Genomic DNA, 55,109 nt, shown 5'->3' with positions numbered 1-55,109 from the left:
TCGCAGGCAAGCCAGCTCCCACACAAGCCCGCTCCCACATTTGGATCTGCGCAAGGCTGGGTTATTTCTTGGCTTTAGCCTTCACGCCACGCTGGCGCTGTGCCTCGAACAAGCAAACGCCCGTGGCAACCGACACGTTCAGGCTGCTGACGCTACCGGCCATCGGCAGTTTTACCAGGTAATCGCAATGCTCACGGGTCAGGCGACGCATGCCTTTGCCTTCGGCGCCCATGATCAGAATGGTCGGGCCGGTGAGGTCCTGGTCATAAATGCTGACCTCAGCCTCGCCTGCCGTGCCCACGACCCACAGGCCACGCTGCTGGAGTTTCTCCAGGGTGCGCGCCAGGTTGGTCACGGCGACCAATGGAATCACCTCCGCCGCGCCGCACGCCACTTTACGCACGACTGGCGTCAGGGTGGCTGACTTGTCTTTGGGCACGATCACGGCCAGCGCGCCAGCAGCATCTGCCGAACGCAGGCAGGCGCCGAGGTTGTGCGGGTCGGTCACGCCGTCGAGCACCAGCAACAGCGGCGCGCCTTCGGTACGGTCGAGCAGTTCGTCGAGCATCGCTTCGCCCCAGACCTGGCTCGGGCTGACGTCCGCGACCACGCCTTGGTGAACGCCTTCTACCCAGACGTCCATTTCACGACGCTCGGCCTGGCCGATAGCCACCTTGTTTTGGGTGGCCAGCTCAACCAGCGCTTGTACGCGCGGCTCGCTGCGGCCCTCCGCCAGCCACACTTGCTTGACGCGCTTAGGGTGGTGACGCAGCAGTGCTTCCACGGCGTGAACGCCGTAGATTTTTTCCAGACTCATGGCTTGGCCTTAGGTTTGCGCGACCCGCCGCTTTTCGCGGGAGCCGAGCCCGCTTTTGGCGGGCCTTTACGGTGTTTACTCGGCTTGCTCGACGGTTTTTCCGCCTCGCGGGACTTTCCCCCAGACGCCGCTTTACCACCGCTTTTGGCTTCGCTGAGCAACTGCTGCTTCAATTCGCGGCTCTTGCGCAGCTCAGCGTTTTTCGCCGCTGCGTCGCTTGGGCGGTAGGCTTCAGGCGCCTTGTCCTTGACCGACGAGCGGCGACCGGCTTTGGCTGGCGCAGGCTCGGCGGCCGCTGCTTTCGCAGGTGCGCCCTTGCCTTTGGCTGCCGGCGCTGCGGTTTCGCCGCCACGCTTTTTACGGCCAACGGGTTCAGCGGGCTTGTCCGGCATGCCGAAGTCGATCTTGCGTTCGTCGAGGTCGACGCGCATGACCTGCACTTCCACGGTGTCGCCCAAACGGAAGCTGCGACCGGTGCGCTCGCCCGCCAGGCGGTGATGCACAGGGTCGAAGTGGTAGTAGTCACCCGGCAAGGCGGTGACGTGCACCAAGCCCTCGACGTAGATGTCCGTCAGCTCAACAAACAGACCAAAACCGGTCACGGCGGTGATCACACCCGGGAACGACTCGCCTACGCGGTCTTTCATGAACTCGCACTTGAGCCAGTTCACTACGTCGCGTGTGGCTTCGTCAGCACGGCGCTCGCTCATGGAGCACTGCTCGCCCAGCTGTTCCAGGGCCGCTTCGTCGTACGGATAAATCCGTGCTTTCGGAATGGTCATGGCACCGGCGCGCTTGACGTGCGGGGTGTTCTGCTTGGAATGGATCACGCTGCGGATCGCCCGGTGCGTGAGCAAATCCGGGTAACGACGAATTGGCGAGGTGAAGTGCGTGTACGCCTCGTAATTCAGGCCGAAGTGGCCCTGGTTGTCGGCGCTGTACACCGCCTGGCTCAGGGAGCGCAGCATGACGGTCTGGATCACGTGGTAATCCGGACGGTCCTTGATGCTCGCGAGCAAGGCCTGATAGTCCTTCGGCGTCGGGCCGTCCTTGCCTTTGTGCAGGGACAGGCCGAGTTCACCCAGGAACGCACGCAGTTTTTCCAGACGCTCCGGCGGCGGGCCGTCGTGCACCCGGTACAACGCAGGAATCTCGTGCTTCTTGAGGAATTCGGCGGTGGCCACGTTGGCCGCCAGCATGCATTCCTCGATCAGCTTGTGCGCATCGTTACGCGTGGTCGGGGTAATCGCGGCGATCTTGCGCTCGGAACCGAAGACAATTCGGGTTTCCTGGGTTTCAAAATCGATCGCGCCACGTACGTGACGAGCACCCAGCAACACCTTGTACAGCGAGTACAGCTGCTTGAGGTGCGGTACGACATGGCCGTACTCACCGCGCAGGGCTTTGGCTTCGCTGGTTTTCGGCTGTTCCAGGATGGTGCTGACCTTGTTATAGGTCAGGCGGGCCTGGGAGTGGATCACCGCTTCGTAGAACTGGTAATCGGTCATTTCGCCGGTTTTCGAGATAGTCATCTCGCACACCATGGCCAAACGGTCGACTTTCGGGTTCAGGGAGCACAGGCCGTTGGACAGCTGCTCAGGCAGCATCGGGATCACGCGCTCGGGGAAGTACACGGAGTTGCCGCGCACTTGAGCCTCGTTATCCAGGGCCGAACCGATCTTCACGTAGCTGGACACGTCGGCAATCGCGACGAACAACTTCCAGCCGCCGGAGAACAGGCGCAGCTTGCCCGGCTTGGCTTCGCAATAGACCGCATCGTCGAAGTCGCGGGCATCTTCGCCGTCAATGGTGACGAACGGCAGATGGCGCAGGTCGATGCGTTTTTCTTTGTCTTTCTCTTCGACTTCCGGCTTGAGCTTGCTGGCTTCTTTGAGCACAGCCTCAGGCCAGACGTGAGGGATATCGTAGGTGCGCAGCGCAACGTCGATTTCCATGCCCGGCGCCATGTAGTTGCCGACCACTTCAACGATATCGCCTTGCGGCTGGAAGCGCGCCGTTGGCCAGTGGGTGATTTTCACCTCGACGAACTGACCGACCTTGGCGGCGCCATTTCGGCCCGGGGTGATCAGCACTTCCTGCTGCACCTTCGGGTTATCCGGCACAACAAAGCCGATACCGCCTTCTTCGAAGTAACGGCCGACGATGGACTCGTGGGCACGCGATACCACTTCGACGATCACACCTTCACGGCGACCGCGACGGTCCAGACCGGAAACACGTGCCAGCGCACGGTCACCGTCGAACACCAGGCGCATTTGCGCCGGGCTCATGAACAGGTCATCGCTGCCGTCGTCCGGGATCAGGAAGCCGAAACCGTCACGATGGCCAGCAATGCGGCCCAGGATCAGGTCGAGCTTATCCACAGGCGCGTAAGTGCCACGGCGGGTGTAGATCAGTTGAGCGTCGCGCTCCATGGCACGCAAACGGCGGCGCAGGGCTTCGAGCTGGTCTTCGGTGGTCAGACCGAACTCTTCAACCAGCTGCTCGCGGCTAGCAGGCGAACCCCGATCGGCGAGATGCGCCAGGATCAGTTCGCGGCTAGGAATAGGGTTTTCATATTTTTCCGCTTCACGAGCGGCCTCGGGATCGAGGGACTGCCAATCGGCCATTAGAGAGTTTTCACCTTGTCTATATGCGGGTTAGTTTGGCATACGCGTATTGAAACGGGAAATTTCAGGCATCAACAAGCATTTAAAAGCCCTTTGCAGCCCCTGGCGACCACCTTGCACGACCACTGGCGAAATTTTCCAGGCTTTTTTCATGGCAGGGCTTTACAGCTAAAAATTCGCTCCGTATAGTGCGCGCCATCGACGACGGCAACGTTGTTGATGCTGCCCAGGTGGTGAAATTGGTAGACACGCCAGCTTCAGGTGCTGGTGATCGCAAGGTCGTGGAAGTTCGAGTCTTCTCCTGGGCACCAATTTCAAACTCAAGGTTCTGCCTTGAGTCTCCCAAAAACCCGCGAAAGCGGGTTTTTGCGTTTCAGGCCTTTGATTTTTAACGTGATTCTTGATTTATATTTTTGATATCAGGGGTTTACAGATCAAAAAGCCCGCCGTATAGTTCGCCCCATCAACAGCGGCAACGTTGTTGAGCTGCCCAGGTGGTGAAATTGGTAGACACGCCAGCTTCAGGTGCTGGTGATCGCAAGGTCGTGGAAGTTCGAGTCTTCTCCTGGGCACCAAATTCAGATCAAACCCGCGAAAGCGGGTTTTTTCGTTTCCGGGGTTTGAAAACTTCGGCTCGAAAACTTCATCTCGATTCCTCCCGCATTCGCACCTGAGAAACTTTATCGTTTATCCTTGCAAAGATTTGTTGCACACAAGCGAGGAAAACCCCGGATGATCATCCGCGATACCCGTCTCAAGACATCCCTTCTGCGTGGCCTGACCCTCACCCTGCTCGGCCTGACCCTGCTCTCGCCCGCCGCCTATTCCGCCGACAAGGTTTCCCTGACCCTGTACAACGGCCAACACAAAGAAGTCGGCGATGAACTCGCCAAGGCCTTCGAAGCCAAGACCGGCATTCACGTCAACGTGCGCAAAGGCAGCAGCAACCAGCTGGCCAGCCAGGTCGTGGAAGAAGGCGAGCGCTCCCCCGCCGACGTGATCTACACCGAAGAATCGCCGCCGCTGAACAAGCTCGGCGAGCAAGGCTTGCTGGCCAAGATCGATGCCAGCACCTTGGATGTATTGCCCAAGGACTATGTCGGCAGCAACGGTGACTGGATGGGCGTGACCGCGCGCACCCGCGTCGTGGCCTTCAACCCGAAACTGATCGCCGAAAAGGACCTGCCCAAGTCAGTGCTCGATTTCGCCGGCCCCGAGTGGCAAGGCAAAGTCGGTTTCGTGCCCACCAGCGGCGCGTTCCAGGAACAAGCGGTGGCGATCATCAAGCTGCACGGGCGCGAAGCCGCTGAAGAATGGCTGACCGGCCTGCGCGCGTTCGGCAAGGTGTACAGCAACAACATGGTCGCCCTCAAGGCGGTGGAAAACGGCGAAGTGGCCACCGTGCTGGTGAACAACTATTACTGGTTTGCCTTGAAGAAAGAAAAAACCAATCTGGACTCCAAGCTGCATTACTTCACCGACGGCGATGCTGGCGGCCTGATTACCGTGTCTTCCGCGGCAGCGCTGAAATCCAGCAAACACCCCAAGGAAGCCCAGCAACTGCTGGCATTCATGGCCAGCGAAGAAGGCCAGCGCGTGATCACCAACACCTCGGCCGAATATCCGTTGCGCAAAGGCATGGAATCCAGCCGTGGCCTCAAGCCTTTCAGCGAGCTGCAACCGCCGAAAGTCACCCCTGCGGACCTTGGCAACGCCGAAGAAGCCCTGGACCTGGAACGTGACGTTGGCTTGAACTGATGAACCCATCGCTCTCCGCCCCCGCCTTGCGCGGAGGGTTCAGCCCGCGCCGCAAGCGCCCTTCGATCTGGCTGTTGCTGCCCGTGCTGTTCCTGGTGGGCTTGAGCCTGCTGCCGCTGGTGTACGTCGGGACTAAAGCCTGGCAAGCGGGCTGGGCGGAGGCGGTGCATCTGTTGTGGCGGCCTTATGTGTTTGGGCTGCTGCGCAATACGCTGGCGCTGATGGTCGGCGTGACGCTGGCCTGCGGCGTGATCGGCCTGTCCCTGGCATGGCTGCTGGAGCGCAGCAACCTGCCGGGGCGGCGCGTCTGGGGCGTGATTTTGTGCCTGCCGTTTGCGGTGCCGGCGTTTGTCAGCAGCTTCACCTGGGTGTCGCTGAGCGCCAACTTCGAAGGGCTGGGCGGCGCAATCCTGGTGATGACCCTGTCCAAATACCCACTGGTGTTTCTGCCGGTGGCGGCGACCTTACGCAACCTTGACCCATCCCTGGAAGAATCTGCCCGCACACTGGGACAGAATCGCTGGGGCGTATTTTTTCGCGTCACGCTGCCGTTGCTGTGGCCTTCGCTGCTGGCCGGGGCGCTGCTGATCGCCCTGCACATGCTGGTGGAATTCGGCGCGCTGTCGATCATTGGCCTGCAAACCTTCACCACCGCGATCTACCAACAGTTCGAACTGGAGTTCAGCAACGCCAACGCTGCGATGCTCTCGGCGGTGTTGCTGGTGATGTGCCTCACATTGCTGTGGCTGGAATTGCGTGTACGCGGCAAGGGCCGACATGTGCGCATCGGCCAAGGCGCGGCGCGGCATGCCGAGCAGGTCAAGCTGGGTAAATGGGCGCCTCTGGGGCAAATCTATTGCCTGGTGCTGGCGATCATCGGCAGTGGCATTCCGTTGGGAATGCTCGGTTATTGGCTGGCGGTGGGTTCGTCGGCGGCGTTTCCGGTGGCCGAGATTGGCGAGGCGCTGCTGTCCTCCCTCGCACTGTCACTTGGCGGCGCGGCGCTTTGCCTGGTGCTGGCCGTGCCGGTGGGGCTGTTGGTGGTGCGCTACAAAGGCCAACTGGCGCTCTGGGCCGAACGCCTGCCGTACCTGCTGCATGCCCTGCCCGGCCTGGTGATTGCGCTGACGCTGGTGTATTTCGCACTGCACTACGTGCCGGCGCTCTATCAGACGTCTGCGCTGCTGCTGATCGCTTATGCGTTGTTGTTCCTGCCGCTGGCTCAGGCACCGATTCGCACCGCGCTGAACAAGGCTGCGCCGCAACTGGAAGAAGCCGCGCGCACGCTGGGTGCGTCATCGTTCAGCGCGTTTTGCCGAGTGACCCTGCCGATTATCTTCCCGGCGCTGGGTGCGGCATTTGCGCTGGTGTTTCTGGATGCTATGAAGGAATTGACGGCGACGTTGCTGCTCAGCCCGACCGGGCTGAATACCCTGGCGACGGCCGTGTGGGCGCACACCTCGAATGTGGAGTTCGCGGCGGCGGCGCCTTATGCAGCGCTGTTGATTCTGGTGTCGGGGTTGCCGGTGTATTTGCTCACGACTCGAATGTATCTGAGCCGCTGAGACCGCCATCGCAGGCAAGCCAGCGCCCACATTTTGAATGTATTCACACATCAAAATGTGGGAGCTGGCTTGCCTGCGATGAGTCCGGAACAGCCAACACTAAGCCCGGAACTGCCCCAGGCTCGCCTTCAACTGGGCCGCCAACCCATCCAGCACTTTGCCACTGGCGGTGGTCTCGACCACGGCCTGCGCTGCCCGTTCAGCCTGGGCATGAATCACCTCGACGCGCCCCCGCACCGCATGCGCGCCTTGAGCTTGATGCTCAGCCGCGCGCGTTGCCAGGCCGATGGCCGCATGCACCTGCTCGACCGACGCCTGCACCGTCTGCTGTAAGCGCACACTGTCACGCAACACCAACAACCCTTCATTCGCCTGGCGTCCCGCCTTGCTGATGGTCTCAACAGCTTCACGCGCACCCTGCTGCAGCGCCACGATATGCGCCTGGATATCACCGGTGGAGCTCTGGGTTTTACTCGCCAATGCCCGCACTTCATCCGCCACCACTGCGAAACCACGCCCGGTCTCACCCGCACGCGCCGCTTCAATGGCCGCGTTGAGCGCCAACAGGTTGGTCTGCTCGGCAATCCCGTGAATCACCGTCAACACCACTTCAATTTGCTGGCTTTGCTGCGCCAGCCGCTCAATCACCTGAGAGCCCGCCTGCACCTGCCCCGCCAGCGCTTCAATCAAGCCGCCCACTTCTGCTGACGTACGAGCGTTCTCGTCCGTGGCCTGGCGAATATCCACCACCTGTTGCAACGCCGCCTGCATCGCATGGCTTTCAGACTGGGCTTCATCGGCCATCTGCGAGAGCGCGCGCAGGCTCTCGGCGACTTCATCACGCTGCAAACCGGCGGCCTTGTCGGCGCCGGCATTGCGCAACGTCATCGCGCCGATTTCCACGCCGGTACGCTGGGCCACATCGCCCGCTTCGCGCACGATCGGCTGCAACTTATCCACAAAGCGATTGACCGCCGAGGCCATGTCGCCGATTTCGTCCTTGCTGCTGATCTGCACACGCTTGGTGAGGTCGCCCTCGCCTGCCGCCAGGTCATCCATGGCCGCAATCAGCAGCTTCAGGCGACTGACCACGCGGCGGCCGAGCACAATGGCGATCAGCAGCAGCACGCCGAACCCGACAATCGCGAGCCCCATGCCGATGCGCCAGCGCAAGGTGCCGGCGGCATCCTGTACGGCGCTGGTGGTGTTGGCGGTCATCTGGGTGGCGGTGGCCTGCGCAGACTGCAGGCGCGCGCCCATGGCCGCTGCGCTGTCGGCAGCGGCGCCTGTGAGGCTGTCGCCCACCAACTGATCACTGCTGGCGATCAGAGCGGCAAAACGCTTGTCCAGTGCGGCCAGGTCCGTCTCTACGGACGCTGTCGAGACGCCCATGCGGACTTTGCCGATCTCCACACCGTTAGGGCTGATGGAGGCCTCAACGTAGTACACGGAAGGATCCGCCTTGGCAGCGTCCAGCACTTTGTCCAGGGCGCGATCGCCCTGACCTTTTGCCAGCAATGCCTGGTTGATCGGGTTGTCGCGGTTCAGATAACGGGTCAGATGCTCCCCGGCCGCGTCGTCGTAGACCACGAACAACACGTTGGGATTGCGCTGGGCGCGCCGGGCAAACTCCGACAACGTCGGCACATCACTGTCCCACATGGCGCGTGGCGCCACCGAGGCCAGCAACTGCGCCATGTCGTTGGCAGAGTCTTGCAGGTCTTTCTCCAGGGTCGCACGCAGTTGCTTTTGCTCGTCCTGCAAGCGCGAAGACAAACCACTGGTGAGACGCTGGCGGGTACTGGACGACAGGCTGTCCAGGCTGGATGTGACTTCCTTGCCGGCTTGCGCCAGCTCGCCAGACAGCTTCTGGCTGTCGATACCCAGGCGATTGCCCAAATCAGCTTCCAATGCCGTGACGGTGCTCCGCGTCAGAGCGACGGCCACCAGCACTTGCACCAAAAGAGCGATACCGAGGGTAACGAACACCGGCCGCAACAGACGGCTTTGTAACAATGAGAGAACGGCAGACACTGGGAATCCCTCCACCACGGGTGCCATTAATTTGATAGCACCGCGAAAGAAAGAACCATAGCAAAGGTCGTGCCGTCTGCCAGGCAGCAACGACAAAGGGCTCCCGAAGGAGCCCTTTGCTTTCTACATCAACAGCTTATTAAGCGAACGGGTGACGCAGAACGATAGTCTCGTTGCGGTCCGGGCCCGTCGAAATAATGTCGATCGGTGCGCCGATCAGCTCTTCAACACGTTTGATGTAAGCACGAGCGTTGGCTGGCAGTTCTTCCAGGGTTTTGGCACCCACGGTCGATTCGGTCCAGCCCGGCACTTCTTCGTACACAGGCTGCAGGCCTACGTAGCTGTCAGCGTCCGTCGGGGCAACGTCCTTGCCTTCCGCATCTTTGTAACCGATGCAGATGTTGATGGTTTCCAGGCCGTCGAGTACGTCCAGCTTGGTCAGGCAGATGCCCGAGATGCTGTTCACGTCGATAGCGCGACGCAGGATAACCGCGTCGAACCAGCCGCAACGACGGGCGCGGCCGGTCGTTGCACCGAACTCGTGACCTTGCTTGGCCAAGTGCGCGCCGACGTCGTCAAACAGCTCAGTCGGGAACGGGCCCGAACCTACGCGAGTGGTGTAAGCCTTGGTGATGCCCAGGATGTAATCCAGGAACATAGGGCCCACGCCCGAACCGGTCGCAACGCCACCCGCGGTGGTGTTGGAGCTGGTCACGTACGGGTAGGTGCCGTGGTCGATGTCGAGCAACGAACCTTGGGCGCCTTCGAACATGATGTCTTTGCCGGCGCGACGCAGGTCGTGCAGCTCGGCAGTCACGTCCAGCATCAGCGGCTTGAGCAGCTCAGCGTACTCCTTGCACTCGGCCAGGGTCTTTTCAAACTCGATGGCCGGCTCTTTGTAGTAACCGACCAGCATGAAGTTGTGGTAATCCACCAATTCACGCAGCTTGTCTTCAAAGCGCGGCATGTTGAGCAGGTCGCCCACACGCAGGCCACGACGCGCAACCTTGTCTTCGTAAGCCGGGCCGATGCCGCGACCGGTCGTACCGATCTTCAGCTCGCCACGGGCCTTTTCACGGGCCTGGTCCAGCGCGACGTGGAAGGACAGGATCAGCGGGCAGGACGGGCTGATACGCAGGCGCTCGCGCACCGGTACGCCTTTCTCTTCCAGCTTGATGATCTCGCGCAGCAGGGCGTCAGGTGCAACCACCACGCCGTTGCCGATCAGGCACTGCACGCCTTCGCGCAGGACACCCGACGGAATCAGGTGCAAGACGGTTTTTTCGCCATCGATGACCAGGGTGTGACCAGCGTTGTGGCCACCTTGGTAGCGCACTACGGCGGCAGCATGTTCGGTCAGCAGATCAACGATCTTGCCTTTGCCCTCATCACCCCATTGGGTGCCCAGGACTACGACATTCTTACCCATAACACTTGTCCTCATTCGCGCAAACTTGGTGCCGGCGATGGCCGGCAGGAAAACTCAAGAAGCCAGTGGCGATACTTGCCAAAGCCCGTTCTGCTGAATCAATTGCCGGTCGCAGTCCGCTTCACGGGCGGCGGCCAATGGCTGCCCAGGCAAAGCCTGGACGACACGCTGACCCTCACTGCGCAACTGGCAAACCTGCTGCCAGAGTGCTGCGTCCGTACTGTCGGGCATCCAGATACCGCCAGACGGCAGCTCGACCTCAGCACGCCCCAGGGTCACCAGGGTTTTCAAATCGGTGGAAAAGCCAGTCGCCGGACGCGCGCGACCGAAGTCAGCGCCGATATCGTCATAACGACCGCCTTGGGCGATGGCTTGGCCAACACCCGGTACAAATACGGCGAACACCACACCGGTGTGGTAGTGGTAGCCGCGCAACTCACCCAAATCAAAGTACAGCGGCAGATCCGGGAACCGCGCCGACAAACGCTCGGCAATCGCCAGCACGTCATCGAGGGCCGCCAATACCGGTGCCGGCGCATGGGCCAGGCGCTCGCGCGCAGCCATCAGCACTTCACGGCCGCCGCACAGGTTGACCAACGCACGCAGCATGTCGGCCAAGTCAGCAGGCACGCCTTCGGTCAAGGCGATCACTTCGTCGATAGCCTTGCGTTGCAGGGCATCGAACAACTGCTGCTCGACTTCTCCGGACAAACCGGCGGCACGCGCCAGGCCACGGTAGATACCGACGTGGCCCAGGTCCATGTGGACATCCGGCACGTCAGCCAGTTGCAGCATGGCCAGCATCAAGCTGATCACTTCAACGTCACTGCTCGGGCTGGCGTCGCCGTACAATTCGGCGCCCAACTGGATCGGGCTACGCGACGACGACAAGGCACGCGGCTGTGCATGCAGCACGCTGCCGGCGTAGCACAAGCGGCTCGGGCCTTCACGGCGCAGGGTGTGCGCATCAATGCGCGCCACTTGCGGCGTGATGTCGGCACGAAAGCCCATTTGCCGGCCCGATTGCGGGTCGATGACCTTGAAGGTGCGCAGATCCAGGTCCTGGCCCGCGCCCGTCAGCAGGGATTCCAGGTACTCGATATGGGGGGTCACGACAAACTCGTAACCCCAGCTCTGGAACAGATCCAACACCTGGCGGCGCGCTACTTCTATGCGCGCAGCTTCTGGTGGCAGTACTTCTTCGATGCCATCTGGCAGCAGCCAGCGGTCTACCGTTGCCATTACGCCATTCCCCTATGATCCGGGCGGCCAGCCCTCGGCCGAGCCTTGAGTGAAGCAGAAAATACCCGGCCCCTGCCTAAACAACGCGCAAGAACGACGTGACGAAATAGCCTGCTAGCGGCCTCGTCGGGCACTTTCCTCGAAAAACCTGTGGCGCCTGCGCGGCCAAACAACAATCAAACATGCAGACGCAAAAAAGCCGGGAATTTCCCGGCTGCCGCATCATACACCCGTTTTCTGAAAGGATCACCCCGCCAGGCGTTTTAGCCGCCCGACGGAGTGCGCCTTGAAGTCACAGGCTGTTACTTGGATTTTTCCAGGTAGCGAAAGAAGTCGCTGCTTGGGTCCAGCACCATGACGTCGGTTTTGTTTGCGAAGCTTTCACGGTAGGCGCGCAGGCTACGGTAGAACGCATAGAACTCCTGGTCCTGGCTGTAGGCCTTGGCGTAGATCGCCGAGGCTTGAGCATCACCATCACCACGCGCTTCTTCAGACTCGCGATAGGCTTCGGCCAGCAGTACACGGCGCTGACGGTCGGCATCCGCACGGATACCTTCAGCCAACTCGTTACCCTTGGCACGGTGCTCACGGGCTTCACGCTCACGCTCGGTGCTCATGCGCTCGAACACGCTGCGGTTCACTTCCTTCGGCAGGTCGATGGCCTTGACCCGAACATCGATTACTTCGATGCCCAGCTCTTTTTCCGCCATCGCGTTCAACGAACGCGTGATGTCAGCCATCAGCGCGTCACGTTCACCCGACACCACCTCGTGCAGGGTGCGCTTACCAAACTGGTCACGCAGGCCCGACTCCAGACGGCGCGACAAACGCTCGTCGGCAATCTGCTTGAGGCCGGAGGTCGCGGTGTAGAAACGCTCGGCATCCTTGACGCGCCACTTGGCGTAGGCGTCAACCATCACGGCTTTCTTTTCCAGGGTCAGGAAGCGCTGTGTCGGTGCATCCAGGGTCATCAGGCGGCCGTCAAACTTGCGCACCTGGTTCACGTAGGGGACTTTCACATGCAGGCCCGGCTGGACATCCGCCTGGACCACACGGCCGAATTGCAGCAACACCGCGCGCTCGGTCTGAGACACGATGTAGAAGCAGTTCCAGGCAGCGATGACCACGACGACGCCCACAATCAGGGCGGTCAGCGATTTATTGCTCATCAACGACTCTCCCTGGTACGTGTTTGCTGTTGCAGCAAGTCAGCGGCCGCACGGGCGCTCGCTTCGTTGGCAGCAGCGTTCGAACCGCTGGACGGCGCGCTGGTGCTGCTACGACCACCTTCGATCATCTTGTCAAGCGGCAGGTAGAGCAGGTTGTTCTGCCCACTTTTGCCACCGGTCACGAGTACCTTGCTGGTGTTGGTGAAGACTTCCTGCATGGTGTCCAGGTACAGACGCTCACGGGTAACTTCCGGAGCCTTGCGGTACTCGGCGACCAATTTGGTGAAGCGGTCCGCCTCACCCTTGGCGCGCGAAACCACTTCGTCGCGGTAACCGTTGGCATCCTCAAGGATGCGCTGGGCCTGGCCACGGGCTTCCGGCACGACGCCGTTGGCGTAGGTTTCAGCCTGGTTGCGCGAACGCTGCTCGTCTTCACGGGCACGGATCACGTCGTCAAAGGCTTCCTGCACTTCACGCGGTGCCGCTGCGCTCTGTACGTTCACCTGGGTGACGGTGATACCGGTGCGATAGGTGTCGAGGAACCGTTGCAGGCGCTCCTTGATCTCGCTGGCCATTAATTCACGACCTTCGGTCAGTACCTGGTCCATGGCGGTAGAACCGACCACATGGCGCAGGGCACTTTCGGTGGCGTGTTGCAGGCTGATTTCCGGCTGATCAACGTTCAGCACGAAGTCCTGCAGGTTGCTGATCTTGTACTGCACGGTCAGCGGCACTTCGACGATGTTCTCGTCTTCAGTCAGCATCTGGCCTTGCTTGGTGTAGGCACGCTCACGCGTGACGTTCTCCATGTACTTCTTGTCGATCGGCGGGAAGTAGATGTTCAGGCCTGGCCCGACTGTCTCGTAGTACTTGCCGAAGCGCAGCACCACGGCTTGCTCCTGCTCGTCTACGACATAGACAGCGCTGTACAGCCAGACGGCCGCCAGCACGACAAGGCCGATGCCGAGCAAGCCGTAACCACCGCCCTTGCTCGTACGACCGCCGTCGTCACCACCACGTTTTTTTCCACCACCGAACAACCCATTCAGGCTTTCCTGCAGCTTTCGGAAGGCCTCGTCGAGATCTGGTGGCCCCTTGCGGTCGCCATTATTGCGGCGTTTACCACCCCAAGGATCCTGATTATTCGAGTTGCCACCCGGCTCATTCCAAGCCATAGCGCTCTCCATCTGATAAAGCAAAGACGCACCCACGGCGCGCCGACCAATGCTACAGAATGCCTGCTACTGCGGCACAACCGCTTTCGGAGGCTTTTATTGCAAAGTGTGTTGTTCGATGAACTCTTCCGGCACCACGCCTTCACGGCTGACCAGCCGATTCAGCTCCGTGCGCGGCAATCGAACGTCCAGCAAGCTGACACCTTCTTCGTCATATTCTTCTTTCTGTACCGCGCCCAACTCGAAAAACTGTGCACGCAGTCGAGCAAAACGCTGGGGCAAGCGCAAGGTGCCAACGAACAAATCGCTGCCCAACAGCTCGGCAATGGCTTGTTCAAGCAATTCCAGGCCGCTGCCATCACGCGCCGACAGCCAGACCCGCTGGGGCTTGCCGTCTTCATCGCGCTGGATTTGTGGCTCAACGCCTTCAAGCAAATCGAGTTTGTTATAGACCTCAAGGATCGGCAAGTCCTGGGCGCCAATCTCGCCCAGCACCACCATCACCTGCTCAATCTGCAACATGCGATCCGGTTCAGCCGCATCGATCACGTGCAACAGCAGGTCGGAATTACTCGACTCTTCGAGCGTAGACCGAAACGCCTCGACCAGCTTGTGAGGCAAGTGCCGAATGAAACCCACGGTGTCAGCCAGGACAATCGGCCCCAGGTCGTCCAGTTCCAGACGGCGCAAGGTCGGGTCGAGGGTGGCGAACAGTTGGTCGGCCGCGTACACGTCGGATTTGGTCACGTTGTTGAACAGCGTGGATTTACCGGCGTTGGTATAGCCCACCAGGGAAACGGTAGGGATATCCGCACGCATGCGGCCACGGCGCGACTGCTCACGCTGGCTGCGCACCTTCTCCAGCCGGCCCTTGATCTGGCGCAGGCGAACGCGCAGCAGACGACGGTCGGTTTCGAGCTGGGTTTCACCCGGGCCACGCATGCCGATGCCACCACCCTGGCGCTCAAGGTGAGTCCAGCCGCGCACGAGCCGGGTGCTCATGTGGTCAAGCTGGGCCAGTTCAACCTGGAGCTTGCCTTCATGAGTGCGGGCGCGTTGGGCGAAAATATCGAGAATCAGGCCAGTACGGTCGATCACGCGACACTCGAAAACACGTTCGAGGTTACGTTCCTGACTGGGCGTGAGAACGTGATTGAAGATCACCAGATCGGCTTCTTCGGCGTGGACCAGGTCGCGTAGTTCCTCGACCTTGCCGCTGCCAATCAGGAATTTGGCGGTTGGCCGATGACGCGGCACGTTAAAAAACGCAACGGTCTCGGCGCCGGCCGAATTTGCCAACTCCTGAAACTCCTGCGGATCTTCGCGCGCCTCAGGGTCCTGTCCATCCAAGTGAACGAGGATTACCCGCTCACCACCACCGTGGCGCTCAAAGAACAAAGGAGACTCCTATCAGGCGTTACCTGGCTCAGCGTCACCCACTTCATCACCGGCTGCGCTAGGCAGACGAATAGGACGAACTGGAACGACTGTCGAGATAGCGTGCTTGTAAACCATCTGGCTGACGGTGTTTTTCAGCAGGATCACGAACTGGTCGAACGACTCGATCGTGCCTTGCAGCTTGATCCCGTTGACCAGGTAGATGGAAACCCCCACTTTCTCTTTACGTAAAGTATTCAAGTAAGGGTCTTGTAGCGAATGCCCTTTTGACATGTGCCGCACTCCTTTAAGGATCAATAATAAAATTCGGAAAATAGATAGCTCATGGCCGTCACACCCCCAAGGATAGACGGCAATTGCAAGGACTCAGCTCAATATGGAGACCGTTCCCAAGTATTTCAAGGCGCGTGACAGATTGTCGCTGTCCAGGCTGTCCAGCCAGTGCAAATCGCTCCAACTGCGCAACCAGGTGAACTGGCGCTTCGCCAATTGGCGCGTGGCGATGATGCCGCGCTCCTGCATTTCGGCTGACGTCAGCTTGCCATCCAGATGATCCCAGACTTGGCGGTAGCCTACAGCACGTATCGAAGGCAACCCGGGATGCAGATCACCTCTTGAACGCAGTGCTACGACCTCGTCCACAAACCCCTGTTCCAACATAATTGTGAATCTTTGTGCAATTCGTTCATGCAGCACCTGGCGATTCGCCGGAGCAATGGCCAGATTCGCCACAGTATAGGGCAATACTGACTGTCCAGATGCGCCTGCGTCAGCACTTTGCGCAGTTTGTTTCAGCCTATGTTCAGTCATGGTCTGGCCGCTGACCCGCCAGACTTCCAGGGCGCGAGTGAGGCGCTGGGGGTCATTGGGGTGAATGCGAGCGGCAGACACCGGGTCTACAGCCGCCAACTGATCATGCAGGGCCTGCCAGCCAAGGCGCTCAGCCTCTTCTTCAAGCTCGGCACGCACCTGGGCATCGGCGGGCGGCATATCCGCCAAGCCTTCCTGCAAAGCCTTGTAATAGAGCATCGTACCGCCCACCAGCAGCGGAATCTTGCCGCGCGCCGTGATATCGGCCATCGCGGCGAGGGCGTCGGTGCGAAAATCCGCCGCCGAATAGCTCTCGGACGGGTCGATGATGTCGATCAATTGATGCGGGTACTGGGCCAGCAACTCTTTCGCCGGCTTGGCGGTGCCGATGTCCATGTCCCGGTAAACCAGGGCAGAGTCGACGCTGATCAGCTCGCACGGCAGCACCTTGGTCAGCTCGATGGCCAGGTCGGTCTTGCCGGCGGCCGTGGGGCCCATCAGGAAGATTGCGGGGGGCAAGGCACTCATCAACGGCCGCGCAAGAACAGTTTGTCCAGATCGTCCAGGCCCATCTGGGTCCAGGTCGGTCGGCCATGGTTGCATTGACCGCTGCGTTCGGTGTTTTCCATGTCGCGCAGTAAGCCGTTCATTTCCGGCAACGCCAGGCGGCGGTTGGCGCGGATGGCGCCGTGGCAGGCCATGGTGCCGAGCAACTCGTTGATATGCGCCTGGATGCGGTCACTGGTGCCATATTCCATCAGGTCGGCGAGCACGTCCGCCACCAGCCGGTTGGCCTCAGCCTGCTTGAGCAGCGCCGGAATCTGGCGGATAGCCAGGGTTTCCGGGCCCAGCCGTTGCAGTTCAAAACCGAGCTTCTGGAACACGCCGTGGTGCTCTTCGGCGCAATCGGCCTCGCGCTGGCTGACGGCCAGGGATTCCGGCACCAACAGCGGCTGGCCGCTGAGGCCTTCGCTGGCCATGGCAATCTTCAAGCGTTCGTACATGATCCGCTCGTGAGCCGCGTGCATGTCCACCAGCACCAGGCCATGGGCGTTTTCCGCCAGGATGTAGATGCCCTTCAACTGGGCCAGCGCATACCCCAGCGGCGGAATATCTCCTCCGCCTTCCGGCAGGGAGACCGCGCCCGGCTCGGCACCCGGCAGCGGCGCAAAAAATTCGCGATAGGCTGCCTGGGCCTCGGCCACCGGCACGCCGGACTGCGGCCGCGGGGTGTATTGGTATTGATAACCCGCACCCGAACCAGAGCCCGGCGCGGTGTACGCGGGCTGCGGCTGCGGCGATTGCAGCAGGTTGGCGGCCAGGCTCATTTCGCCCTGAGGGCCGAACTCACCCGCCTCCGGCCCGCTCGGCCGCACGATGGCGGTCACGATCGGCGCAGACAGTTGATCGTCCGGGCGCACATCGCCCAGTGCCCGGTGCAAGGTGCCATAAAGGAAGTCATGCACCATGCGTCCATCACGGAAGCGCACTTCGTGTTTGGTCGGGTGCACGTTGACGTCCACCACCGACGGGTCGACCTCAAAAAACAGTACAAATGTCGGGTGCCGGCCATTGAACAGCACGTCGCGGTAGGCTTGGCGCACCGCGTGGGCGACCAGTTTGTCGCGCACCGCGCGGCCATTCACAAAGAAATACTGCAAGTCCGCCTGGCTACGGGAAAAGGTCGGCAAACCCACCCAGCCCCACAGCCGCAGGCCGTTACGCTCGATTTCAATCGGCAGCGCCTGCTCCAGGAACCCCGCACCGCAAATCGCCGACACTCGGCGCGCGCGCGCGGCATCGTCATGGGCTTCGTGCAGGCTGAGGATGGTCTTGCCGTTGTGGCGCAGGTGAAAAGCCACATCAAAGCGTGCCAGGGCCAGGCGCTTGATGACTTCCTGCAGGTGATCGAATTCGGTTTTTTCGGCCTTGAGGAATTTACGTCGCGCCGGGGTGTTGAAGAACAGGTCACGCACTTCAACAGAGGTACCCACCGGGTGCGCCGCTGGCTGGACCCGAGGCGCCATGTCGCGGCCTTCGGTTTCCACCTGCCACGCCTGCTCGGCGTCGCGGGTTCGCGAGGTCAGGGTCAGGCGGGCCACCGAGCTGATAGAGGCCAGGGCCTCACCGCGAAAGCCCAGGCTCATCACCCGCTCAAGGTCTTCCAGGTCGCGAATCTTGCTGGTGGCGTGACGCGCGAGCGCCAGCGGCAGGTCATCGGAAGAGATGCCACTGCCGTCGTCGCGTACCCGCAGCAGCTTGACGCCGCCCAGCTCCACGTCGACATCAATACGCTTGGCGCCGGAGTCGATGCTGTTTTCCAGCAACTCCTTGATCACCGACGCCGGGCGCTCAACCACCTCACCCGCGGCAATCTGGTTGGCAAGGCGCGGGCTGAGCAGCTCGATGCGCGAACCGCTGTTCAAGACTGATTCGCTCATTACTGCGCCGCCAATTCAGTGCCGGGGATGGTCAACACCTGGCCGACTTTCAACTCGTCGGTTTTCAGGTTATTCGCGCTGCGCAAGGTCGCGGCCGAGACTTGGAAACGCACGGCCAGCATGGCCAGGGTGTCGCCGGGCTGCACGCGATGGTCACGCGGGCCCTGGGCGATTTTCCCGGAGTCACGCAGCCAGGCAATATAGGTGCCCGGCGGCGGGTTCTGCTGGAAGAACTGGCGAATACCGGCGCTGATCGAACGCGCCAGCGCCTGCTGATGACCGGCACTGGCCAGCTTCGAGGCTTCATTGGAGTTGGAGATAAACCCGGTTTCCACCAGGATCGACGGGATATCCGGCGACTTCAACACCATGAACCCGGCCTGTTCCACGCGTTGTTTGTGCAAGGACGTGACGCGGCCGATGTTGCTCAATACTTTCTGCCCGACGTTCAAGCTGGACGTCAGCGAGGCGGTCATCGAGAGGTCGAGCAGCACACCGGCGAGCATCTTGTCCTTGTCATCAAGGGACACGTTGCCGGCGCCGCCGATCAAGTCGGAACGGTTTTCGCTGTCGGCCAGCCAACGCGCAGTCTCGGACGTAGCGCCGCGATCCGACAGGGCAAACACCGAGGCGCCGAAGGCAGCGGCCGACGGTGCGGCGTCGGCGTGGATCGACACGAACAGGTCGGCGCCTTTCTTACGCGCGATTTCAGTACGGCCACGCAACGGGATGAAGTAGTCGCCGGTGCGGGTCAGTTCGGCGCGGTAGCCTTTCATGCCACTGACCTGACGCTGCAATTCACGCGCGATGGCGAGTACCACGTCCTTTTCATGCTGGCCGCGCGAGCCGGATGCACCCGGGTCTTCACCGCCGTGGCCGGCGTCGATCACGACGATAATGTCACGCTTGCCCGCAGGGGCCGGCGGTGGCGGTGGCAACTTGACCTGAGGCTGCGACGGGTTGACCGGCACAGCTGGCACGGTCGCCACGCTCGGCGTCGGGGCAGGCGGCGGCGCGGCATCGGCGGCGTTGTCGAACAGGTCGACCACCAGCCGGTTGCCGTATTGGGCGTTCGGCGCCAGGACAAAACTTTTCGGCGTCACGGCCTTTTTCAGGTCGATGACCACGCGCAGGTCAGTCGGCGTACGTTGGGCCGAGCGCATGGCGGTAATCGGGGTGTTGGCGGTGGATACCTTCAACGGCGCGGCCAGGGTCGCCCCGTTGATATCGATCACCAGCCGATCAGGCGACGACAAGGTAAAGACGCTGTGCTGGACCGGGCCAGACAGGTCGAACACCAGTCGCGTGTTATCCGGCGCTCGCCACAGGCGAACACTTTTCACCTGTGAAGCAGCCAGTGCATTGAAAGTCATTGCCGCAAGCAACACCCCTACGACAGCAACCAACGCGCGAAAGCGCATACCTAACCCCACCAATTATTTGAATTCCAATGCCAAAGCGGCGCACCAAGACTGGCCTCGCGCGCTCTGGGGCAACAACTTCAGCTGACGTCCGTGATCATGGGGCGTAATGGTAATGGTCAGGTCCGGCTTTGGCAAAAAGCCTGTGCCTTTATCTGGCCACTCGATCAGGCACAGCGCGTCTTCGTCGAAATAATCGCGGATGCCCATGTACTCCAGCTCTTCGGGATCGACCAGGCGATACAGGTCAAAGTGGAAAGCGCGCAGTTTACCGATCTCGTAGGGTTCGACCAGCGTGAACGTCGGGCTTTTGACCGCCCCCGCATGGCCCAACCCTCGAATGATCCCGCGTGACAGCGTGGTCTTGCCTGCCCCCAAGTCGCCTTCGAGAAAGATCAGCCCGGCGCCGGCCGTGACCTGGGCGATGCGCTGACCGAACGCGACCATCGCGTCTTCATCCGCCAGGAAAAGGGTTACTTCAGACACGGCGACTGCTCCTCCAGCAATTGACGAATGGCAGGTATCAAGTCGCTGGCAGCCAAACCGCGACCAAAAGTGCCTTGGCGATCACCCGCCGTGGCGTGCAACCACACGGCCAGGCAGCCGGCCTCGAACGCCGGCATACCTTGGGCGAGCAACGCGCCCACCAAACCGGCCAAGACATCACCCAGGCCTGCGGTGGCCATCGCCGGATGGCCTTGGTCACATCGCGAAACACGGCCGTCCGGGCTGGCAATCAAACTGCCAGCACCCTTGAGGATAGCCACTGCGTTGAATTTCTGACTTAAAGCGCGCGCCACCTTAAGGCGATCGGCCTGAACCTCGGCTGTCGTGATCCCCATCAAGCGTGCGGCCTCACCCGGATGCGGCGTGATCACCGAATGGGCCGGCAAACTGACGCTGCCGGTGGCCAGTTGATTCAAGGCGTCGGCGTCCCAGACTTGCGGCTGCCGGGCGTTGGCGGCGACGGACAACAGGCTTTTGCCCCAGGCCGCCTCACCCAGCCCCGGACCGATAACGATCACCGAGATCTTTTCCAGCAGCCCCATCAATTGGTTGGCTGAACTGACGCCGACGGTCATGACTTCCGGCAAGCGTGCCAGCGCGGCGGACACATGCTCGGGCCGGGTCGCCAGCGACACCATGCCCGCGCCACTGCGCAACGCGCTTTCAGTGCTCAGCAGCGCGGCGCCGCCGAAACCGCGGTCGCCGCCGATGACCAGCAAGTGACCGAACTGGCCTTTATGGGCGTCCGGGGAACGCGCAGCCAGTTGCGGCAAATGGCCGTGCAACAGGGGCTGAACGTCGGTTATTTCGTGTTTTGTCTGCGGCATGCGTCTTCGAGCTCCGATGTCTGGCAGAATTATACCCATCTAACCTGCGGTTTCCTGTGTCTCATGCCTGCCATCACCACCGATCTGCCCGCCCTCGCCCAATCGATCAAAGACTGGGGCCGTGAGCTGGGCTTTCAACAAGTCGGCATCAGCGGCCTGGACCTGGCCGAGCATGAACAGCACCTGCAACGCTGGCTCGACGCGGGCTACCACGGCGAAATGGAATACATGGGCGCCCACGGCAGCAAACGCTCGCACCCCGATGAGCTGGTGCCGGGCACTCTGCGCGTGGTCTCGCTGCGCATGGATTATCTGCCAGGCGACACTCAGATGGCGCAGTTGCTGGCCAAGCCAGAAAAAGCCTACATCTCCCGTTACGCTCTGGGCCGCGATTACCACAAGCTGATCCGCAAGCGCGTGCAGCAATTGGCTGACCGCATTCAGGCGCAGATCGGCCCGTTTGGTTTTCGCGCCTTCGTCGACAGCGCGCCAGTGCTGGAAAAAGCCATCGCCGAACAGGCCGGCCTCGGCTGGATCGGCAAAAACACCCTGGTGCTGAATCGCAAGGCTGGCAGCTATTTCTTCCTGAGCGAACTGTTTGTCGATTTGCCCTTGCCCGTTGACCCGCCGCACAGCACTGAACATTGTGGCCGCTGCACGGCGTGCCTGGACATCTGCCCCACCAATGCCTTCGTCGGCCCTTACGTGCTTGACGCCCGGCGTTGCATTTCCTACCTCACCATCGAACTCAAGAGCGCAATCCCCGAAGACTTGCGCCCCCTGATCGGTAACCGCGTGTTCGGTTGCGATGACTGTCAGATCGTTTGCCCATGGAATCGTTTCGCCCGCGCCACCACCGAAAGCGATTTCAAGCCACGGCATAACCTGGATAACGCAGAGCTGGCGGAACTGTTTATGTGGGACGAGGATAAATTCCTCAGCAGCACCGAAGGTTCGCCGCTGCGCCGCGCCGGTTATGAACGCTGGCTGCGCAACCTGGCGGTAGGCTTGGGCAATGCGCCGTCGAGCATTCCGGTGCTGGAAGCCTTGAAGGCACGCCGGGATTACCCCTCAGACCTGGTGCGTGAACACGTGGAATGGGCGCTGAAGCAGCACGCCAACCGCTAGTGCACGTCGTCGTTGTAGACGAACTTGGGCATTTCCCAGTGAAAACGGATCGCCAGCAAGCGCAATAGAAAGCCGCTGAACAAGGTGAGCAGAATCGCTTGCTCGCTGGGCAGTTCCAGATACAGGCAGAGCATGTAGAACCAGGCGGCAAGGAACGACACGCTGGCGTACAGCTCGCGGCGGAAGATCAGCGGAATGTCATTGCAGAAAATGTCGCGCAGGATGCCGCCGAACACCCCGGTGATCACGCCGCTGACCGAGGCCACCAGCATGCCGTGACCCATTTCCAGCGCGGTCATGCAGCCAATCAGCGTAAAGGCGACCAAACCCAAGGCATCCAGTGCCAGGAACAACGAACGCAGGCGCCGCATCAACGGCGCGATAAAAATCGTCACCAATGCCGCGACAGAGGTCAGCACCAGGTATTCCGGGTGCTTGACCCACGTCAGCGGGTAATGCCCCAACAGCACATCGCGCACTGAACCGCCGCCCAATGCGGTGACGCAGGCGATCAGTACCACGCCAAACCAGTCCATACCGCGCCGACCGGCGGACAAGGCGCCGGTCATGGCCTCGGCGGTGATGGCGATGAGGTAGAGCATCAGCAGCATGAGGGCGATCCTTGCAGAGAAGCCGGCAGTCTAATCATTTGCTGATGGCACCAAAAGGGGGCGCCAGGCGAAAGACCGCGTCGACTGCATCGCAGGCAAGCCAGCTCCCACATTTTGATTTGTGAATACATTCAAATGTGGGAGCTGGCTTGCCTGCGATGGCGCCTGTTCAGGCGCCACAGATTCAAGCCTTGATGAAATGCTTGCGGTAATGCTGCAACTCGGCAATCGACTCGCGAATGTCATCCAGCGCCAAGTGCGTGCTGCCTTTATGGAAGCTGTCTTTGACTTCCGGCGCCCAGCGCGCGGCCAGCTCTTTCAAGGTGGACACATCCAGGTTGCGGTAGTGGAAGTAGCTTTCCAGCCCCTTCATGTGCGTATAAAGGAAGCGGCGGTCCTGGCAGATGCTGTTGCCGCAGATCGGCGACTTGCCCTTGGGCACCCACTTTTCAAGGAAAGCGATGGTTTCGGCTTCGGCTTCGGCCATGCTGATGCGGCTGTCGCGCACGCGCTGGGTCAGGCCGGAGTTGCCGTGAGTGCGGGTGTTCCACTCGTCCATGGTGGCGAGTACCGCATCGCTGTGGTGAATCGCGATCACCGGACCTTCGGCCAAGGTGTTGAGGTTGCTGTCGGTGACAATGGTCGCCATCTCGATGATGACGTCGGTGTCGGGGTTCAGACCGGTCATTTCCAGATCGATCCAAATCAGGTTCTGTGGGTTTTGCATGGCTTGATTCTCTTGGCACCTTGGCTTAGCTGCGCAGTTTAGCAGGCAGGGGCGTGCTAGACTCGCGACCGTTTTACCTAACCTTTGCATTATCGACACGGAACACCAATGGCCAAACGCCAGCTCAATCGTCGCCAAAACTGGCGCATCGAAAAGATTCAAGGTGAACGCGCCGCACGCGCCGCCAAACGTGAATCCTCCGCCGTGGAAGCGCTCGAGGGCGGCGACCTGGGCCCCGAACAAACGGGCCTGGTGATCGCGCACTTTGGTGTGCAGGTCGAAGTCGAGGCGCTGGAAGGCGAACTCGCGGGCCAGGTGTTCCGTTGCCACTTGCGTGCCAACCTGCCCGCGCTGGTGACCGGCGACCAGGTGGTGTGGCGTGCCGGCAACCAGGGCATCGGCGTGATCGTCGCCCAGTTGCCACGCACCACCGAACTGCGCCGCCCTGACAGCCGCGGCCAGCTCAAGCCGGTAGCGGCCAACGTCGACATGATCGTGATCGTGTTCGCGCCGCTGCCCGAGCCGCATGCCAACCTGATCGACCGCTACCTGGTCGCGGCCGAGCATGCCGGCATCCGCCCGCTGTTGCTGCTGAACAAATATGACCTGATCGACGAACAGAACGCCCCGGCGCTCAATGCGTTGCTGGCGGTCTACCGCACGCTGGGTTACCCGGTGCTGGAAGTCTCGGCGCATCACGGGAATGGCATGGAACAGCTGCAACAGCAGTTGGACGGGCGCATCAGCGTGTTTGTCGGCCAGTCCGGCGTGGGCAAATCGTCGCTGGTCAACAGCTTGCTGCCGGAAGTCGAAACCCGCGTCGGCCCGCTGTCAGAATTGTCCGGCCAGGGCACCCACACCACCACCACCGCGCGGTTGTTCCACTTCCCCGGCGGCGGTGAGCTGATCGACTCCCCAGGCATCCGTGAATTTGGCCTCGGCCACGTCAGCCGCAGCGATGTGGAAGCGGGCTTTATCGAGTTCAACGACCTGATCGGCACCTGCCGCTTTCGCGACTGCAAACACGACCGCGAGCCGGGTTGTGCACTGCTCAAGGCCCTGGAAGATGGCCGTGTGCAGCAGCAGCGGATGAACAGCTATCGCTCGATTATTGCGAGCTTGCCTGAGAGCAGTTACTAAACCGCATCCACACTGCGTGTGAGCGGGAAGGTCTCTGTGGTGAGCGGGCTTTTTGTGATGAGCCCGCTTCTATTATCAGCAGGCTTTTTGTGATGAGTCGGCTTCTGTGGTGAGCGGGCTTGCCCCGCGCTGGGCTGCGTAGCAGCCCCAGAACCTGGTGATGCGACTCGCCTGAAAGACTGCAGTGATCGCATTAGGGCTGCTGCGCAGCCCGGCGCGGGGCAAGCCCGCTCACCACAAAAGAGCCCGCTCACCACAAAAAAGCATGCTCGCCGCAAACATCCCGCAAGGATTAGGAGCCGGGTGCAGGCGCCGTAGGATCTTTCACACCGCCATCATCAAACAGGTTCAGCTTCTGCCGCAGCTCATGCGCCGGCAGTGGCTCCTGCCCCGGTGGCAGCGCGTTCGGGTCAGCCGGCACTTCACCTGGAGCGCCTGCTCCCGGGTTCGGCACCGGTGGCGTTGCACCTTGATCGCCTTCAATCGCACGCTGGGCCTTTTTGGTCAGCACGACGATATCGATACGTCGGTTAATCGGGTTGAACGGATCCTTTGGATCAAACAACTGCGAGGACGCGAAACCCACCACCCGTGCCACTTGCGGGTCCGGGTAACTGCCCGCTACCAGCGCACGGCGCGCAGCGTTGGCGCGGTTGGCCGAGAGCTCCCAGTTGCCGAAGTCGCCTTGGCCTGCATACGGCTTGGCGTCAGTGTGGCCGCTCACGCTGATCTTGTTCGGCACCGCCTTGATGGTGTCGGCCATGGCCAGCAGGATGTCTTCAAAGTACGGTTTCAAGCGCGCGCTGCCGGAATCGAACATCGGCCGGTTGGCGGCGTCGGTGATCTGGATGCGCAAGCCCTCAGGCGTGATTTCGAAGGAAATCTGATCCTTGAACTTCAGCAGTTGCGGGTTTTCTTCGACCTTGGTCTGCAATTCCTGCAGCAATAATTCCAGGCGCTCTTTCTCGACCTGCTCGGCCATGCTCTCGACGGTTTCGCGCTCGATCGGGATGTTTTCCTGTGGCGACTCGGTCTTGACCTCCGGGTTGATGGTGCGCTCAGGCGCCAACTGCGGCGAACCGCCCAGGTCGATCACAAACGGCGTGCCGCTTTCCGAGAAGCCAATCGGGTCTTTGAAGTAACCGGCGATGGCGATTTTCTGTTCGGGCGTGGCGGTGGACATCAGCCACAGCACCAGGAAGAACGCCATCATTGCCGTCGCAAAGTCGGCGAAGGCGATTTTCCAGGCGCCGCCGTGGTGCCCCGCAGCGAAGCGCTTGACGCGCTTGATGATTATCGGCTGGTTGTTTTCCATGGCTTAGCGACCGCGAACCGCTTGTTCCAGCTCGGCGAAACTTGGACGGTGCTTCGGGTACAGCACCTTGCGCCCGAATTCCACCGCCAGCGATGGCGGCATGCCGGACGCCGAGGCCACCAGGCAGGCCTTGATGGCTTCGTACAAATTCACTTCTTCCTTGGCATCGTGGGCCAGGGAAGTTGCCAATGGGCCGAAGAAACCGTAGGCCGCGAGAATACCGAAGAACGTACCTACCAACGCCGCACCAACGTGCATGCCGATGGCCTTCTGGTCGCCTTCACCGAGGGAGGCCATGGTCACCACAATCCCGAGAACCGCAGCAACAATACCGAAGCCCGGCATGCCGTCGGCGACGCCGGTCACGGCGTGGGAGGGGTGTTCCAGCTCTTCCTTGAGGCTGAAGAGTTCCATGTCGAACAAGCCTTCGAGCTCATGGGGAGCCATGTTGCCGGAGGACATGATGCGCAGGTAGTCACAGATATAGGCGGTCATGCGCTCGTCTTTGAGCACGGCCGGGTACTTGGCGAAAATCGGGCTGGCGGCGGCGTCTTCGATGTCGCCTTCGATGGCCATCATGCCTTCGCGGCGGCTCTTGTTGAGGATCTCGTAGATCAGCCCCAGCACTTCCAAATAAAAGGTGTGGGAGAAGCGCGAGCTGAACATGCCCAGCGACTTCTTGATCACGTGCATGGTCATGTAGCCGGGGTTGGCCTGCAAGAAGGCGCCAAACGCAGCACCGCCGATAATCAGCACTTCGAAGGGCTGGATCAACGCAGCAATTTTGCCGTGGGACAGGACGTACCCACCGAGCACACTTGCGATGACGACGATGATGCCGATAATTTTAGCCATAGGGGATCTGTACTTGCGCCGTCGGGTTCATGGACATAGTGGGTGCAGCGGAAAACTCTTGTTCTACTTATCGGCAAAACTGCGCCAGACTATAGCCCGTTAAGGCGAAAAGCCAATTCAGCCCGTTCCGGGCGTGTTGAACGCAAGTGATGATCGCACCCCAATCATGGCTAATGAAACGACAGTCCCAACTGCAAAACCCACCACCCTCGCCGCCTGGATCAAGCGCCTGGACGAGGTGCTGCTGCCTGTTCCACAGGCCAGCCATGAACGCGTGTGCAAAGCCATTCGCGACAGCCGCAGTTCATTGCGAGACATTGCCGAGCTGATGCAAAACAGCCCGGCGCTGGTGCTCAGCGTGATGCGCGAAGCCAACAGCCACACCCACGGCAGCCTGGCGGAACCGGCGGAAAACCTCGAAGTGGCGCTTAACCGCCTGGGCCTGAAACGCGCTGAAGAATTGCTCGTGCGCCTGCCCTCGGTGCCGGTCAATGAAATCCCCGTGGCCCTGCGCCAACTGCTGCTGGTGAGCCAGCACGCGTCCCAACAAGCCAACGGTTTGTTCGCCAGCCGCCTGGCGCGGCTGTGGCAAGACATTCACTGGGGCAGCCTGCTGTTTCTATCGCCACTGTGGCCAATGGCGGCGGCCTACCCCAAGCTCCTGGAAGAATGGGAGCTGCGGGTGATCCATAAAGGCCAGTCGGCACGCCAGGTCGAGCAGGAATTGTTCGGCGTGCGCTTGCTGGAGCTGTGCCTGGGTTTGACCGAGGCCTGGCACCTGCCGATCTGGGTGTCCCAGGGCTATAACCTGTTGCTGAGCGAGCAGCGCCTGTTGGTCAAGGCGCTGCACATCGCGCGTGAAGATGACGCGCTACGCCATCAGCAATTGCTCGACGCTGAACCCAACCTGCGCCGCTGGCTGAACCAGCCGGCCAACACCGTATTGCTCGCCAATGGCCTGGCGATGTCGGCCCAGGAGTCCTGGACCTGCCCACACACCGAGCGTTGGCAATACCTCACCGCGCTGTACCTGCAAGCGCCACTGGCCGAGGTGCAGCAGCAAGTTCACCAGCAGGCGGTGACCAGCGCCCGCACCACGTTGATGCCTGACCTGTGGCACCCGGCGTTGTCGCTGATTTGGCCGTGGCATGTGCAAAAGGTCCATCGCGGCTTGCTGCCGGCGGCGCCGCCCACTGCCGAAGCCCTGGCCGTGTGGCGCAAGCGCTGCACTGAGCTGCTGGTCGAGCCGAGCCGTTTCGCCAACGCCATGCACCTGACCACGTGCGCCAAAGAAGCGCTGGCCGCCAGTGGCATGCAGCGGGTGTTGCTGTTCATGGCGGACCGCGCCTTGAGCACCTTGCGCGTGCATCAAGCCGACGGCTTGCCCAAGGATGCCGCAAACCTGAGCCTGGACGTGGTCAACAGCACGTTGTTGCAACGCCTGCTGGAGAAGTCCGCCCAGGTGCGCCTCACACCGGACAATCACGCGCAGTTTTCCGCTTTGTTGCCGCCGATCCTGCGCCGCTGGTTTACCGGCGAGCACTTGCTGCTGCGCTCCCTGAGCTGCAATGGGCGCGTGGTGATGTTGATGGTGGCCGACCAAGGCGGCGGGCCTTTCTCGGAAACCACGGTGCAGGCCTTCGGCAAAACCGCTCAATGCATCGAAAAAGCCCTGCACAGCTTTACCAACCGCAGCGCTTGATGCTTGCGCTACAATCGCCGTCTTTTATCGCCAACATTTGTGCCCAGGAGACCTCACATGCCTGACTTCTCTGGCTTGCCGCTGGTGATCGAATCCAGTGACCTGCTCGGTCAACTGGATGCCGAACACCTGATTGTGGTGGACCTCACCAGCGCCGCCCGCTACGCCGAAGGGCATATCCCCGGCGCGCATTTCGTTGACCCCAAGCGCACCCAATTGGGCCAGCCGCCGGCACCCGGTCTGCTGCCTCACAAGGCCGAGCTGGAAAAACTCTTCGGCGAACTGGGCCACACCCCGGACGCGACCTACGTGGTCTACGACGACGAAGGCGGCGGCTGGGCCGGGCGCTTTATCTGGATGCTCGACGTTATCGGCCATCAGAAATACCACTACCTCGACGGCGGCCTGCTGGCGTGGCTGGAAGGACACAATCCGCTTTCAACCGAGGTGCCCGCCCCCGCTGGCGGCCCGGTCAGCCTGACCCTGCACGACGGCCCCACGGCCACCCGTGAGTACTTGCAAAGCCGTCTTGGTGCTGCCGACCTGGGCATCTGGGACGCGCGCGGCCCGCTGGAATATTCCGGCGAGAAAGTGCTCGCGGCCAAAGGCGGGCACATCCCCGGCGCGGTTAACTTCGAATGGACCGCCGGCATGGACAAGGCGCGTAGCCTGCGCATCCGCCGCGACATGCCGCAGATCCTCGAAGACCTCGGGCTGACCAAAGACAAAGAAATCATCACTCACTGCCAGACTCACCACCGCTCTGGCTTCACCTACCTGGTGGCCAAGGCGCTCGGTTATCCGCGAGTCAAAGGTTATGCCGGTTCCTGGGGCGAATGGGGCAACCACCCCGACACCCCCGTTGAGATTTAAGGTTTAAGGACACTTAATGAAAAAGCAGTTGTTTATCCTCAGCCAGTACTTGCTGCCGCACCACTTGCTGTCGCGTTTGGCTGGTTGCATCGCCGAGTGCCGCGTGCGCTGGTTCAAGAACGCGTTCACCGCCTGGTTTGCCAAGCGCTACCAAGTGGACATGTCCCAGGCGCTGGTTGAAGACCTGACCGCCTACGAGCACTTCAATGCCTTCTTCACCCGTGCGCTGAAAGACGGCGCGCGCCCACTGGACCCAACCCCGGGCGCAGTACTGAGCCCGGCCGACGGCGCAATCAGCCAGCTTGGCCCGATTGAGCATGGCCGTGTATTCCAGGCTAAAGGCCACAGCTTCAGCGTGCTGGAATTGCTGGGTGGCGATGCCGCGTTGTCCGCACCCTTTATGGGCGGTGACTTCGCGACTGTTTACCTGTCACCGAAGGACTACCACCGCGTGCACATGCCACTCGCTGGCACCCTGCGCGAAATGGTCTACATCCCGGGGCGTATTTTCTCGGTCAACCAGACCACCGCCGAAAACGTACCGGAGTTGTTTGCGCGCAACGAGCGCGTTGCCTGTATTTTCGACACCGAACGCGGCCCGATGGCCGTGGTATTGGTAGGCGCGATGATTGTCGCCTCGATTGAAACCGTATGGGCCGGCTTGGTAACACCGCCCAAGCGCGAGCTGAAAACCTTCCGCTACGACGAAGCCGCGCGCGCGCCGATTCACCTGGAAAAAGGTGCAGAGCTGGGTCGCTTCAAACTGGGTTCGACCGCCATCGTGCTGTTCGGCCCGGACCAGGTGAAGTGGGCAGAAGCGTTGGCGGCAGGTTCGCCGGTGCAGATGGGTCAGGGCATGGCACTGCCGAAAGCCTGATTCACACTGGATTTGAAGCTGGAACCCAATCAATGTGGGAGCTGGCTTGCCTGCGATGACAATGGTGAATCCAACACCGCTATCGCAGGCAAGCCAGCTCCCACATTTTTTACCGCATTTCTTCAGTTACAGCTGCCCGTCGCGATCGCGAAAGCCCAGCAGATACAACACGCCATCCAGCCCCAGCGTCGAAATCGCCTGCTTGGCCGACTGCTTGACCAGTGGTTTGGCACGGAACGCCACACCCAGCCCGGCAATTGCCAGCATCGGCAGGTCATTCGCACCGTCGCCGACCGCAATGGTCTGCTCCAGACGCAAACCTTCCTTGTGGGCCAATTCCCTGAGAAGATCCGCCTTGCGCTGTGCGTCGACAATCGGCTCCACGGCCACGCCGGTCACCTTGCCGTCGACCACTTCCAGCTCGTTGGCGAACACATAGTCGATGCCTAACTTGGCCTGCAATTGCTTGGCAAAGTAGGTGAAGCCGCCGGAGAGGATCGCGGTCTTGTAGCCCAGGCGCTTGAGTTCGGCGAACAGGGTTTCGGCGCCTTCGGTCAGGCGCAGCGCCGCACCGATCGAGTCCAGCACGCTCACGTCCAAGCCCTTCAGCAACGCCAGGCGTTCCTTGAAGCTGGCGCGAAAGTCCAGCTCACCGGCCATGGCGCGCTCGGTGATTTCGGACACCAATTCGCCCACCCCGGCGGCCTTGGCCAGTTCGTCGATGACCTCGGCTTCGATCAGCGTCGAATCCATGTCGAACACGGCCAGGCGGCGGTTGCGGCGGAACAGCGAATCTTCCTGAAAGGCGATGTCGACATTCAGTTCTTGAGCCACGCTCAAAAATTCGGCGCGCAAGGCTTGCGGGTCAGCCGGTTCACCGCGCACGGAGAACTCGATACAGCCCTTGCCCTTGTCATCTGGCGTGTCCAACGGCATACGACCCGACAGACGGTCAATGTGGTCGATATTCAAACCGTACTGCGCAGTGATCGAACTCACGCGCTGCAATTGTTCGGCGGTCACTTTGCGCGTCAGCAGGGTCACGATGTGGCGTTTTTTGCCCTGACCGTCCACCCAGTGTTGGTAATCGGTTTCGGATACGGGGGTGAAACGCACCTGCTGATCGAGCTTATACGCCGTAAACAGGATGTCTTTCAGCACAGAAGACGCTTGCTCGGTGCTCGGGATTTCCACCAGGATGCCGAACGACAAGGTGTCGTGGATCACGGCCTGGCCGATGTCGAGAATGTTCACACCACCCTGGGCCAGGACACCGGTAATGGCTGCGGTGAGACCCGGTCGGTCAACACCAGTGATGTTAATCAGGACAATTTCGCGCAAAGCGGACCCCCAGGCTGGAAAAAAACCGCATTCTACCCACTTTCAGTGACCATCGGGCACAGCCAGCGCTTTGCCGGTCCTAGGGCTGTCGCTATACTGCGCGTCAACTTCACGGACCGAGAGCCGAGCGCAAGTGAACCGGCCCACGCCAGTAAAAACCGATAACTTCTTCCTGCTGATCTTCCGGGCACTGCGCCACCGCCGTGTACCGATCGCATTACGCATCGCCAGCCATAACGTGATCCTGGTCGCTCTGGCCCTGGTGATCTACGCCTGCGTGATGGGTTTGCAGTTCAAACAGGCCATGCACGAGCAAGCCGACGCCCTGGGCGAGAGCTTGACGACTCAGACCGCCACCTCGGCGACTGAGCTGCTGGTGTCCAACGACATCCTCAGCCTCAACGTGCTGCTCAACAACCTGACCAAGAACCCGCTGGTGGCCCACGCCGCCATCTACAGCGTGGACAACCGGATCATGGCCGAGGCCGGGCAGCGCCCGAAAAACGGCCTGCTGGGTGAAGCCGAAGGCTTGTACCAGAGCAACATCACCTTCCAGGATGTGAAGGCCGGCCAACTGCGCATCAGCCTCGACATGCAGCAATTCCAGCAGCCGATGACCATCAGCCTGCAAAGCATGGGCATCTTGAGCGCGATCCTGCTGGCATTGGCCCTGGCCTTGAGCTTGCGCCTGGGTCGGCATATCTCTACGCCACTGATGCAACTGCGCATCTGGCTGCGCGATATCGACGAACACACCCCGGCCACCGACCGCCAGGATGAAATCGGCGACCTCGCGCGCCAGCTGCACGCCAGCTTTGCGCCGGAACCGGTGGTGCCCGAGGTTGAACCCGAGCCTGAATACGACGACACCGACTACGACGACGAGCCCGAGTTTGAAGTGCGCGACCTGCGCGAACCAGGTTTCGACGAAGAAGCGCCAGTGGCGGGCCTCAAGCCTGCGCCACGCCAGGTGATCAGGGCTGAAGAAGACGAGCTGGACGACGAAGACCCCTTCGCCGACCTGCGCGACAACTCTTCTGCCGCCCCTGCCGTCGCGCCCAAGCCAGTGCCGGCACCTGTGAAGAGCACCGAGCCGCAACACAGCGCCGTGCTGGCCGTGCAACTGGGCGCCCAGGACCAACTGCGTCGCCTGCCCCGCGCCCGTTTGACGGAATTACTGGAGCGCTATCGCGATTGCCTCGACCAGGCTGCCTCCCTCTATCAGAGCGAGCTGCACACCCTGAACGATGGCAGCACGCTGATGCTGTTCCACAGCGAAGACAGCGGCGAAGACTACCTGACCAACGCCATCTGCTGCGGCGAGTTGCTGCGCGCCCTGGGCCATGCCCTGCAGATCGAAGTGGCCGACAGTGGCATCACCTTGCAACTGCAGCTTGGCCTGACGGTCGGCGACGATCTGTTTGGCATGACCCAGATCGACTTGCTGCTCACCGAAATCGCCCAGGATGCGCTGGCCTTGTCCCAGCACAGCCGCAACCTGCTGCTGGTGGAGCGTAAGATCAGTGAAGACGCGCTGATTCGCCAACGTGCGCGTATCCGTCCGATCGCCAGCCCTGAAGGTGCCAGCTGCGTGGAGCGCTTGATGGAGCCGTACCCGTCGATGCTGGAGCGCCAGCTGGCGCGGATGCATGAGACCCGTACAAAGCCCTGATTGCTTGATAGTTCCCACGCTCCGCGTGGGAATGCATTCCGTGACGCTCTGCGTCACTGCTGCGCAGTGCTGACAGCGGGACGCGGAGCGTCCCAAGAGGCATTCCCACGCGGAGCGTGGGAACGATCAATGGCGTGACTCAAATCGCGCCCAACAAAAAGGCCCGCTTACTCAGCGGGCCTTTTGTTTGGGCGCGATTCAGGTCAGAACCTGAACACTTCCATGTCCGTACGAATCGGCGTAGCCATCGGCATCTTCGGCTTTTCCGGGGCTGCCGGCTTGGCCTGCGCCGGCGCTTGCTTGCGCGGAGCGTCGGCAATCGACGGCTGGTTGGCCAACGGCTTGAGCGCCACCGACAACTGCTGCGCCAAATGCTGCAACAGCACGCCCTGGGCCTGGACCTGGGAAGCGGTGGTGCCGGTGTGTTCTTCCTGCAGGTGCACGATACGGTTATCGCGCACTTGGCCACGACGGTCGATCAAACGCCACTGCGCATCCAGGATCGCTGGCTGCGAAGTACCCGAGTCGAGGCGGGTAATGGTCAGCAATACCTGCACATCCGGGGTGAAGCCGCTCGGCGCAGGTGCCAGCACCACGCGCTGGCTGTCCAGTTGACCGGCAACCTGACGCAACATCAATTGGTTGATATCGGACGACAAACTGCCCGCCCAACGACCATCTGTGGAACCTTGCAGGCTGCCGTCGTTCTGACGTTGCAGCAGGGTTTCGCGTTGCAGGTAATCAGCAACCACTACCGGGCCCAACAAGACGGCCATGCCAGCGGTTTGTGCTGGCTGAGCCGGACTTCCGCTGTCCAGCTGGTACAGCGACACCGGTTGGTGCGTGCTGCAACCCGCCAGCCCCAGAAGGCCAGCGAGCATCAAAAATAAAGGAAGGCGTGGAGCAGTCATCATCCCATCCAGGTGGCTGCCACAAGGCGAACCACAATGTAATACTAAAAATAACCTAAACACGCTCGGCCACGCCGGCGCTGGAAAGGCCATATCATCCGTGAATATGCGCCATGACTCCAGCGCCAAAGCGTCGATCTACGCGTTAAATCGTAGATCGAGGGCTCTAATACGCCTTAAACGGGCGTTTCCACCAACAAAGCATCCACACGCTGGAAGCCCCGAGGCAGTTTATTACCGCGTCGGCCGCGCTCGCCCTTGTAGTGTTCAAGGTCGTCAGGACGCAGCGACAGCGTACGTTTGCCGGCCTGGAGCACCAGGGTAGAGCCTTCCGGGATCACAGCGATGTCAGTCACGTACTCTTCGCGACTGGCCACGCGCTCCCCGGGAATCCCGATAATCTTGTTGCCCTTGCCTTTGCCCAATTGCGGCAAATCGCTGATCTTGAACACCAGCAAACGCCCTTCAGTGGTCACCGACGCCAGCCAGTTGCTCTCGCGGTCGTCCACGGTACGCGGCAGGATCACCTTGGCGTTGTTCGGCAGGCTCAACAACGCCTTGCCCGCCTTGTTCTTGGCCTGCAGGTCTTCACCCTTGACCACGAAACCGTAACCCGCGTCAGACGCGATCACATACAGCGAATCATCGTCCGGCAACAGCACGCACTCGAAACTTGCCCCCGGTGGCGGCGTCAGGCGCCCGGTCAGCGGCTCGCCCTGACCCCGTGCCGATGGCAAGGTGTGGGCCGGCACCGAGTAACTGCGCCCGGTGGAGTCAATGAACACTGCAAACTGGTTGGAGCGCCCGGCCGCAGCGGTCTTGAAGCCATCACCGGCCTTGTAAGAAAGCCCGGTGGCGTCAATATCATGCCCTTTGGCTGAACGAACCCAACCCTTTTCCGACAGAACGACGGTAATTTTCTCGTTCGGCAGCAGCTCGGTTTCTGTCAGGGCTTTCGCTTCAGCGCGCTGGACGATTGGCGAGCGACGGTCATCGCCGTAGGTTTCCGCGTCTTTGATCAGCTCGCTGCGCACCAGCTTCTTGAGCTTGGTTTCACTGCCCAACAGGGCTTGCAGCTTGGCTTGTTCCTTGAGCAATGCATCTTGCTCGTCACGCAGCTTCATCTCTTCCAGCCGCGCCAGCTGACGCAAACGGGTGTCGAGGATGTAATCCGCCTGGATCTCGCTCAGCTCGAAGCGCGCGATCAGCTCGGCTTTCGGGTGCTCGGCGGTGCGGATGATATGGATCACTTCATCCAGGTTGAGGTAGGCAATCAGCAAGCCGTCCAACAGGTGCAGGCGGCGTTCGACCTTGTCCAGGCGGAACTGCAGGCGGCGACGCACGGTGTTGACCCGGAACTCCAGCCACTCCACCAGCAGGTTGCGCAGGTTCTTCAGCTGCGGCTTGCCGTCCAGGCCAATGATGTTGACGTTGACCCGGTAGCTGGACTCCAGGTCAGTGCTGGCAAACAGATGCTGCATCAGCACTTCGTGGTCAACCCGGCTGTTGGTCGGGATGATCACGATGCGGCAGGGGTTTTCGTGGTCGGACTCGTCACGCAAGTCGGCGACTTGCGGCAATTTCGACGGCTTGGCCTGCATCAATGCAGCGATCTGTTCCAGCACTTTGGCGCCGGACACCTGATGTGGCAGCGCGGTAACAATAATGTCGCCGTCTTCAATATGGTACACGGCGCGCATGCGCACCGAGCCCTTGCCGGTTTCGTACATCTTCAGCAGGTCGGCACGCGGCGTGATGATTTCCGCTTCCGTCGGGTAATCCGGGCCTTGGATGTGTTCGCAAAGCTGCTCGACCGTGGCTTTCGGCTCGTCGAGCAAACGCACGCAGGCCGTGGCGACTTCGCGCAGGTTATGCGGCGGCACGTCGGTGGCCATGCCCACGGCGATGCCCGTGGTGCCATTGAGCAGGATATTCGGCAAACGCGCCGGCAATACCAGGGGTTCGTCGAGGGTGCCGTCGAAGTTCGGGCCCCAGTCGGCGGTGCCCTGCCCCAGCTCGCTGAGCAGCACTTCGGAGTAACGCGACAGGCGCGCTTCGGTGTAACGCATGGCGGCAAAAGACTTGGGATCGTCCGGCGCACCCCAGTTACCCTGGCCGTCGACCAAGGTGTAGCGGTAGCTGAACGGCTGGGCCATCAGCACCATGGCTTCGTAGCACGCCGAGTCGCCGTGGGGGTGGAACTTGCCGAGTACGTCACCGACGGTACGCGCCGACTTCTTATGCTTGGAATCGGCGTCCAGGCCCAACTCACTCATGGCATAGATGATGCGCCGTTGTACGGGCTTCAGGCCGTCGCCGATATGCGGCAAAGCACGGTCCATGATCACGTACATGGAGTAGTTGAGGTAGGCATTTTCGGTGAAGTCAGCCAGCGACCGGCGTTCTACGCCGTCTAAGCTGTCTGCGAGGATGTCACTCATGCGGGCCTCATCATTGTTTGGTCTGGCGCAGCAGCAAAGTGCCACTGCGCTGGGTAAATTCAAGTTGTTTCAGTGCACTCATGCCCAGCAATACCTGTTCGCCGCCCAACCCCGGTGCCACCAGGGCACGCACGTCCTGCAGGACGATATCGCCCAACTGCAGGCGGTCAAGGTGGGTACGAAACCCTTGGCTGCGGCCATTGGCAGTACTCAAGGTGACCGGCATGCCGCGTTTAAGCCCGAGACGATCCGCCAATTCGGCCGGAACCGCCACATCGGTGGCCCCAGTATCGAGCATCAACTCCACCGGCTGGCCGTTGATCTGGCCGCTGGCGACAAAATGCCCCTGGTTATTGCCGAGCAGTTTTACTTCGGTGTAGCCCTCATGTTGCTCCGAGGCCACCACGGCATTGGGGTTTTCCTGACGCGCTTCCCACTGCCCAAAAAAACGTGTCGCCAAAAACAACCCGGCGCCCCACGCCAGGAACATCAACACACGTCCGGCACGCTTGCCGGGCGGTTGTGCACTCATGGCTTGGCGCTCCAGCCGCCCGCAGGGGCGGCGAAACGATAGACCACCGGGCGTTTTTCACCATCGGCGCGCGGGCCGAAATTATTGTCGATGCCCAGCCAGGCACCGTCGGCGTCCACCACCAAGGCTTCGGCCAAGCCATAAGGCTGGGCGTAACGCCGGTTCGGTGCCAGGGTCTCGTCGGCAAACGACCAGCACAGCTCGACTTTGGCGGTGACCGCATCGCGCCGGCAGATTTGAAACGCATTGCGTTCCAGGGTGAACAATTTGCCGTTGAACAGCGCCAGGTCGGCAAAATCCTTGGACACGGCCTTGGCATTGGTGAACTGCGCCGGCTGCACTTCCTGGCCGGCTTCGCTCAACAACACACAGGGCCCGTCGCAATCCCACACGCTTTGCGCACGCTTGATGGAGATTAAGCCACGTCGCTCACGTTCGGCTGCCAGCCAAATCTGATTGCCCTCAGGGTTAATCGCAAGGCCTTCAAACAAGGCATTGAAATGCAGCAACATACCGCTGGCACGGGCTTCCCGCACCATGCCAGGGGCGATTTTCAGCCATTGCGGCGCACCAGTGACCGGCACTTGCAGCACCGCCGCATGGGCTTCACTGACAATGTAGCGGTTACCGGCCCCGTCGCAGGTGATGCCTTCAAAGTCCAGGTCTCCGCCGCGAATGAACGAAGCGGCTTTGGTGCGCGAGCGCAGCCCCCAGGGCAAACCGGACTCGGGCACCGGCGGCACGTCGATCTTCACCGTTTCGGCTTGCCAGGTCGGCGCGCTGATATCCAGACGGTAAATCTGGTCGTCGTCGCGGTCGGAAACCGTCCACAGGTCTTTGCCACACAGGGCCAGGCCCGACAGGTTGCCGCCGCGCATGCCATCCACCGGGTGTTCCGACACCAGCTTGAGCTCTGCCACGGGCGCGGCAACCACCTCGGTGGCCGCTAACCCGCTCAACATCAGGATCGCCAGGGCGACACCTGTGCGCATCAGCCCAGCACCTCCGCCAGGTTGCCTTTGGACTCCAGCCAGGATTTGCGGTCCGGCGCGCGTTTCTTCGCCAGCAGCATGTCCATCATTTCCGAAGTGGCGGCGTAATCGTCCAGAGTCAACTGCACCAGGCGCCGGGTGTTCGGGTCCATGGTGGTTTCTCGCAGTTGTGGCGGGTTCATTTCACCCAGGCCTTTGAATCGCGTGACCTGTGGCTTGCCGCGCTTCTTTTCGGCCACCAGGCGGTCGAGGATGCCATCGCGCTCAGCGTCGTCCAGGGCGTAGAAAATCTCTTTGCCCAGGTCGATGCGGTACAGCGGCGGCATGGCAACGTAGACGTGACCGGCATCCACCAACGGGCGGAAATGCTGGACGAACAGCGCGCACAGCAAGGTGGCGATGTGCAGGCCGTCGGAGTCGGCATCGGCGAGGATGCAGATCTTGCCGTAGCGCAGCTGGGCGATATCGGCCGAGCCCGGGTCCACACCAATGGCCACGGCGATGTTGTGCACTTCCTGGCTGGCCAGGACTTCACTGCCATCGACTTCCCACGTGTTGAGGATCTTGCCGCGCAACGGCAGGATCGCCTGGAACTCCTTGTCTCGTGCTTGCTTGGCGGAACCGCCGGCGGAGTCACCTTCCACCAGAAACAGCTCGGAGCGCATCGGGTCTTGCCCGGCGCAGTCCGCCAGCTTGCCTGGCAATGCCGGGCCTTGGGTGATGCGTTTGCGTTCGACCTTCTTGCTGGCCTTCAGACGGCGGCCGGCGTTATTGATCGCCAGTTCGGCCAGCGCCAGGCCCAGCTCCGGGTGCTCGTTGAGCCACAGGCTGAACGCATCCTTGACCACGCCGGAGACAAACGCCGCCGCCTCGCGGGACGACAGGCGTTCTTTGGTCTGACCGGAAAATTGCGGCTCCTGCATTTTCATCGACAGCACGAACGCGATGCGCTCCCACACGTCTTCCGGCGCCAGCTTTACGCCGCGCGGCAGCAGGCTGCGGTATTCGCAGAATTCGCGCATGGCATCCAGCAAGCCCTGGCGCAAACCATTGACGTGGGTGCCGCCCTGGGCGGTGGGGATCAGGTTGACGTAGCTTTCCTGAACGCTGTCACCACCTTCAGGCAACCACAGCAGGGCCCAATCGACGGCTTCTTTATTACCCGCCAGGCTGCCGCAGAACGGCTCGTTGGGCAGGCGTTCGAAGTCGCTGACGGAGTCTTCGAGGTAAGAGCGCAGGCCGTCCTCGTAGTGCCACTCGACCTTTTCGCCGGTGCCTTTGTCTTCAAAGCTGACCAGCAGCCCTGGGCACAACACAGCCTTGGCCTTGAGCACGTGCTTGAGGCGGCTGATGGAGAATTTGGGTGAGTCGAAGTATTTCGGGTCCGGCGCGAAGTAAACGCTGGTGCCGGTATTGCGCTTGCCAACGGTGCCGATCACTTCCAGATCGGTGGCTTTGTAGCCATCGGCGAAGGTCATCTGGTACTCGTTGCCGTCGCGCTTGACCTTGACCCGCACATGGTTCGACAAGGCGTTGACCACGGAAATACCCACGCCGTGCAAGCCACCGGAGAACTGGTAGTTCTTGTTGGAGAACTTGCCGCCGGCGTGCAGCTTGGTGAGGATCAGCTCGACGCCCGACACGCCCTCTTCCGGGTGAATGTCCACCGGCATGCCGCGACCATCGTCGGACACTTCCAGGGAATGGTCGGCGTGGAGGATGACCTGTACCGACTTCGCATGCCCGGCCAAGGCTTCGTCGACGCTGTTGTCGATGACTTCCTGGGCGAGGTGGTTCGGCCGACTGGTGTCGGTGTACATGCCGGGCCGTTTGCGCACCGGGTCGAGGCCCGAGAGGACTTCGATGGCGTCGGCGTTATAAGAGCTAGCGCTGGGAGTGGCCATGGGGTCTCGTCGTGAGTCGTTCGATTAAAAAGTAACCTGTGATTTCACAATGCTGCGAAATCAAAGGATTGGTACTGATCAGGGCCAATGCCGGCAAAGCTCAACATCGCCGGCAGTTGCTGGGCGAACCCTTGATAACCATGGTCGCCACCGGCCTGGATGCGCAAGGCACAGGCCCGGTAATACTGCTGGGCGAGGCGATAATCCAGGGTTTCATCGCCGGTCTGCAACCACACTTGGTAACGCGCGGCGTCCTGGGGTGCCGGAACCTCCAGCTCGGCCAGGGCCGTGACGTGGTCGTGGGTCAATTCCCAGGTTTCATCGGTATAGAGGTTCTTCTGGGTGCCCAGGTAACCGTCGAACATCCGATGCGGGCTGACCGCCGGGTTGACCAGCAGCGCCTTCAGGCCATGGCGCTCGGCAAGATGGGTTGCATAGTAGCCGCCGAGTGAGCTTCCCACCAGCAGCGGCCGACCCAGTTGCGCAATGGCTTCCTCCAATTGAGGAATTGCCTGACGCGGATGGTGATGCAGGGCGGGTACACGCAGTTGATCGGCCAGGCCGAGGCTGTCCATCACGGTCATCAGCTGGGTGGCCTTGTTGGACGCCGGCGCGCTGTTGAAACCGTGGATATACAAGATCGATGCGGCCATGCCGGGCTCTCCATGCGTGCGCAAAAGAGGCGCAGTTTACAGGGATCGGGGCGGCGTGTGATGACCCTTATCCAAAGGGCACCGAAGAACCCTGTGGGAGCAGTGTTTGCAGCTTTTAGTAGCCGTTGCTGCCGTAGTCGACGGTGAAGGCAAAATCCTTTACCCGCTCCACACCCGTCTCCAACCGTCCGTCGGCATGCAGGCGCAGCCAGCGGTAGCCAGGCGCTTGCTCGCTGACCTTGAAGTCATCACTCCCCGGCGCAAACTGAATGCAGGTGGACGGTGAAGCCAGCAAACGCACACCGTTGCGCTGGCGGTCGATTTCTTGATGCACGTGCCCCCAAAGCACCGCCCTGACCTGTGGAAACCGGTCCAAAACGGCAAACAATGCCTCAGGATTGCGCAGCCCGATAGGCTCCATCCACGCACACCCAATTGACACCGGGTGATGGTGAAAACACACCAGATGATGCCGGCTCGGCGCCTCACTCAAGGCCTGGGCAAGCACTTGCAGCTGCTGGTCCTGCAGATAACCGGGCACCGAACCCGGCACGGCCGAGTCCAGCAGGGTGACGCGCCAATTACCAATGTCGACCACCGGCTCCAGCAAATCACTGTGTATAGCCGCGTGGGCCATGATTTGCGGCTCGTCGTGGTTGCCGGGAATCCAGCGCGCCGGCGCGCAGATGGCTCCCGTCAAATCGCGAAACTGCTGATAGGACGCCAGCGTGCCGTCCTGGGAAAGGTCGCCGGTGGCCAGCACCAGATCAATCTGCGGCTGTTGCGCGCGCACCAACTCGATCACCCGTTGCAGGCTTTCACGGGTATTCATGCCCAGCAGCGTACCGTCGGCCTCGGCAAACAGGTGGCTGTCGGACAGTTGCACCAGCAACGCCGGGGCATCGGGGTTCACGGTGGATACGCTCGGCAAGGCGCTCTCCCAAGGCAATCACAGGAAAATGGATATTTGGCGCGATTATGCTGGGGCAGGACACAAAGAGGAAAGACGCAGTTCACATCTAGCGCACGACTTCGAACTCATGGCCCAAAGCCAGGCAATGGCTCAACCACTCGCCGAGGAACACATTGAGCTGTGCTTTCTCATCGGGCTGGTGCATGAACACGTTCGGGTAAGGATAGATGCTGCGAAAGCGTCGTGCATGTTCGGCGCTGATCACTTCGGCCATGCGCGCATCGTGATACACCTGCACTTCCAACTGCGGCACCGGCAGCCATGGCAGGCTGTGCTCCTGGCGCACCCGCAGGGTGGTGGTGTACGGGCAGGTCAGCGCGACCTCAAGGGTCAAAACGCCGAGCATCTGGTCGCCATGGGTCACGGCAATGCGCCGCGCCTCGGGGGTGTGTCGCATGTCGGGGAGCAAGCGCATCAACCGCGCATAGTTGGCCTCGCAGGCGGCTTGCAACCCGATCAGGTCGACTCGATAACGTTCCCGTGCCTTTACTGCCATAACCCCCTCACTTCCGCGCGATTAAGCGCAAGCCATTGCAGGGCAATAATGCTCGCTGCGTTGGAAATTTTGCCGTCACGCACCGCTTGCAGGGCATCTTCGAAGGCCCAAGCGGTAACGCGGATGTCTTCTGCCTCTTCTTCCAGTCCATGGACACCACCAGCGCCCGAGCTGTCACAACGGCCCAGGTACAAGTGGACAAATTCGGTACTGCCGCCCGGCGACGGGAAATATTTGGTGATCGGCCACAACGCGGAGAACGTCAGCCCAGCTTCCTCCTCGGCTTCGCGGTGTGCAACCTCCTCCGGTTCTTCATCCTTGTCGATCAGGCCGGCGACCATTTCCACCAACCACGGGTTGTCGGTACGGCCCATGGCGCCGACGCGAAACTGCTCGATCAGCACCACTTCATCGCGCTGCGGATCGTAGGGCAGCACGCACACCGCGTCATGACGAACGAAGACTTCGCGGTTGATCACCCGGCTCATGCCGCCATCGAACTTCTCGTGGCGCAGTTGCACGCGATCAAGCTTGTAGAAGCCTTTGTAGGCATTGTCGCGCTGAACGATTTCAATGGTGCTCGGCGTCGATTTGGCAATGTCCGTCATATCCATCCTCTCTATCGGTAGGGCGGCTATGCCCGTGCAATTCGCGCCATCCTAACGCGCCCACGCCCTTGGGTGCAGCCCCTTTCCGGTTGCCGGGATAGACGGCGGGCGTCAAACTCACTCTAATCAGCTTAGTGGCGAACTGACTCCTTTGTTTGGAGTCGAAGCGCTACTCTTTTCGCTTTCCATCGATTTCCGAAGGACACACATGTCGCTTTTAAAAGTCGCCTCCGTGGCCTGTATCGCCTTGACCCTGGGTGCCTGCCAGAGCCTGTTCCAACCCAGCTACCTCAAGCCGCTGGACACCAAGCCCGATGCCTCGGAGCAGATCAAGCCCGGCTGCAACAGCCCTGACTGCCCACTGGTGAACATCGATACGGTGCACTTCCCCTCCGAGCCGCAGCTCGACACGCTGGTGGAACAACGCCTGCTGCAAATGACCCGCACCACCCCGGGCGCCAGCGTGCCGCCGACCCTGAATGCCTACCGTGACAAATTCCTGCGCGAGTCGCCGGACCGCAACAGCATGTACTTGCAGGCCAAGGTACGTGAGCAGCATGACGGACTGGTGATCGTTGAAGTCTCCAGCTACCTGGACACCGGCGCGGCCCATGGCGAGCCCGGCCGCGGCTTCATCAACTATTCACGCCTGCAGCACAAAGAACTGAGCCTGACCGACATGCTGTTGCCCGGCCAGGAGCAAGCGTTCTGGAACACCGCGAAAGTCGCCCACAACAGCTGGCTGATCAACTCGCAGATGGACCGCGACCCGGAGTTCGTGAAGAGCTGGCCGTTCCAGAGAACCCCGAACGTGGCCCTGACCAGCAGCGGCGTGGTGCTCAAGTACAACGTCGCGACCATTGGCCCTTACGCATTGGGGCTGATCGAAATGACCATCCCCTATGCGCGCCTTACCGGCGTACTCAAGCCTGAACTGATGCCCGTGCGCCACTAAACGCCCGGCTCAGTAACCACTGCAACAGCCCTGCCAGCACCAGTGCCGGCAGGGTCGCACCAACATCCGGGTACAGGTTGGCCAGCAGGTGATACGTTGCGATGCCACCCAACCAGGCCACCAGCGCCGGCCAATGCAGATGGGCGACCGCGCCCTGGCCACGGCGGCGCAGGATGAAGTGATCCACCAGCACCACGCCGAACAGCGGCGCAAACACCGAGCCGATCAGCAACAGGAAGTTCTGGTACTGCGCCAATGGCGCAAAGCAGGCGATCAAGGTGCAGATCACACCGATGGCCAAGGCCAGGTGCTCGACCTTCCAGCGCAACAGAATCCCGCTGGACACTGCCGCCGAGTGGATATCGGCGAAGGCATTTTCCGATTCGTCCAACAAGATCAGTAACAGCGGAATCCCCAGGCCAGCCCCGGCCAGCGCCAGCAACAGCGCATTCACCTCACCGCTTGGCGCAAACGCCAGGGTGTAGGCCACGCCCAGGCTCATCAGCCAGAAATTGCCGATAAAGAACCCCAACGCGGTGCCGCCGAACACACTTTTTGCGCGCTTGCCAAAGCGCGAGTAATCGGCGATCAGCGGCAGCCAGGACAGCGGCATGGCAATCGCAATGTCGAAACCCACGGCAAAGGGCATCGAGCCGTCACCGGCGGTGGCCCACAGTGCGGCGAGGTCAGCTTTGGCGAACAGGTTCCAGGTCAGCCACAGGCAGGCGGCGAGCAGCAGCCAGATCCCCCATTTGCGCAGGATCTGCCGCACGAAGGTCAACGGGCCGCTGACCGCCAGCAAGGTGGCCAAGCCACCGAACAACAGCGTCCACAACAACGGGCTGGCCAGCAGGCTGCCCTCGCTGAACGCCCGCGTGCCCAACAAACTGGCGGCATCACGCATCACAATAATTTCAAACGAGCCCCAGCCGATCAGCTGCAGCAGGTTCAGCAACGCCGGCAGGCTCGCGCCTTTGGCACCGAGGCTGAGTTTGAGCGCGGCCATGGCCGACAGGCCGGTGTCACTGCCGATCACGCCGACAGCGGCCAGCAACAGCACGCCGACCAGGGTACCGAGGAAAATGGCCAGCAACGAACCGGACAAGCCCAAGCCCGGCGCGAGCAATGCGCCGGTTTGCAGGACCATCAGGCCGATGCCGAGGGAGAACCACAGGGAAAAGAGATCGCGGGCGCCAAAGACGCGATTGTCGGTGGGCACCGCGATGTCTGGGGAATAGGTGCTGGGTTGAATGCTCAAGGGTGGAATCTCTGAGGAGTACTTGTTGTTTGAGAGATTGCTTTCGCGAGCAAGCCCGCTCCCACATTTTGATGTGTGAACACATTCAAATGTGGGAGCGGGCTTGCTCGCGAAGAGGCCCTTACAGGCGCCCGCGATCCCGGATCAGACCTTTTTATACAGCTGGCTACCTTCCTGCTTGAACCGCTCCGCCTGCTCCGCCAACCCCTTGGCCACGTCCACATCCACCGCTTCAATGCGCTGGTTGGCGGCGTACTCACGCACTTCCTGGGTGATTTTCATCGAGCAGAATTTCGGCCCGCACATCGAGCAGAAATGCGCGACCTTGGCCGAGTCCTTCGGCAAGGTTTCATCGTGGTACGAACGCGCGGTGTCCGGGTCCAGGCCGAGGTTGAACTGGTCTTCCCAGCGGAACTCGAAGCGCGCCTTGCTCAAGGCGTTATCGCGGATCTGCGCGCCAGGGTGCCCCTTTGCCAAGTCAGCCGCGTGGGCCGCAATCTTGTAAGTGATGATGCCGGTTTTCACGTCATCCTTGTTCGGCAAGCCCAAGTGTTCCTTGGGCGTGACGTAGCAGAGCATGGCGCAACCGAACCAGCCGATCATCGCCGCGCCGATGCCGGAGGTGATGTGGTCGTAGCCCGGTGCGATGTCGGTGGTCAGCGGGCCGAGGGTGTAGAACGGCGCCTCGTCGCAGCATTCGAGCTGCTTGTCCATGTTCTCCTTGATCAACTGCATCGGCACGTGGCCCGGGCCTTCGATCATGGTTTGTACGTCGTGCTTCCAGGCGGTCTTGGTCAGCTCGCCCAGGGTTTCCAACTCGCCGAATTGCGCGGCGTCGTTGGCGTCGGCGATCGAGCCCGGGCGCAGGCCATCGCCGAGCGAGAAGCTGACGTCATAGGCCTTCATGATTTCGCAGATTTCGTCGAAATGCGTGTAGGTGAAGTTCTCTTTGTGGTGCGCCAGGCACCACTTGGCCATGATCGAGCCGCCACGGGACACGATGCCGGTGACGCGCTTGGCGGTCAGCGGCACGTAGCGCAGCAGCACGCCGGCGTGAATGGTGAAGTAGTCGACGCCCTGCTCGGCCTGTTCGACCAACGTGTCGCGGAACAGCTCCCAGGTCAGGTCTTCGGCGGCGCCGCCGACTTTTTCCAGGGCCTGGTAAATCGGTACGGTACCGATCGGCACTGGCGAGTTGCGGATGATCCACTCACGGGTTTCGTGGATGTGTTTGCCGGTGGACAAGTCCATCACGGTGTCCGAACCCCAGCGAATGCCCCAGGTGAGCTTCGCCACTTCTTCTTCGATTGAAGAACCCAGCGCGCTGTTGCCGATGTTGCCGTTGATCTTCACCAGGAAGTTACGGCCGATGATCATCGGTTCCAGTTCGGTGTGGTTGATGTTGGCCGGGATGATTGCGCGGCCACGCGCGATTTCTTCGCGCACAAATTCCGGGGTGATGATTTTCGGCACGCTGGCGCCAAAGCTGTAGCCGGCGTGCTGCTGGTCGAGCAGGCCGCTGGCGCGCGCTTCCTCAAGTTTCATGTTTTCGCGGATGGCGACGTATTCCATCTCGGCGGTGATGATGCCTTTTCGCGCGTAGTGCATCTGCGTGACGTTGGCGCCAGCCTTGGCGCGGCGCGGGTTCTTCACGTGGGCAAAACGCAACGCGGTCAGCTCGGCATCGCTCAGGCGCTGTTGGCCGAAATGCGAGCTCAGGCCCGAGAGGCGTTCGGTGTCGCCACGCACTTCGATCCACGGCGAACGCACGTCGCCCAGGCCTTTGCGCACGTCGATGATGACGTTGGGGTCGGTGTAGGGGCCGGAGGTGTCATAGACCACCACGGGCGCGTTGATTTCACCGCCGAAATCGGTGGGGGTCACGTCCAGGCTGACTTCGCGCATCGGCACACGAATGTCCGGGCGAGTGCCTTGCACGTAGATTTTTTGCGAGCGGGTAAACGGCTGCACGGAACCGGAGTCGACCTTGGCCGATTCACTCAAGTGCACGGTATTTTTTGATTTTTGGCTTTTTAATTCAGTGCTCATCACGGGCTCTCCAACTATCCAGGCGGTGGATTTTTGTCGGAGCGAACCTGGGACGGATGGACGCACTGAAACCAGTGCTGTGCTATGCACGAGGGCTGTTCGATGGTCGAACAGCATCCCGGACGAAGCACAAGAGGACTCGCCGGGTGACGAGAAATCTTGTTCCCTACGCAGGCGTTAACCTGATCAGGTTCAACGGGATCCGGTATTTACCGATCTCAGCCTTCCAACAAGGCACCCCGACAAGAACGCGGCCAGTCTAGACCATGGCGTGGGCAAATTGCCAATAGCGGAGTATCCAGCGTGATGAATGGCGTGATTGCGGGATTGTTGTGCCGTGGCCCGGCCACTACACTCGGGCGTTGCCTCAGTGCTTGACGCCATTCACGGCCAGCCGTAGCCTTGGGCGCTAAATTATAGTCGTAATATTCACTCTAGGGATCGCCTCATGCTGCGCAAACTCTCACTGGCTCTCGCCGTGTCTTGTGCGACCAACGGAATGGTCTGGGCAGCTGAAGCGCCCTTGTCCACTAACACCGACCTGGTCAGCGTCTACCAGGAAGCGGTGAACAACAACGCCGACCTGGCCGCCGCCCGCGCCCAATACGGCGCGCAGAAAGAAGTGGTACCCCAGGCCCGCGCCGGCTTGCTGCCGAACCTGTCGGCAGGCGCCGACAGCAATAACGTGCGCACCCAAATCGACCAACCGGCGGCCACGGTCAACCGAGACGCGCACTCCTGGCGGGCAACCCTGAGCCAGCCGCTGTTCCGCGCCGATCGCTGGTTCCAGCTGCAAGCCGCCGAAGCCGTCAACGAGCAAGCCTCGCTGCAGCTTTCGGCCACCGAACAGAACCTGATCCTGCAAAGCGCCGAAAACTACTTCGCCGTGCTGCGCGCCCAGGACAACCTGGCCTCGACCAAGGCCGAAGAAAACGCCTTCAAGCGCCAGCTCGACCAGTCCAACGAACGCTTTGACGTGGGCCTTTCCGACAAGACCGACGTGCTGCAATCCCAGGCCAGCTACGACACCGCGCGCGCCAACCGCATTGTCGCCCAGCGCCAGGTGGACGACGCCTTCGAAGCGCTGATCACCCTGACCAACCGCCAGTACAACGCGATCCAGGGCATCGTGCACACGCTGCCGGTGCTGCCTCCGGCGCCAAACGATGCCAAGGCCTGGGTCGAAACCGCCGGCCGCCAGAACCTGAACCTGCTCGCCAGCAACTATGCCGTCACCGCTGCCGAAGAAACCCTGCGCCAGCGCAAGGCCGGCCACTTGCCGACCCTCGACGCCGTGGCGCAATACGAAAAGGGCGACAACGACGCGCTGGGTTTCAGCAACCCGAACCAACTGCCCGTGCCGTACGGTGGCGATGTTTCCCAGCGCACCATCGGCCTGCGCCTGAACATTCCGATCTACAGCGGCGGCCTGACCAGTTCGCAAGTGCGCGAATCCTATTCGCGCCTCGACCAGACCGAGCAGCAACGCGAAGGCCTGCGCCGCCAGGTGGTGGAAAACACGCGCAACCTGCACCGCGCGGTGAACACCGATGTGGAACAGGTGCAGGCGCGCCGCCAGTCGATCATCTCCAACCAGAGCGCGGTGGAAGCCACGGAAATCGGTTATCAGGTGGGTACGCGCAACATCGTCGACGTGCTGGATTCACAACGCCAGTTGTACTCGTCGGTGCGCAACTACAACAACAGCCGCTATGACTATATCCTCGACAACCTGCGCTTGAAACAGGCGGCGGGCACGCTGAGCCCGGGGGATTTGCAGGACCTGACGCGTTACCTCAAGGCTGACTACAACCCCGACAAGGACTTCCTGCCGCCGGACCTGGCCAAAGCCGCCGCCGAGCAGCTCAAGGCCCGCCCTGGTTCTTAAGCACAGCGCCTAACCCCTGTGGGATCTGGCTTGCCTGCGATAGCATCACCTCGGTTCAACGATCGACCGAGGCGTCTGCATCGCAGGCAAGCCAGCTCCCACATTCGGGTCAGTGTTGCATCAGTCGATCAAGGCCATCCAGCAAACGCTTCAGCGCGCCCTGGTTCGCCTGCATCACCGCCAGCCCCGCCTGCGCCATCTTGCGCGCATCCTGCGGCAGCTCGAACAATTGCCGCACGGCTTCGGCCAACCCCTCGGCATCCTCCACCTCGCGCAACGCCCCGGCCTCACGCATCATCGCGGTGATTTCGAGGAAGTTGAACACGTGCGGCCCCATGATCACCGGCTTGGCCAGCGCCGCGGGCTCCAGCGGATTGTGCCCGCCGGTCGCGACCAGGCTGCCGCCGACGAAGGCGCTGTCGGCCAATGCATACAGAAACAGCAACTCGCCCATGGTGTCGCCGAGCAACACTGAGGTTTTCGCGGTGACAGCCTCGCCGCTGGAACGGCGCACGGTGGCAAATCCCTGTTGCGTGCACAGCTCGAACATCGGGCCAAAGCGCTCCTGGTGGCGCGGCACCAGAATCAACAAGGCGTTGGGGTAACTGTCGAGCAGTTGGCGATGGGCCGCCAGCACGACGTCGTCTTCACCTTCGTGAGTACTCGCGGCGATCCACACCGGGCGCTCGCTTGCGCCCCACTGCTCGCGCAACGCGGCGGCGCGGGCCGGCAGCTCGGGGTTGATGGTCAGGTCGAATTTGATCGAGCCGGTGACCTGAACAGTTTCCGGCCGCGCACCCAGGCTGAGGAAACGCTGGGCCTCGGTGTCAGTCTGTACGGCGAACAGGCTCATTTCCGAAAGCATGGGCGCCGTGAGCTTGTTAAAACGACCGTAGCCTTTGGCCGAGCGCGCCGACAGCCTGGCGTTGGCCAACGCCACCGGAATACCGCGCTGGGCGCAGGCGTGAATGTGGTTGGGCCACAGTTCGGTTTCCATGATCACTGCCAGCTTGGGCTGCACGCGGTCGAGAAAACGCTTGGCCGCGCACGGCAAGTCGTAGGGCAAATAGCAATGCTGAACGCGCGACTCATTGGCGAACAACGCCTGAATGCGCTCGGAGCCAGTGGGCGTCATGCAGGTGACGGTAATCGGCAGCGTCGGATGACGTTCCAGCAGCCCGCGCACCATTGGCGCGGCCGCGATGCTTTCGCCCACCGACACGGCATGCACCCAGATCCCGCCGGGCTGCATCACCGGCAGGCCGTAGGAAAACCGTTCGCCGACGCGCTTGGCGTAGGCCGGTGCCTTGCGGGCGCGCAGCCACAGACGTAAAGCCACCAATGGCAGCGCCAGGTAAAACAGACAGCTGTAGAGAGTTCTATTCATGGCGGCGGAGTTTATCGGCTTTTTCAGTCGATCGCCCGCAAGCACTCGGCAAATCGTTCGGCCAGAAAGCGCGCGGCGGGGCCCAGGTGTTCGTCGCGGCGCCACACCAACTCAACCACCAGCGCCGGCGGCGTCCATTCGCTGTCCAGCTCGACCATTTGTTGCTGGTAGGTCGGGTACTGCACGATATGCCGGGGCAGCCAGGCCCAGCCCAGGCCGCTCATCAGCCATTCGGCCAATACGTAGAAACTGTCGGCGCGCCACACCAGCGGGCTGGCGGCTTCACTGCCGGGGTAGACGCTGGTCTGGGTCGACATCAACAGCTGACGAAACTGCGCCAGGCGCTGGCAATCCACATACTTTTCCTTGGCCAGCGGGTGGTTCACACCGCACACCGTGACCATTTCCACACTGCCCACCACCCGCCGTTCAAGGGCCTCGGGGATTTGGTCGTGATAGAACAACAGGCCCAGGTCCGCCTTGCGCTCCACCAGCTTGCGCGCCACATCGCCCTGGGCGGCGCTGGACAGCTGCACTTCCAGATGCGGGTACTGCCCGGCCAATGCCTCCAGGCTGTCGAGCACCGGCTGGAACAACATGGCTTCGTCCTGGGCCAGGCGCAGCAGCGCTTCTTCGCCCCGCGTCAATGACAACGCCCGGCCATTAAGCCGCTCACACTGGCGCAAGACTTCGCGCGCTTCCTCCAGCAGTACACGCCCGGCTTCGGTCAATGTCGGCTGGCGCCCGCTGCTACGCTCAAACAGGCTCAAGCCCAAGTCCGCCTCCAGCAGCGCAATCCCGTTGCTCACCGCCGACTGCGCCTTGCGCTGGTCACGCGCCACCGCCGAAAAAGAACGCTGCTCGGCAACGCTGACAAACAAGCGCATCTGTTCCAGGTTCCACTGCACGCTCATGGCACAACCCATCTTTAATTCGGATAGGTAATGACTTTATCCCATCTTCTGACGCGTTAGAATGGCGACCTTATTCAGCACGTCACACGCCGAGGATTACCCCATGAATGCCGCCTACGTTTACCTGGCCATTGCCATTTGCTCGGAAGTGATCGCGACCGTTTCGATGAAGGCCATCAAGGGCTGGAGCACCCCGATTCCGCTGTTGCTGGTGATCGTCGGCTATGGCGTGGCGTTCTGGATGCTGACGCTGGTGGTGCGCACCGTGCCGGTGGGCGTGGCCTATGCGGTGTGGGCCGGGATGGGCATCGTGATGGTCAGCGTCGCGGCGCTGTTCATCTACGGGCAGAAGCTCGATGTGCCGGCAATCATGGGCATGGGCCTGATCGTGCTGGGCGTGGTAGTGATTCAACTGTTCTCGAAAACCGCCGGGCATTGATTGCTCACTTAAGGCTCAAGCGAAGCCGGAATTCGCCGCCTTGCGAAAGCTCGACGGCGCCTACGGTGTGCAGGGCGTGAGAATGTATACTTGGCGCCTTGTTTTGAAGTGAGGTCGCCCATGCCATCCGTTATTTCCACCGACGTTCTGATTGTCGGCGCCGGGGTTGCCGGCCTCTGGCTGAATGCGCGCCTGCGCCGCCAGGGGTTTTCCACGGTGGTGGTGGAAAGCGCCACCTTGGGTGGCGGCCAAAGCGTGAAGTCCCAGGGAATTATTCACGGCGGTGCGAAATACGCCCTGCACGGCGCGCTGACCGGCGCCTCCGAAGCCATTGCCGACATGCCGCGCCGCTGGCGTGAAGCGCTGGCGGGCAGCGGCGAGCTGGACCTGTCCGGCGTGCGCTTGTTGTCTGAAGCGCATTACCTGTGGTCCCCCGGCACCCTTGCCGGCAACCTCACCAGCTTTTTTGCCAGCAAGGCCGTGCGCGGCCGTGTCGATCAGGTCAAGGGCGATGACCTGCCCCCGGCCCTGCAAGACCGTCGCTTCAAGGGCAAGGTCTATCGCCTGGCCGAGCTGGTGGTCGACGTGCCGAGCCTGATCGAGCGCCTGGCGCAGTTGGCCGGTGATGGCTTGCTCGCCGGGCAGCACATCGAACCGCTGCTGGACGGCGATACGCTGGTGGGCTTGAAGGTCGACGGCCGCGAGATCCGCGCCCAGCGCATCGTGTTGAGCGCTGGCGGCGGCACGGCTGATTTGCTGACGGCCTTGGGCCTCAGCCAGCCGGCCATGCAGACGCGCCCGCTGCATATGATCATCGCCAAAGGCCCAGGCTTGAAGCCGCTGTACGCCCACTGCCTGGGCGGTGGCACCAAACCGCGCATCACCGTCACCACTCACCCGGCTGCCGATGGCAATTGGGTCTGGTACATGGGCGGCGACATCGCCGAGGCCGATGGCGTAGCGCGCACGCCTGAAGAACAGATCGCCACCGCGCAAAAAGAGCTGGCGCAACTGCTGCCGTGGATCGACATGAGCCAGACTCAGTGGGCGACCCTGCGCGTCGACCGTGCCGAGCCGCTGCAATCGGGACTGACACGTCCCGACAATGCGTTCCTTGCCGAACAAGGCCGTCTATTGGTCGGCTGGCCAACCAAGCTGGCCCTCGCGCCAGACTTCGCTGACCGCGTGCTCAATGCCCTGGAGCGCGACGGCATTCGCCCAACCGCAACCGACGCCCTGCCCGACTGGCCGCAACCGGCCATTGGCCAACCTGCGTGGGAGCAACTGTTGCCATGAGCCTGCCTACCCTGCACGACCTGCACCGCCCCTTGGGCAGCACCGGCCTGCTGGTGTCGCCGCTGGGCCTTGGCACCGTCAAGCTGGGCCGCGACCAAGGGGTGAAGTACCCCAACGGCTTCCAGATCCCCAATGATGACGAAGCGCGGATGCTGCTGCGCCAGGCCCGCCAACTGGGCATCAACCTGATCGACACAGCCCCTGCCTATGGCCGCAGCGAAGAGCGCCTGGGCCCATTGCTGCGCGACCAACGCAAGGACTGGGTGATCGTCAGCAAGGTCGGTGAAGAGTTCGAAGCGGGCGAATCCCGCCACGACTTCAGCGCGGCCCACACGCGCCTGTCGATCGAGCGCAGTTTGAAACGCCTTGAAACGGATTTTATCGACCTGGTGCTGGTGCATTCCGATGGCAATGACCTGCATGTCCTCAACGACTGCGAGGTGTACCAGACCCTCGCGGAACTGAAAAAAGAGGGCAAGATCCGCGGATTCGGTTTCTCCGGAAAAACCGTCGAAGGCGGCATAAAGGCTCTGGAACAAGGTGATTGCGCGATGGTCACCTACAATCTGAACGAACAGACAGAGAAAGCCGTCATTGATTACGCGGCGGACCATGGCAAAGGCATTCTGGTGAAAAAAGCCCTGGCCAGCGGCCACGTGTGCCTGGAGCCTGGAATGGATCCAATTCAAGCCAGTTTCATGTTGTTGTTTGCGCAAACGGGCGTCGCCAGTGCTATTGTCGGGACCATTAATCCGCTGCACCTGGCCCATAACGTGGCGACCGCTGCTCAGGTCATTCGTCAACTCTGATGCCGCCCACGCGGCCGACCCCGTCGCAAAAAGGAGCCGACATGCCGCGAACGCTCATAAGAAAAAACCCCAGCAACTTCAAAACACTGCCGCTGCATGTCGAAGCCACACCCGAAGGCCTGAGCTACCAGAGCGTGGGCATGCCGCTCAACTTCGCCCAGACCCTGCAACGGCGCAAGCCGGTGGACGTGGCCGACCCCGAGCGTTTCGCCCTGGAACTGGCCAACCTCGGCGTGTCGGTACGCCTGACCCTGCACTGGCAAAACAAGGATTACTGGGTGCTGGTGCGCCAACGCCGCCAGGACCGTGGCGACGTGGTGCTCAAGCTGATCTCCGGCTACGTGCCCGCCCACGAACTGAACCTGCCGCTGCATACCGCGATCCAGGAAATTGCCGAAGAGTGTTTGCTGGAGACGCCCGAAGGCTGGCTTGGCGGGCGCTTCAATGACACCTGGCTGCCGGCGCCCTACTCTGCTGCGCTGCATTACCGTGAAGCGTTGCCGTTTCGCTTAAGCCCGCTGTCCGGCGCCGCACGGCCGGTGCGCTGCGCCACCACGCAATTGATCGAGCGCCCTCGGGCCTATGTGCACTTGCCGACCGCGTCGCTGCAATTGATTTATGACTTGCGTCTGGAAGTGCCGAAGGAGGCCAAGTCCCTCAGTTTGTTTCATGTGGATGAGCGGCTTGAGGGTGACCAACTGGTGGCGCGGCTGGATCGTCAGCGTCCGGATCTGTATTTGATGCCGCTCAAGGATGGGCAACCGCTGGCTGAGCTGTACACCGTCAAGAAAGACCAGCTGTATCCGGCCAGCACTCGCGGTCTGTACCTGGCGGAAAGTTTTGCCCAGCAGGAAGGGTGGCTGGTGCGGGATGAGCGGATTCGCTGGAAGGATTGGGTCCGGCAGCAAGGGTTGGCGCAGCCGGAGAGGGAGTCGAAGCTCAAGCGTTTGACGGGTAAGGCGCGGCAGATGTTGCGCAAGATTGTGCCGAAGAAAAAGGCCAGTGGTTGAGGGTTTTTCTTTAGGTCGGTGCTGAGTACATATCCGTTGCTGCGGTGAAGGCTGTTATTGGTTCCGCTCTTACAGCGGGTCACTTTTGAAAAGAGCCCAAAAGTAACCAAAAGGCTCTTGCCCCTCCACT

Annotated in this window: 46 protein-coding genes, 2 tRNA genes, 1 pseudogene and 1 riboswitch; of the genes and pseudogenes, 16 read left to right on the top strand and 33 right to left on the bottom strand. The window is 61.4% G+C overall.

All coding sequences use genetic code 11. The annotated features are described in order from the left end of the window. Positions 1 to 61: 61 nt before the first annotated feature. The gene (rlmB, locus tag WBB95_RS01765; protein ID WP_056860521.1) at positions 62 to 817 is read right to left on the bottom strand and encodes a 23S rRNA (guanosine(2251)-2'-O)-methyltransferase RlmB; all 756 of its coding nucleotides are present in this window, start codon (positions 815 to 817) and stop codon (positions 62 to 64) included. After that, positions 814 to 3,447, bottom strand: coding sequence for a ribonuclease R (rnr, locus tag WBB95_RS01760; RefSeq protein ID WP_424486015.1), 2,634 nt, complete (start codon positions 3,445 to 3,447; stop codon positions 814 to 816). The genes rlmB and rnr overlap by 4 nt, the downstream gene beginning before the upstream one ends. 224 nt (positions 3,448 to 3,671) lie before the next feature. Between rnr and WBB95_RS01755 the strand changes: the two genes are divergently transcribed. From WBB95_RS01755 to WBB95_RS01740, 4 genes are all read left to right on the top strand, one after another. Further along, positions 3,672 to 3,758 (top strand) — tRNA-Leu (locus WBB95_RS01755). 177 nt (positions 3,759 to 3,935) lie between these two features. Further along, positions 3,936 to 4,022: transfer RNA gene (locus tag WBB95_RS01750), tRNA-Leu, on the top strand. A gap of 157 nt (positions 4,023 to 4,179) precedes the next feature. Further along, positions 4,180 to 5,205, top strand: a complete 1,026-nt coding sequence (locus WBB95_RS01745) for an extracellular solute-binding protein (protein ID WP_424486014.1) — start codon at positions 4,180 to 4,182, stop codon at positions 5,203 to 5,205. Then, on the top strand, positions 5,205 to 6,770 hold the full coding sequence (locus WBB95_RS01740; RefSeq protein WP_424486013.1) for an ABC transporter permease: 1,566 nt from the start codon (positions 5,205 to 5,207) through the stop codon (positions 6,768 to 6,770). The genes WBB95_RS01745 and WBB95_RS01740 overlap by 1 nt, the downstream gene beginning before the upstream one ends. Positions 6,771 to 6,869: 99 nt before the next feature. Here the strand turns inward: WBB95_RS01740 and WBB95_RS01735 are convergent, their stop codons facing one another. The 13 genes and pseudogenes from WBB95_RS01735 to WBB95_RS01675 form a co-directional block, all read right to left on the bottom strand. Then, positions 6,870 to 7,574: a methyl-accepting chemotaxis protein gene (locus WBB95_RS01735; RefSeq protein ID WP_424486016.1), complete on the bottom strand. Its 705-nt coding sequence runs from the start codon at positions 7,572 to 7,574 to the stop codon at positions 6,870 to 6,872. Between the two features lie 201 nt (positions 7,575 to 7,775). Then, a pseudogene (locus tag WBB95_RS01730) lies at positions 7,776 to 7,829 on the bottom strand (hypothetical protein); the annotation flags it as partial. Positions 7,830 to 8,943: 1,114 nt separating this feature from the next. Further along, entirely contained in the window at positions 8,944 to 10,233 is a 1,290-nt protein-coding gene (locus tag WBB95_RS01725; RefSeq protein ID WP_424486012.1) for an adenylosuccinate synthase, read from the bottom strand. Positions 10,234 to 10,287: 54 nt separating this feature from the next. Further along, positions 10,288 to 11,475 carry an ATP phosphoribosyltransferase regulatory subunit gene (locus tag WBB95_RS01720; protein WP_424486011.1) on the bottom strand — a complete coding sequence of 396 codons (1,188 nt, stop codon included), beginning with the start codon at positions 11,473 to 11,475 and terminating at the stop codon, positions 10,288 to 10,290. 302 nt (positions 11,476 to 11,777) lie between these two features. After that, a complete protein-coding gene (gene hflC, locus WBB95_RS01715; RefSeq protein ID WP_424486010.1) occupies positions 11,778 to 12,644 on the bottom strand; it encodes a protease modulator HflC in 867 nt (288 codons plus the stop codon). Then, on the bottom strand, positions 12,644 to 13,819 hold the full coding sequence (gene hflK / locus WBB95_RS01710) for an FtsH protease activity modulator HflK (RefSeq protein WP_424486009.1): 1,176 nt from the start codon (positions 13,817 to 13,819) through the stop codon (positions 12,644 to 12,646). Before hflK ends, hflC begins: the two co-directional genes overlap by 1 nt. A 96-nt stretch (positions 13,820 to 13,915) precedes the next feature. Next, entirely contained in the window at positions 13,916 to 15,217 is a 1,302-nt protein-coding gene (hflX, locus tag WBB95_RS01705) for a ribosome rescue GTPase HflX (protein ID WP_424486008.1), read from the bottom strand. A gap of 12 nt (positions 15,218 to 15,229) precedes the next feature. Next, positions 15,230 to 15,490 carry an RNA chaperone Hfq gene (gene hfq, locus WBB95_RS01700; RefSeq protein ID WP_071482778.1) on the bottom strand — a complete coding sequence of 87 codons (261 nt, stop codon included), beginning with the start codon at positions 15,488 to 15,490 and terminating at the stop codon, positions 15,230 to 15,232. A gap of 93 nt (positions 15,491 to 15,583) precedes the next feature. Then, a complete protein-coding gene (gene miaA, locus WBB95_RS01695; RefSeq protein WP_424486007.1) occupies positions 15,584 to 16,555 on the bottom strand; it encodes a tRNA (adenosine(37)-N6)-dimethylallyltransferase MiaA in 972 nt (323 codons plus the stop codon). Continuing rightward, on the bottom strand, positions 16,555 to 18,468 hold the full coding sequence (gene mutL, locus WBB95_RS01690; protein ID WP_424486006.1) for a DNA mismatch repair endonuclease MutL: 1,914 nt from the start codon (positions 18,466 to 18,468) through the stop codon (positions 16,555 to 16,557). Before mutL ends, miaA begins: the two co-directional genes overlap by 1 nt. Then, a complete protein-coding gene (locus WBB95_RS01685; RefSeq protein ID WP_424486005.1) occupies positions 18,468 to 19,889 on the bottom strand; it encodes an N-acetylmuramoyl-L-alanine amidase in 1,422 nt (473 codons plus the stop codon). Before WBB95_RS01685 ends, mutL begins: the two co-directional genes overlap by 1 nt. A 15-nt stretch (positions 19,890 to 19,904) precedes the next feature. Next, positions 19,905 to 20,375, bottom strand: a complete 471-nt coding sequence (gene tsaE, locus WBB95_RS01680) for a tRNA (adenosine(37)-N6)-threonylcarbamoyltransferase complex ATPase subunit type 1 TsaE (RefSeq protein ID WP_424486004.1) — start codon at positions 20,373 to 20,375, stop codon at positions 19,905 to 19,907. Next, positions 20,363 to 21,223, bottom strand: a complete 861-nt coding sequence (locus WBB95_RS01675) for an NAD(P)H-hydrate dehydratase (RefSeq protein WP_424486003.1) — start codon at positions 21,221 to 21,223, stop codon at positions 20,363 to 20,365. The genes tsaE and WBB95_RS01675 overlap by 13 nt, the downstream gene beginning before the upstream one ends. Before the next feature lie 63 nt (positions 21,224 to 21,286). On the opposite strand from WBB95_RS01675, the gene queG reads away from it, so the two are divergent. Next, on the top strand, positions 21,287 to 22,351 hold the full coding sequence (queG, locus tag WBB95_RS01670; protein ID WP_424486002.1) for a tRNA epoxyqueuosine(34) reductase QueG: 1,065 nt from the start codon (positions 21,287 to 21,289) through the stop codon (positions 22,349 to 22,351). Here the strand turns inward: queG and WBB95_RS01665 are convergent. Together WBB95_RS01665 and orn are read right to left on the bottom strand one after the other, a co-directional pair. Further along, positions 22,348 to 22,962 carry a trimeric intracellular cation channel family protein gene (locus WBB95_RS01665; RefSeq protein ID WP_122673950.1) on the bottom strand — a complete coding sequence of 205 codons (615 nt, stop codon included), beginning with the start codon at positions 22,960 to 22,962 and terminating at the stop codon, positions 22,348 to 22,350. The two genes, queG and WBB95_RS01665, sit on opposite strands and share 4 nt — an antisense overlap. Before the next feature lie 184 nt (positions 22,963 to 23,146). Further along, positions 23,147 to 23,689: an oligoribonuclease gene (gene orn, locus WBB95_RS01660; protein WP_003171343.1), complete on the bottom strand. Its 543-nt coding sequence runs from the start codon at positions 23,687 to 23,689 to the stop codon at positions 23,147 to 23,149. Between the two features lie 108 nt (positions 23,690 to 23,797). On the opposite strand from orn, the gene rsgA reads away from it, so the two are divergent. After that, positions 23,798 to 24,829: a small ribosomal subunit biogenesis GTPase RsgA gene (gene rsgA, locus WBB95_RS01655; RefSeq protein ID WP_176997141.1), complete on the top strand. Its 1,032-nt coding sequence runs from the start codon at positions 23,798 to 23,800 to the stop codon at positions 24,827 to 24,829. 292 nt (positions 24,830 to 25,121) lie between these two features. On the opposite strand, the gene motB is transcribed toward rsgA, so the two are convergent. Next, positions 25,122 to 26,144, bottom strand: a complete 1,023-nt coding sequence (motB, locus tag WBB95_RS01650) for a flagellar motor protein MotB (RefSeq protein WP_424486001.1) — start codon at positions 26,142 to 26,144, stop codon at positions 25,122 to 25,124. A 3-nt stretch (positions 26,145 to 26,147) separates the two neighbouring features. After that, entirely contained in the window at positions 26,148 to 26,999 is an 852-nt protein-coding gene (gene motA / locus WBB95_RS01645) for a flagellar motor stator protein MotA (protein WP_017138472.1), read from the bottom strand. 166 nt (positions 27,000 to 27,165) lie between these two features. Between motA and WBB95_RS01640 the strand changes: the two genes are divergently transcribed. The 3 genes from WBB95_RS01640 to asd are packed head-to-tail and all read left to right on the top strand — an operon-like array spanning position 27,166 to position 30,451. Then, complete coding sequence (locus tag WBB95_RS01640) at positions 27,166 to 28,701, top strand: HDOD domain-containing protein (protein WP_424486000.1); 1,536 nt, start codon at positions 27,166 to 27,168, stop codon at positions 28,699 to 28,701. A 57-nt stretch (positions 28,702 to 28,758) separates the two neighbouring features. Next, positions 28,759 to 29,574 carry a rhodanese-like domain-containing protein gene (locus WBB95_RS01635; protein ID WP_424485999.1) on the top strand — a complete coding sequence of 272 codons (816 nt, stop codon included), beginning with the start codon at positions 28,759 to 28,761 and terminating at the stop codon, positions 29,572 to 29,574. 16 nt (positions 29,575 to 29,590) lie between these two features. Further along, complete coding sequence (gene asd, locus WBB95_RS01630) at positions 29,591 to 30,451, top strand: archaetidylserine decarboxylase (RefSeq protein ID WP_424485998.1); 861 nt, start codon at positions 29,591 to 29,593, stop codon at positions 30,449 to 30,451. 126 nt (positions 30,452 to 30,577) lie between these two features. Here asd and serB read toward each other — a convergent pair whose 3' ends face one another. After that, the gene (gene serB, locus WBB95_RS01625) at positions 30,578 to 31,792 is read right to left on the bottom strand and encodes a phosphoserine phosphatase SerB (RefSeq protein ID WP_424485997.1); all 1,215 of its coding nucleotides are present in this window, start codon (positions 31,790 to 31,792) and stop codon (positions 30,578 to 30,580) included. A 133-nt stretch (positions 31,793 to 31,925) separates the two neighbouring features. Between serB and WBB95_RS01620 the strand changes: the two genes are divergently transcribed. Beyond that, positions 31,926 to 33,464, top strand: a complete 1,539-nt coding sequence (locus WBB95_RS01620; RefSeq protein ID WP_424485996.1) for an AhpA/YtjB family protein — start codon at positions 31,926 to 31,928, stop codon at positions 33,462 to 33,464. A gap of 203 nt (positions 33,465 to 33,667) precedes the next feature. Here the strand turns inward: WBB95_RS01620 and WBB95_RS01615 are convergent, their stop codons facing one another. The 9 genes from WBB95_RS01615 to WBB95_RS01575 form a co-directional block, all read right to left on the bottom strand. Continuing rightward, positions 33,668 to 34,378 (bottom strand): PqiC family protein, encoded by a 711-nt coding sequence (locus tag WBB95_RS01615; RefSeq protein ID WP_424485995.1) that lies wholly within the window; start codon positions 34,376 to 34,378, stop codon positions 33,668 to 33,670. Positions 34,379 to 34,551: 173 nt separating this feature from the next. After that, positions 34,552 to 36,816 (bottom strand): DNA topoisomerase IV subunit A, encoded by a 2,265-nt coding sequence (gene parC, locus WBB95_RS01610; RefSeq protein WP_424485994.1) that lies wholly within the window; start codon positions 36,814 to 36,816, stop codon positions 34,552 to 34,554. Between the two features lie 10 nt (positions 36,817 to 36,826). Beyond that, complete coding sequence (locus tag WBB95_RS01605; RefSeq protein ID WP_424485993.1) at positions 36,827 to 37,348, bottom strand: retropepsin-like aspartic protease family protein; 522 nt, start codon at positions 37,346 to 37,348, stop codon at positions 36,827 to 36,829. Continuing rightward, positions 37,345 to 38,340 carry an esterase-like activity of phytase family protein gene (locus WBB95_RS01600; RefSeq protein ID WP_424485992.1) on the bottom strand — a complete coding sequence of 332 codons (996 nt, stop codon included), beginning with the start codon at positions 38,338 to 38,340 and terminating at the stop codon, positions 37,345 to 37,347. The genes WBB95_RS01605 and WBB95_RS01600 overlap by 4 nt, the downstream gene beginning before the upstream one ends. After that, on the bottom strand, positions 38,340 to 40,244 hold the full coding sequence (parE, locus tag WBB95_RS01595) for a DNA topoisomerase IV subunit B (protein WP_424485991.1): 1,905 nt from the start codon (positions 40,242 to 40,244) through the stop codon (positions 38,340 to 38,342). The genes WBB95_RS01600 and parE overlap by 1 nt, the downstream gene beginning before the upstream one ends. A 44-nt stretch (positions 40,245 to 40,288) precedes the next feature. Beyond that, positions 40,289 to 40,897: a YqiA/YcfP family alpha/beta fold hydrolase gene (locus tag WBB95_RS01590; RefSeq protein ID WP_424485990.1), complete on the bottom strand. Its 609-nt coding sequence runs from the start codon at positions 40,895 to 40,897 to the stop codon at positions 40,289 to 40,291. A 115-nt stretch (positions 40,898 to 41,012) separates the two neighbouring features. Next, positions 41,013 to 41,828 (bottom strand): 3',5'-cyclic-AMP phosphodiesterase, encoded by an 816-nt coding sequence (gene cpdA, locus WBB95_RS01585; protein ID WP_424485989.1) that lies wholly within the window; start codon positions 41,826 to 41,828, stop codon positions 41,013 to 41,015. Between the two features lie 88 nt (positions 41,829 to 41,916). After that, entirely contained in the window at positions 41,917 to 42,366 is a 450-nt protein-coding gene (locus WBB95_RS01580) for a DUF1249 domain-containing protein (RefSeq protein WP_424485988.1), read from the bottom strand. Further along, positions 42,357 to 42,974 (bottom strand): NUDIX domain-containing protein, encoded by a 618-nt coding sequence (locus WBB95_RS01575; RefSeq protein WP_424485987.1) that lies wholly within the window; start codon positions 42,972 to 42,974, stop codon positions 42,357 to 42,359. The genes WBB95_RS01580 and WBB95_RS01575 overlap by 10 nt, the downstream gene beginning before the upstream one ends. A 208-nt stretch (positions 42,975 to 43,182) precedes the next feature. Between WBB95_RS01575 and WBB95_RS01570 the strand changes: the two genes are divergently transcribed. Further along, positions 43,183 to 43,929: an RsiV family protein gene (locus WBB95_RS01570; protein WP_424485986.1), complete on the top strand. Its 747-nt coding sequence runs from the start codon at positions 43,183 to 43,185 to the stop codon at positions 43,927 to 43,929. On the opposite strand, the gene cytX is transcribed toward WBB95_RS01570, so the two are convergent. After that, a complete protein-coding gene (gene cytX, locus WBB95_RS01565; RefSeq protein ID WP_424485985.1) occupies positions 43,898 to 45,187 on the bottom strand; it encodes a putative hydroxymethylpyrimidine transporter CytX in 1,290 nt (429 codons plus the stop codon). The genes WBB95_RS01570 and cytX overlap by 32 nt on opposite strands. Before the next feature lie 144 nt (positions 45,188 to 45,331). Continuing rightward, positions 45,332 to 47,236 carry a phosphomethylpyrimidine synthase ThiC gene (gene thiC / locus WBB95_RS01560; protein ID WP_424485984.1) on the bottom strand — a complete coding sequence of 635 codons (1,905 nt, stop codon included), beginning with the start codon at positions 47,234 to 47,236 and terminating at the stop codon, positions 45,332 to 45,334. A 146-nt stretch (positions 47,237 to 47,382) separates the two neighbouring features. Beyond that, positions 47,383 to 47,488, bottom strand: a riboswitch (TPP riboswitch). A 196-nt stretch (positions 47,489 to 47,684) separates the two neighbouring features. Here thiC and WBB95_RS01555 point away from each other — a divergent pair. Continuing rightward, positions 47,685 to 49,124, top strand: coding sequence for a TolC family outer membrane protein (locus tag WBB95_RS01555; RefSeq protein WP_424485983.1), 1,440 nt, complete (start codon positions 47,685 to 47,687; stop codon positions 49,122 to 49,124). Positions 49,125 to 49,233: 109 nt separating this feature from the next. Here the strand turns inward: WBB95_RS01555 and waaA are convergent, their stop codons facing one another. Next, positions 49,234 to 50,511, bottom strand: a complete 1,278-nt coding sequence (gene waaA / locus WBB95_RS01550; RefSeq protein ID WP_424485982.1) for a lipid IV(A) 3-deoxy-D-manno-octulosonic acid transferase — start codon at positions 50,509 to 50,511, stop codon at positions 49,234 to 49,236. A gap of 23 nt (positions 50,512 to 50,534) precedes the next feature. Next, on the bottom strand, positions 50,535 to 51,425 hold the full coding sequence (locus WBB95_RS01545; RefSeq protein ID WP_424485981.1) for a LysR family transcriptional regulator: 891 nt from the start codon (positions 51,423 to 51,425) through the stop codon (positions 50,535 to 50,537). A gap of 103 nt (positions 51,426 to 51,528) precedes the next feature. Between WBB95_RS01545 and WBB95_RS01540 the strand changes: the two genes are divergently transcribed. The 4 genes from WBB95_RS01540 to WBB95_RS01525 all read left to right on the top strand — a co-directional run bounded on the left by WBB95_RS01540 (position 51,529) and on the right by WBB95_RS01525 (position 54,979). After that, positions 51,529 to 51,864, top strand: coding sequence for a DMT family transporter (locus WBB95_RS01540; RefSeq protein ID WP_348062405.1), 336 nt, complete (start codon positions 51,529 to 51,531; stop codon positions 51,862 to 51,864). 120 nt (positions 51,865 to 51,984) lie between these two features. Continuing rightward, positions 51,985 to 53,160: an NAD(P)/FAD-dependent oxidoreductase gene (locus tag WBB95_RS01535; protein ID WP_424485980.1), complete on the top strand. Its 1,176-nt coding sequence runs from the start codon at positions 51,985 to 51,987 to the stop codon at positions 53,158 to 53,160. Next, entirely contained in the window at positions 53,157 to 53,969 is an 813-nt protein-coding gene (locus WBB95_RS01530) for an aldo/keto reductase (protein ID WP_424485979.1), read from the top strand. Before WBB95_RS01535 ends, WBB95_RS01530 begins: the two co-directional genes overlap by 4 nt. A 41-nt stretch (positions 53,970 to 54,010) precedes the next feature. Continuing rightward, positions 54,011 to 54,979, top strand: coding sequence for a metal ABC transporter ATPase (locus WBB95_RS01525; protein WP_424485978.1), 969 nt, complete (start codon positions 54,011 to 54,013; stop codon positions 54,977 to 54,979). Positions 54,980 to 55,109 lie beyond the last annotated feature (130 nt).

It is taken from the genome of Pseudomonas sp. (assembly GCF_049645325.1).
Classification (GTDB): Bacteria; Pseudomonadota; Gammaproteobacteria; order Pseudomonadales; family Pseudomonadaceae; genus Aquipseudomonas.
Note: the sequence above shows the minus strand (reverse complement) of the source record. Positions and strands in the feature narration are given on the sequence as shown.

Coding starts and splice junctions, on each gene's coding strand:
- rlmB (WP_056860521.1), bottom strand. CDS start 817: ATGAGTCTGGAAAAAATCTACGGCGTTCACGCCGTGGAAGCACTGCTG.
- rnr (WP_424486015.1), bottom strand. CDS start 3,447: ATGGCCGATTGGCAGTCCCTCGATCCCGAGGCCGCTCGTGAAGCGGAA.
- WBB95_RS01745 (WP_424486014.1), top strand. CDS start 4,180: ATGATCATCCGCGATACCCGTCTCAAGACATCCCTTCTGCGTGGCCTG.
- WBB95_RS01740 (WP_424486013.1), top strand. CDS start 5,205: ATGAACCCATCGCTCTCCGCCCCCGCCTTGCGCGGAGGGTTCAGCCCG.
- WBB95_RS01735 (WP_424486016.1), bottom strand. CDS start 7,574: ATGGCCGATGAAGCCCAGTCTGAAAGCCATGCGATGCAGGCGGCGTTG.
- WBB95_RS01725 (WP_424486012.1), bottom strand. CDS start 10,233: ATGGGTAAGAATGTCGTAGTCCTGGGCACCCAATGGGGTGATGAGGGC.
- WBB95_RS01720 (WP_424486011.1), bottom strand. CDS start 11,475: ATGGCAACGGTAGACCGCTGGCTGCTGCCAGATGGCATCGAAGAAGTA.
- hflC (WP_424486010.1), bottom strand. CDS start 12,644: ATGAGCAATAAATCGCTGACCGCCCTGATTGTGGGCGTCGTCGTGGTC.
- hflK (WP_424486009.1), bottom strand. CDS start 13,819: ATGGCTTGGAATGAGCCGGGTGGCAACTCGAATAATCAGGATCCTTGG.
- hfq (WP_071482778.1), bottom strand. CDS start 15,490: ATGTCAAAAGGGCATTCGCTACAAGACCCTTACTTGAATACTTTACGT.
- miaA (WP_424486007.1), bottom strand. CDS start 16,555: ATGAGTGCCTTGCCCCCCGCAATCTTCCTGATGGGCCCCACGGCCGCC.
- mutL (WP_424486006.1), bottom strand. CDS start 18,468: ATGAGCGAATCAGTCTTGAACAGCGGTTCGCGCATCGAGCTGCTCAGC.
- WBB95_RS01685 (WP_424486005.1), bottom strand. CDS start 19,889: ATGCGCTTTCGCGCGTTGGTTGCTGTCGTAGGGGTGTTGCTTGCGGCA.
- WBB95_RS01675 (WP_424486003.1), bottom strand. CDS start 21,223: ATGCCGCAGACAAAACACGAAATAACCGACGTTCAGCCCCTGTTGCAC.
- queG (WP_424486002.1), top strand. CDS start 21,287: ATGCCTGCCATCACCACCGATCTGCCCGCCCTCGCCCAATCGATCAAA.
- WBB95_RS01665 (WP_122673950.1), bottom strand. CDS start 22,962: ATGCTGCTGATGCTCTACCTCATCGCCATCACCGCCGAGGCCATGACC.
- orn (WP_003171343.1), bottom strand. CDS start 23,689: ATGCAAAACCCACAGAACCTGATTTGGATCGATCTGGAAATGACCGGT.
- rsgA (WP_176997141.1), top strand. CDS start 23,798: ATGGCCAAACGCCAGCTCAATCGTCGCCAAAACTGGCGCATCGAAAAG.
- motB (WP_424486001.1), bottom strand. CDS start 26,144: ATGGAAAACAACCAGCCGATAATCATCAAGCGCGTCAAGCGCTTCGCT.
- motA (WP_017138472.1), bottom strand. CDS start 26,999: ATGGCTAAAATTATCGGCATCATCGTCGTCATCGCAAGTGTGCTCGGT.
- WBB95_RS01640 (WP_424486000.1), top strand. CDS start 27,166: ATGGCTAATGAAACGACAGTCCCAACTGCAAAACCCACCACCCTCGCC.
- WBB95_RS01635 (WP_424485999.1), top strand. CDS start 28,759: ATGCCTGACTTCTCTGGCTTGCCGCTGGTGATCGAATCCAGTGACCTG.
- asd (WP_424485998.1), top strand. CDS start 29,591: ATGAAAAAGCAGTTGTTTATCCTCAGCCAGTACTTGCTGCCGCACCAC.
- WBB95_RS01615 (WP_424485995.1), bottom strand. CDS start 34,378: ATGATGACTGCTCCACGCCTTCCTTTATTTTTGATGCTCGCTGGCCTT.
- parC (WP_424485994.1), bottom strand. CDS start 36,816: ATGAGTGACATCCTCGCAGACAGCTTAGACGGCGTAGAACGCCGGTCG.
- WBB95_RS01605 (WP_424485993.1), bottom strand. CDS start 37,348: ATGAGTGCACAACCGCCCGGCAAGCGTGCCGGACGTGTGTTGATGTTC.
- WBB95_RS01600 (WP_424485992.1), bottom strand. CDS start 38,340: ATGCGCACAGGTGTCGCCCTGGCGATCCTGATGTTGAGCGGGTTAGCG.
- parE (WP_424485991.1), bottom strand. CDS start 40,244: ATGGCCACTCCCAGCGCTAGCTCTTATAACGCCGACGCCATCGAAGTC.
- WBB95_RS01590 (WP_424485990.1), bottom strand. CDS start 40,897: ATGGCCGCATCGATCTTGTATATCCACGGTTTCAACAGCGCGCCGGCG.
- WBB95_RS01580 (WP_424485988.1), bottom strand. CDS start 42,366: ATGGCAGTAAAGGCACGGGAACGTTATCGAGTCGACCTGATCGGGTTG.
- WBB95_RS01575 (WP_424485987.1), bottom strand. CDS start 42,974: ATGACGGACATTGCCAAATCGACGCCGAGCACCATTGAAATCGTTCAG.
- WBB95_RS01570 (WP_424485986.1), top strand. CDS start 43,183: ATGTCGCTTTTAAAAGTCGCCTCCGTGGCCTGTATCGCCTTGACCCTG.
- thiC (WP_424485984.1), bottom strand. CDS start 47,236: ATGAGCACTGAATTAAAAAGCCAAAAATCAAAAAATACCGTGCACTTG.
- WBB95_RS01555 (WP_424485983.1), top strand. CDS start 47,685: ATGCTGCGCAAACTCTCACTGGCTCTCGCCGTGTCTTGTGCGACCAAC.
- waaA (WP_424485982.1), bottom strand. CDS start 50,511: ATGAATAGAACTCTCTACAGCTGTCTGTTTTACCTGGCGCTGCCATTG.
- WBB95_RS01545 (WP_424485981.1), bottom strand. CDS start 51,425: ATGAGCGTGCAGTGGAACCTGGAACAGATGCGCTTGTTTGTCAGCGTT.
- WBB95_RS01540 (WP_348062405.1), top strand. CDS start 51,529: ATGAATGCCGCCTACGTTTACCTGGCCATTGCCATTTGCTCGGAAGTG.
- WBB95_RS01535 (WP_424485980.1), top strand. CDS start 51,985: ATGCCATCCGTTATTTCCACCGACGTTCTGATTGTCGGCGCCGGGGTT.
- WBB95_RS01530 (WP_424485979.1), top strand. CDS start 53,157: ATGAGCCTGCCTACCCTGCACGACCTGCACCGCCCCTTGGGCAGCACC.
- WBB95_RS01525 (WP_424485978.1), top strand. CDS start 54,011: ATGCCGCGAACGCTCATAAGAAAAAACCCCAGCAACTTCAAAACACTG.